Source organism: Paraburkholderia sp. DHOC27, from assembly GCF_003429005.1.
Classification (GTDB): Bacteria; Pseudomonadota; Gammaproteobacteria; order Burkholderiales; family Burkholderiaceae; genus Paraburkholderia.
The window spans coordinates 288358-346028 of sequence record NZ_QVQV01000002.1; the positions used below are offsets into that span (position 1 = coordinate 288358).

The window sequence follows — 57671 nt, forward strand, 5'->3', positions numbered from 1 at the left end:
GGAACAGCCGCTCGATGGACTGGAGAACGGCGGTTACTGGTACGAGGCGGACGGCTTCGGCTTCCTGGTGTTCGCGAGCCGCGCCCGTAGCCGGATCCTGCCTGAGTTCGGTGCGACGCGGGCGCTGGGTGGACCACGCCGTGGCGTGCGTCGTCAGGATGCGGCGGGTGATGCCACGCCGCGCTCCTTGCGCTGAATCGAACTGAAGCGGAACGAGGTGCTGGCCGCTCTTCTCTTGCAGCGGGCCTGATCACCGCTTTCCACCAAAACACGAAAGGCGCGCTCACGAAATCGTGAGCGCGCCTTTTTTATGCCGTCCCGTTAGTGCCGTCCCGTCAATGCCGTTCTGTTAGTCCCTTCTGCTAGCCGCCCTAGCTCCCCTTGTAAATGCCCTCGCTCGCGGGCGTCACTGCCGCCGGCTTGCGGGCGACGGGCTTCTTCGTCGTGGCCGCCGCACCGCTCGCGGCAACCGGCGCACCGGTGTCCAGCGAGAGCGGCGCCTTGGCCGTCTCTTTCTGCCCCGGCGGCGGCGCGCTGGGCCGCTGGCCCACGTTGGCGAGCAATTGCGCGCACGGCAGCGGCTTGTTGTTGCTGGGCGCGATCAGCGGGATCAGTGCGGCAAACGGGTTGATCAGACCGAGCCCGACCATCGCGCCGCCGCGAATCGCCAGCGCCGTCGCATTCACTCCGACGTGCGGCTGCTTGAAGGTGCCCTTCACATACAGCGGCGAGCGCAGCGAAAAGATCCGGAAGCCCTTCGTATGCGGATGAATGCCGAGGTCCATCGTTTCGTCACGCAGGTTGACGTTGCCGTCAATGTCGATCACGGCGTCGTCCGTATCGAGCGCGAACACCCGTGGATCGAGCACGCCGTTGGTATCGACGAAGTCAGCGGCCGCGCAGTTGATCTTCACGTCCGCGGTGCCGAAGAGCTTTTCGTAGACCACATTGGCCACATTCAACCCGGCCGCTTCCATCAGGATCTTGCTGACCGTGCCGTCCGTCACGAGCGTCTTGATCTCGCCGTTCGAACTGGCCGCCAGCGCCGCCGGTGAATTGCCCGTGGCCGAGAGCGCCGCGTCCCCGTTGATTTCACCCAATGCACTTTGCATCGTCTTGAAGTTCGGGAACAGTTGCTTGAGCTTCAGATGGCGCGCCGAGGTCGAGAAGCGGCCCTTCAACGGGGTCGTGCTGCCGTCCAGATGAATATCGGAACTCAGCGTGCCGCCCGCCACGCCGAACGACAGCGGCGTCAGCGACAGCACGCCATCCATCATTACGATGTGGGTGTACAGGTCGGTGATGGGCAGGTCCTTGTTCTTGATGATGCGGCGGCCGGTGAATTTCACGTCGGCGTCGATGGCTTTCCAGCGGTCCGTGCGGAATTCCTCCACCGGCAATACCTTGTCGGACGGCTGTCTGGTCGCGTCGCCGCGCTTGGCCTTGCTGGCGTTGGAATCCGCGCCGATGACCGGAGCGAGATCGGAGAATTGCAGCAGGTTCGACACCAGTTCGCCCTGCAGCAGCGGGCGCGGCTTGCGCGCCGTGTAGGTGAGCGAGCCATTCAGATCGCTGCCGCCCACCCGGCCCGTAAAGTTTTCATACTTGAAGACGTTGCCGCTTGCCTTGAAATTGCCGACGAGTCGGCCATCCGTGGCATACGGCGGCGTATCGGGCAAGGTGACGCCGGTGAGCGCATAGAGGCGCGCCATGCTGGTGCCCTGCACCCACAGGCGCATGTCGACGGCGGCGAGGTGCGCCGGATCGGTAATGGTGCCCACCACCGCCACATGCAGGAAATTGCCCGCCTTGACGTCAGCCTGGAGCGGGAATGGCCGGTTCACATCCTGCAAGGCCAGCAGGCCGCCGAGCTTGCCGCTGCCAGTAATTTCGGTGTTGTTGTAGGTGCCCTTGACGGTCCAGCCGAGCGCATATGGCGGCACCGGTGGCCGAGCGCCTGCACCGACGCTGCTCGCCGCCGACACCGGCGCGGACGCCGCCGACGTCATGGTCGCCTCGCCCTTACCCGGACTGCCCGCTGCGGCGGGACCGGAGCCGGCGCCGTCGCTTGCAGCCGCCTGTCCAGAAGACGATGCAGCCGACGCAGGCGCACCCGAAGCCGCCGCCGGACCCGATGCTTCCGACGCCGCAGCGGCAGCCGCCGCCGCTTCGGATGCCTGGATCTTGTTCGACTGCTGGGTCAGCTTGCTCGCCCCCTGCTTGCCGACCACTTCCGCCGATGCGTTGCGCGAGGCCTCCTCCTGCTGTTTCATGACGTCGCCGATCGGAATGGACTGGCCGAGCGTATCAATGACGACCTGCGCGTCGGTCTTTTCCTTCTGGTCGGAATAGGCGATGTAAGCCTTGGCGAAGGAAATATCGTGCAGTTCCAGCTTCCATTCGGACGGCCCGGCCGAGGATGGCAGCTTGAAGGTCCAGTTATTGCGGTCGTCGAGCAAGCGTTCCAGGTCGACGGAAGGATTGACCAGGTTAATGGCGGGAATGATGATGTCGTGCGCGAGCAGCGGCAGCACGGCCACTTCGAAGTCGATTTCGTCCAACGTTGCAAAATGCGGATTTTTTGTCCAGTCCGGATTGGCCACCGTGATGTTGGCCGCCGAGAACCGCGGCCAAGGCACCCAGGCACGCCAGCCGGTCTCGCCCACGGGATGCCGCCAGCCTACTTTCAGATCACCTTGTATGACGAACTGCCTGCCTATTGCAGCGCTGACCTTGTCGTCCACCCACGGGCGCGCGCGATTCCAGTCGAAAGTCAGAATGAAAATTACCAGGGCGACGACCAGGATCACGATGATTGCCACGAGCCATGCGATGATCTTGCCGATTCGCCTGCCGAGGGTGCTCGACACTGCCATGAGACGCTCCGTTTTCTTCTCGTTGCGTACCGGGCAGCAGATAGCATGCCCGCATTGGCTTGCGGCTCATGGCACGGCGGCTGATCCACAGCCGTTGCGTCGGCGTTGCGCCGCTTCGGCACGGCCGGCTTTCGTATCCACGCGGTCTATTCCCACATGACGACATGACGGCTGCTCCACTTGTCGATGCAGAAGACATCACCCGGCGCGACCCACAAAGCGGGCAAGTGCTGCTCCACCCCACCCGTTTTGCGCTGCAGGCGGGCGACCGCGTGGCGATCACCGGTCCGTCCGGTTCCGGCAAGAGCGTGTTCCTGCGCGCGCTCGCGCTGCTCGACCCGCTCGATAGCGGACGCATTCTCTGGCATGGCAAGCCGGTGGATCGCATGATGATTCCGCGCTACCGGCGCAACGTCGCGTATATCCGTCAGCGTCCGGCGATTCTCGACGGCACCGTCGAGGACAATCTGCGCTATCCGTTCTCGCTGAAGGCGTATCGCGATGTGCGCTTCGACCGTGCGCGGGCCGCGGCGCTCGCTACGCAGGCGGGGCGCGGTGCAGACTTTCTCGACAAACGCGCCAGCGATCTCTCGGGCGGTGAAGCGCAGATCACCGCGCTGATCCGTGTGTTGCAACTGGCGCCCGCTGTCCTGCTGCTCGATGAGCCCACGGCGTCGCTGGACCCGGAGTCCGCGCAGGCCATCGAAGGGCTCGTGCAAGCCTGGTTCGAAGCGGGCGGCCCGGCGGGGGATGGCGCGGGCGAGACGGCACGCGCCTCGGTGTGGGTGTCGCACGATCCGGCCCAGGCGCGGCGTATGAGCCAGCGTCATCTGGTCATGCGGGCGGGCGTGCTCGGCGCGCTGGAGGAAGCGGGTGCGTCGCCCCAGCAGGAGCCCCCGCAGCAGTCTCCTCATGAGTCACCTCAGGAGCCCCCGCGATGAGCCTGCAAAATCTCAGCCTGTGGGACGTCGCGATCGCAGCCTTGCTGATCGTCGTGAACGGGGCATTGTCAGTGGCCCTGAAGCTGGACCTCGAACGCAAGCTCGCGCTCGCCGCCGTCCGTACCGTGGTGCAGTTACTTGCCATTGGCTACGTGCTCGGCTGGGTGTTCCAGTACGACAAGTGGTACGTCGTGTTGCCCTTGATGATCATCATGACGCTGATCGCGGGCTTCGCCGGCGCGCAGCGCGGCACGCGCACGTATCGCGGCCAGCGCGCGGATAGCGTGCTGTCCATCTGGGTCAGCGCATGGCTCATCGCCGCGGTGGGTCTGTTCGTCGTGATCCGCATTCATCCGTGGTACGAGCCGCAATATGCGATTCCGATTCTCGGCATGATCCTCGGCAACACGCTGACTGGCGTGTCGCTCGGCATCGAACGGATGATCGAAGAGTTGACCGCGCGACGCGATCGCGTCGACATGGCGCTCGCACTCGGCGCCACGCGCTGGGAAGCCGCGCAGGACCCGGCGCGTCAAGCGGTGCGCGCGGGCATGATTCCGACGCTCAATCAGATGGCGGTAGTGGGCGTGGTGAGTCTGCCGGGCATGATGACCGGCCAGGTGCTGGCCGGTCAGTCACCGTTGCAGGCGGTGCGGTATCAGATCGTGATCATGTTCCTGATCGCGGCGTCATCAGCATTGGGCACCGTGGGCGCGGTGTTGCTCACCTACCGGCGCCTCTTTTCCGCCGAGCATCGCTTTCTCGCCGCCCGGCTGGTGGAGCGGGACGCTCCACGACATCGCTGATTCAGCGGCTAATTGAGCGGCTCAGCGCTTCGCCGAGACCGCGATCTGCGTGCCGTCCGTCAGCGTGAGCGTCTTGGTACTGCCGTTGGTCGGCATCGAGAAGCGCACGATCTCGCTGGCTTTCGTATTGTTCGGGCACTGCACTGTCTTGCCCGCATTGTCGACGCTCTTGCTGCCGTGTGGCGTCTGCGCCTGGAAGCTGAGCTGCACGGTGGCCGTGCCGTCGTTGGAGACGACCGGCGCGAAGCGGATCTGCGTCTGACGGATCATCGCACCGTTGGTATCGAGCGGCAGCGAGGCGTAATCCGGGCATTGATCGGATGCCATCACGGCGCCGCCAGGCGGCACTGTCTTCCACGTGAAGTCGTCCGACTCGCCGGAGCGAATCGTGCGGGTTTCCTGCGCGTTGCCAAACTGTTTCGACGTGACCTTGACCGTGTAGCGGATCGGACCGTCGGTTGCCGCCTGCGAGGTCACGGTGATGGGCGTGGCCGCGTAGACGGCGCCGAGAGGGGTTGCCGTCGCGACGAGCGCTGCGAACGCGACGAGCAGCGATGCAATGACAGGACGGCGGACACGGCCGGTGGCCGCATTGGCTGAGAGACTGAAGCAGGGGCTCATACTGTCACCTCCTCGTTGTGCCGCCGCGCGCCTGCCTTGCCTGCCGCGCCTGCCGTACGATGGGCCGCGAGGCACACGCACCCACGTGTACTCACGCACACCTCGGCAAGCTCACGCAAACTCACCCAGACACGCAGCGATTTTTCGCATCCAGCCCTGTCAGTCTAACGCCAAGCGGACCCGAACGCGCTGCGTGCGGATCGGGTGTAAACCCGCTTGCGGTACGGCCTTTTTCGTCAGAAGCCGGTCAGGACCAGCTTGCCGATGGCGCGCCCTTCTTCCAGCAGTTGATGCGCGCGCCGCACGTTCTGCGCGTTGATCTTGCCGAGGTCTTGACCCACTGTGGTCCGCAACGTGCCGGCGTCGATCAGGCGGCCTACTTCGGTCAACAGTTTGTGCTGCTCGATCATGTCGGGCGTGCCGAACATCGAGCGCGTGAACATGAACTCCCAGTGAAACGCTGCGCTCTTTGCCTTCAACAGTTCCACCGCGATGGGCTTGTCATTTTCGACGATGGTGGCAATGCCGCCTTGCGGTTTGATGACAGCAGCAGCGGCCGGAAAATGTTTGTCGGTGTCGTTGAAAATCAGGACATAGTCGACCTGCTCGAAGCCGATCTGTTTCAGTTGTGTGGGCATATCGCCGAAGTGGTCGATGATGTGGTCCGCGCCCAGTTCCGTGGCCCATTTCGCAGACTCCGGCCGCGACGCCGTGGCGATCACCTTCAGTTTGCCGAGTTGCTTGGCCAACTGGATGCCGATCGAACCCACCCCGCCCGCGCCGCCGATGATCAGCACCGAGCGCCCCTCGTCCGCGCCTTGCGGCGAGACGCCGAGGCGATCGAACAGCGCTTCCCACGCCGTGATGGCCGTGAGCGGGAAAGCCGCGGCGTGGCTGAAGTCGAGCGAAGACGGCTTGCGGCCGACGATGCGCTCGTCCACCAGATGAAACTCGCTGTTCGCACCCGGGCGCGTGATGCTGCCCGCGTAGAACACCGGATCGCCGACCTTGAAGAGCGTCACGTCGGGACCGACGGCGGCCACCGTGCCGGCCGCGTCCCAACCCAGCACGCGTGGCGTTTTTTCGACCGTGTCTTTCGGCGAGCGGACCTTGTAGTCCACCGGATTCACCGAAATGGCTTCCACCTTGACGAGCAGATCGCGCCCGGTGGCTTCGGGCTTGGGCAACTCGACGTCGATGAGCGCCTCGGGTTGATCGATAGGCAGATAGCGATAGAGTCCAACGGCTTTCATGGCAGCTCCTGATTCATGGAAAACAGATGATGAGAACACGCTACACCGTCTGGCGCGACAGGCTTGAGCGACGCGACCAAAGGAGCAAAGCGTGCTGCGAAACAGATGCAAAGGATGTCAGGCATAGTAGGCCGCTCCTTCGTCTCTAAAAACCGTCATAATGGCTTAAACATTTTCCTGAAAATCAGAAGAATGACGTCAACTGACGATCTGCCCGCGGGTTCAGCGCCCTCATCGGCCACCTCATCCGCCGCCTCATCGGTCACCTCCGCACTCGCCGACGCCCGCGACCGGCTCGACCTGCTGGATGTCGCGCTGTTCGTCCGCGCCGCGCTGCTCGCCAATGTGTCGGCGGCCGGGCGTGAGTTCGGCCTGTCGGCGGCAGTGGCGAGCGCGCGTCTCGCGCAACTCGAACGGCTGCTCGGCGCGCGGCTGCTGCATCGAACCACGCGCCGCATCAGTCTCACGCAGGACGGTGAAGTGTTCATGGCGCACGCGCAGACGCTGCTCGATACGGCGGCGGCGGCGCGCGCCTCGGTGGGACGCGCGCAAACCGAACCACAGGGACGCTTGCGCATTTCGATGCCGTCGTCGTTCGGACGGCAACATGTGTCACCGGTCGTCCCCGAATTTCTGCGGCGGTATCCGGGTGTGAGCGTCGACCTGCGCCTGTCCGACCATATGGTGGACCTCGTCGACGCGGGCGTCGACCTGGCCATCCGGATAGGCGCCCTGAAGGACTCGACGCTGGTGGCACAACGTCTCGCCGTCAATCGACGCGTGATCTGCTGCGCGCCGGCCTATCTGGAGGCGCATGGTACGCCGCGCCATCCAGCGGATCTCGCGCAGCACGAATGCGTGATTCTGGCCGATCAAAACACGTGGGCGTTCGAGACGCCGGCCGGGCGCCTCGACGTGCGGGTCAGCGGACGCCTCGCCACAGACAACGGCGAGGTGATTCGCGATGCGTTGCTGGCCGGTTTTGGCATCGCGCTGAAATCGACGTGGGACGTGGCGCCTTATCTGCGCAGCGGCGAACTGGTGACGTTGCTGGACAGCTACCCGCTCGCGGACACCGTCGCGATGTGGGCGGTGTATCCGAGCCGCGCCTTCGTGCCGCCCAAGACACGCGCCTTCATTGCGTTCCTCGCCGCGCATTTTGGCGATCCGCCGTATTGGGATGGCCCGGCGGCGTAGACGCTTCTACGCTCCCTTCTTCCCCGAGTTTTTATTGCTGTGCGCGTCGTTCTGCGTGTCCTGCTGATACTCGTCGCCGCCGCGCCGGTCGGTGTCTTTCAGACCGCGCGAGACATCTTTATGGGCCTGCTTGCCCACGCGGCGCGGATCGTCCTCGTGCTGCGATTCCGCGGTTTGATCGGTCTCGTGCGGCAACGGCGCACTCGCGTCCTGCAACGACTCGCTGTGCGAACCGGTGTGCCCCGTGTGCTTGTCCGGGGTCTTGGGCTTGCCCTCGCCCGTGGATACCTGGGGTGATGTTTTCATTGCATCCTCCGTCATTGATGATTGTCGGTGTGATGATCAGCTATCCTTATGATCATCCTAAGCGTCTTCCGCATCCGCGAGGCGTTTCTTCATGGCTGCCGTAATGCGCTGACGCGTTTTGCCATACCCAGCCCACGGGTTGTCGTGTAACGATTCGAGCCGCTCGTGCAGATTGAAAATCGTCCATTGATCGCCCGACGACGTGCCGGGTACTTCGTCCCATGCCAGCGGCACCGACACGCCCAGCCCCGGCCGGGCGCGCGCCGAAAATGCCGCCACCGTGCTCGAACCGCGGTTGTTGCGCAGATAGTCGACGAAGATCTTGCGCTTGCGGTTCTGCGGGCCCATTTTCGCGGTGAACATTTTGGGCAGCGTAGTGGCCATATGCTGCGCAACCCCCTGCGAAAACGCCTTCACTTCGTCCCAGCCGGCCTGCTTCGCGAGCGGCACCACCACGTGCAGGCCTTTGCCACCGCTCGTCTTGCAGAACGATTCGAGTCCCAGTTCTTCCAGCAGTGAACGGGTCAGTTGCGCGGCCTCGATCATCTTGTCCCAGCCGAGGCCCGTGTCGGGGTCGAGGTCGAACACCATCCGGTCCGGCCTCTCGATGCTCGACGCCAGCGCATTCCACGTATGCATTTCGACCGTGCCCATCTGCGCTGCGCCGACGAGTGCCTTGATGGTGTCGATGGTGATGAGTGGCGGATGCCCCGGATCGAGACCGGGATGCTGCGTGACGTTGGGAATCGAGAGCTTCTGGCTGTGCTTCTGGAAAAACAGCTCGCCGCCGATATCCTCCGGCGCGCGCACCAGCGAAACCGGGCGCCCTTTTAGATGCGGCAACATCCAGTCTGCAACTGCTTCGTAGTACTGTACGAGATCGAGCTTGCTCGCGCCGCTGTGCTTGTCGATCACACGCTCGGGATGCGAAATGCGCACGCCGGCCACGGTGGGTGCGGTAGCTGGCTTGGCGGCGGTGGCTTTTTTAGCTGTGCGCGTCGCGCGGGTTTTGCTCGGCGCCTCTTTCGAAGCATCGTTCGTTTCAGCTTGCACGTCCCCTCCTTCGCGTGGCATTTCCTTGACGATCTGCCGCGCGGGCTTGTCGTTGCGCAGACTGACAAACGATGCCTGCCGCACGATGCGTTCATCGGTCCACTCGGCGAAATTGCACTCGCAGACCAGTTCCGGCTTGACCCAATGCACCGGCGTTCTGCTACGTTCGCGCGGGGCGCTGGCGAACGGCATGCGGGCGGTCTCGCGTGCATCCAGTTCCTTTTTCACCGAGCGCAGCAGCGCGGCATCGAAACCCGTGCCCACACGCCCTGCGTACTGGAGCTTGCCGTCGCCGTTGTAGACGCCGAGCAGCAAGGCACCGAACGCGGCACGGCTACCGGCAGGCTCCGTATAGCCGCCGATCACGAACTCCTGGCGTCGCCGGCACTTCAGCTTGATCCACGCGGCGCTGCGCCCGGAGGTGTAGTGGCTGTCGCGCCGCTTGCCGATGATGCCTTCGAGCGCCATGTCGCACGCGCTCTTGAGCAACTGCTCGGCACTGAAAGCAAAGTCCTGCGAGTAGCGCAAAACCCGCGCGTCAACTTTCTCCAGCAACGCGTGCAGAATGGCGCGCCGGTGCACCAGCGGCACGCCGTGCAAGTCGTAGCCGTTCAGATACGGTACGTCGAACAGATAGATCACGATGTCCTGCGGACGATTCGCATCAAAAGCGTTTTGCAGCGCCTGAAAACTGGGGACGCCGTTGCGATCGAGCACCACCGCCTCGCCGTCGAGCCAGGCACTGTCGAGGCCGAGGTTCGAGAGTGCGTCGATCTGCTTGCTGAACTTCGCCGTCCAGTCGTTGCCCGCGCGCGTGAAGACGCGCAACGGATGTTTCTTGTCGTGCGCGTCGATGCGTACCAGCACGCGGTAGCCATCGAACTTGATCTCGTAGGCCCAGTCATCGCCCGGCGGGGCGGCGTCGATCAGCGTGGCCAGTTGCGGCTTGAGCGCGGCAGGCAGCGCTTTTTTTACCGCGCCCTGAATCGCAGGCGAACCGGCCAGTGTGCGCAGCGAAGCGCTGGAGCGATTGGCGACGATGTCGGTCTTTTTCGAATCAGCGGCGCTGGCGTGGGCGGCCTTTTTGGACGCCGGCGTTTTTGCCGCGGTAGTTTTCGAACTCGATGCCTTCGAGGCGGCTGTCTTCGAGGTGGCCGTCTTCGCGGCAGCCGTCTTCGAAGCGGCGGCGCCGTTTGAAGCCGCGCCGTTTGAACCTGCTTTCCTGGAAGCGCCCTTGCGTGCGCGCCCGTTCGTGGCGCCGTCATCGTCCATCACACTGCCGGGGAGGCTCGCGAGCACGTCATAGTCCGATTCGCTGCGCGCCTCTTCATCGCGTTCCTTGATGAGCAGCCACTGCTCCTTGTCGCCGCTGCCGCGCATGTGGCTGCGCACCAGCATCCATCCACCGTGCAGCTTGTCACCGTTCAGCGTGAATTTGAGCTTGCCGGCGCGGTAATTCTCGCGCGCCTCGGCAAGACTGCCTTCCGGCGACCAGGTGCCGCGATCCCACACGACCACCGAACCCGCGCCGTAATTGCCGGGCGGAATCTCGCCTTCAAACGAGCCGTATTCGAGCGGGTGATCTTCGACATGCACCGCGAGGCGTTTGACGGACGGATCGAGACTCGGCCCCTTTGGCACGGCCCACGACTTCAGCGTGCCATCGAGTTCGAGCCGGAAATCGTAGTGCAGGCGCCGCGCATCATGTTCCTGAATGACATACGCCAGCCCCTGCGCGGACTTGCGTGGCGACGCCTTGCGCGCCGCCTTGCCGGAGGGCTCGGGCGTGTTATCGAAGCGGCGCTTGCGCTGATAGGGGTCGAGGCGATCGCTCATGATGAGAGTTCATTCATTGCGTGCGCGCGCCTTCAGGCTGCTTTGCGCTTGCGTGGTGCGGCCTCTTTGCGCGCTGCGCCGCTACGGGTGGACGCCGCCCGTGTGGCCGTACTGCGCGTGGACGTGCTACCTGAGGTGCCACCTGAAGTGCTCCCTGAGCGCCGCGTCGTGGTTTTGCGACGGGCAGGCGGCGCGGCTTCGCTCTCGTCGTCATCCTGTGCGGCGCGGGCCCGCGCGGCCCCTTTGCCCTTACCCCGGTTCTTGCCTTCACCCAGACTGCGCTTGAGCAGATCGGACAGATCCAGAATCTCGGCGGATTTCGGCGACTTGCCCGAGCTTTCCACTTCCGTGATCTCTTCGGTTTTGCCCGCGCGAATCTTGCGATCGACCAGCTTCATGATGTCGTCGCGGAAGGTGTCGTGATAGTTCGCGGGATCCCACGCGTCGCTCATGTCGTCGATCAGCTTGCGCGCCATATCGAGTTCGCGCGGCGCCACGCCGGCCTTTTTCGCGTCCTCAGACGGCAGCTTCAGTTCATCGTAGGAGCGCACTTCGTCGGCCCAGCGCAGCGTGTTGAGCGCGAGGACCGGCCCGACCGGAATCAGCGCGGCCAGATGCTGCTTGTTGTGCAGCACGACGCTCGCCACGCCGATCTTGCCCGATGCCTTCATCGCCTCGCGCAGCAGCGCGTACACCTTCTCGCCCTTGCGATCGGGGGCGAGATAGTACGGTGTGTCGAGATACAGGAACGAGATGTCAGGGGCGTCGACGAAAGCGAGGATGTCCACGGTCTGGGTGGATTCCGGATTCGCCGAGCGGATTTCCTCATCGGAAAGGACCACGTACTTGTCCTTTTCGTATTCGAAGCCGCGCACGATGTTCTCGCGCGTCACTTCCTTGCCGGTGCGCTTGTTGATCTGCCGGTAGCCGATGGGGTCGATCGAGCGTTTGTCGAGCAGATTGAAGCCAACCTTCTCCGATTGCGTTGCCGGGTAGAGTTGCACCGGCACGTGCACGAGGCCGAAGCTGATCGCCCCTTTCCAGATCATGTGTGACATCGCGCACTCCTAAAGGCTTGGACCCCTGGGTTGGGCCGGTGCGTTGAACCCCTGCAGCGGACCGTGGGTTGGACCTATGGCGAAGCACCAAGCGTGCCACGGGTCACGCAGCCCGGCTGCGCAGCAGGCCGTGAGCGCGCGGCATCCATGACAGGCGCTGCTCCTGCATCCGGACGTGCGGGAAGCGCTGCTGTTCGCGCTTCGCGCGCCGTTTGCGGGCGCTCTGCGGCCGATAATGGCCTGTAACTCTTGCGTGAGTTCGGCAAAACCTACGGCCCGGGATGCGCTACCGCCTTCGCTTCCCGGTGACGAACGGGCTACGCAAACCGCTACAATAGCGGGATTTTCCGCGCACGCCGCGCGTCCTTTCCAGCGACGTCATGAACCTCGTCATCCAAAGTCCCGCGCCTCTTTCCGCCGATCACCACAAGACGCTCACCGCGCTCGCACGCGGTTCGCGCGCCACCGTCATCGATGCGCACGCGCTGCGTATTGCCGACGCCGATCCCGCCCAGAAAGCCGATCTCGACGTGTATTGCGGCACGCACGCGCTGGATTACGCGTTCGTCGCGCCGGCGCGTACGCTGCGTGATTTTGGCCTCGTCGCAATGGACATGGATTCGACGCTGATCACGATCGAGTGCATCGACGAGATCGCCGATTTCTGCGGGCTCAAGGCGGAAGTCGCGGCCATCACCGAAGCGTCGATGCGCGGCGAGATCAAGGATTTCAACGAAAGTCTCACGCGCCGGGTCGCCTTGCTAGAGGGACTCGACGCGAGCGCGCTGGAACGCGTCTATGAGGAACGCCTGCGCCTGTCGCCGGGTGCCGAGCGGATGCTGGCGGGCGTCAAGGCCGCCGGTTTGAAGACGCTGCTGGTTTCCGGCGGCTTTACGTTTTTCACGGAGAAACTCAAGGCGCGGCTCGGCCTCGACTTTACCCGCGCCAACACGCTCGAAATCGTGGACGGCAAGCTGACCGGCAAGGTTACGGGCGAGATCGTCAATGCCGACGTCAAGGCGCGCACCCTGCGCGAGACCTGCGCGCAACTCGGGATCGAACCGGGGCAGGCCATCGCGATGGGCGACGGCTCGAACGATCTGAAGATGATGGCGGCGGCTGGGCTGTCCGTGGCGTTTCGGGCCAAGCCGGTGGTGCGCGAAGCGGCGAGCGTCGCGTTCAACCACGTGGGGCTGGACGGGCTGCTGCGGTTGTTTTGATTTTGCCTCGGCTTCTGCCAGGTTTGGCTGCTGCCAAGGTTCAGCTTCCGCCAGGCCCAGCGGCTGCGGGTTCGCTGACCCACAGCCGCCTTCACGAGGTTTGACGTGCTCGTGCGTTGCTTCCGCCTCAAGCCCGCAGTACGGAGAAACTCTGCTCGATGTCCGCGCGCAGATCCGCTTCTTCTTCCAGCCCGATATAGAAACGCACCAGTGTGCCGCGCTTGCCCCAGCGCTCGACGCTGCGCATCGACGCGATGTCGTATGGCATTACGAGGCTGTGCGCCCCGCCCCAGCTCCAGCCAATCGAAAACAGTTCGAGCGCCTCGCAGAACGCATCCACTTGCGCCGCACTGTATTGCGCATCCAGTACGATCGAAAACAGGCCACCCGCGCCCGTGAAGTCACGTTCATAAAACTCATGCCCGGGGCAATCCGGCAAGGCCGGATGCAACACGGTAGCGACCTCCGGGCGCGTCTTCAGCCAATGAGCGAGCGCGAGCGCGCTGCGGTCGTGCTGCTCGAAACGCACCTTCATGCTCGGCAGGCTGCGCAGAATCAGCGAACAATCGTCCGACGACACACCCACGCCCATGCGCATGCGCGCGGCTTTGAGCTTCAGATGGAGTTCCTGGTCCACGGTAATGGTCGCGCCCATCATCACGTCGCTGCCGCCGGATTGGTACTTGGTCAACGCCTGCACCGAAATATCGACGCCATGCTCGAACGGCCGGAACGCGAGGCCCGCTGACCACGTGTTGTCGATCGCGGTGACGACGTTGCGCGCCCGCGCGGCGGCGGCGAGAGCCGGTATGTCGCTGACTTCCATCGTCACGGAGCCCGGTGCTTCGAGCCACAACAGACGCGTATTCGGTTGAATCAGATCCGCGATGCCCGCGCCGATCATGGGATCGTAATAGCGCGTGGTAATGCCGAAGTCGCGCGCCAGCCAGTCGCCGTGATCGCGATTCGGTGCGTAGACGTTATCCGGAATCAGCACGTCGTCGCCAGTCTTGACGAGGCCGAAGTACACATTGGAAATCGCCGACAGACCCGACGGCTGCAACAACGCATGATTGCCGCCTTCGAGCGCGGCGAGCCGTTGCGCGAGCGTGAGCGAGGTCGGCGTGGCGTGCAGACCGTAGCGCCATTGCGCGTCGCTGCGCCAGTCGATCGCGCGCATCGTGGCGAGATCCGGAAACACGACCGTCGAGGCGCGCGTCACCGGCACCGCGAACGATTCGAAGCCAGGCGTGAGCTTGTCTTCCGCCTGCACGATGCGGGTTTGCAGAGCGCGCTTAGGTTTGGATTGAGTCATCGTTGGATTCCTGCTTGCGCATGATGGACGCGGCCGGCGCGCTGGCCGGTCATTCGCCCGTAGTGAGATTGTTCACGCCGTTCACGGCGTGCGCTGCAGAAGGTGCTGACTTCGTAGCCGGTGTGGCGGCTGTGGGTGCCGGTGCTGCCCCCGCGGGCTGTGCCTGCGTTTGCGCGTCCGGTGCGGCGTCAGCAGGCGCCGGGGGCTGGGCGGCAGTAGGCGGCGGCACGGGTTGCCCCGCGGCGAGCGGACGAAGATCGAATGCCTGCGGGTCGGAGTCATCCACGTTCATGCGGTCACCCGCCACCGAGCCATCGGCGGCAAACTTGCCGACCCAGTTGCCGGTGATGTGGGTACCGTCGTTCGACTCCTCGACTTCGAGGGTGTCGCCGTCGCGGTCGCCCGCGATCAGGATGACTTCGCCGGTATCGGTGAACTGATATTCGCCGTGCACGCCGGATGGGTCATCGGACTTCGGTCCAAGGCGCAGCACGATCTGGCGCTTGCCAAGCATGCCCACCAGGCGCGGAAACTTCGCGAATTCCGCGCTCGGTTTGAGCGGCAACTGGATGGGCGGCGGCGCGGCCAGTTCTTTCACGGCGTCGCTTTGCGCCCAGGCGGTGCTCGATGCCAGCATGCCAGCACTTGCCACAACGCCCGTCAGTAGCAGCACGGCCAACGCGCTGCGGCGCAGGCGTTGCATGCTCACGCCGCAAGTCGACGCGCGAGCCGGGGCCGTCGTCGCTGCGGTATTCATGCCGCTCATCCCTTTCGATTCATGCATCCGTCTCTTCCTGTTTCCATCACGCAAGGCAATCCGCTGCCCCGCATCAGATCCGCTCGAAAATCGCCGCGATGCCCTGACCGCCACCAATGCACATCGTCACGAGCGCGTAGCGTCCGCCGATGCGCTGCAATTCGTAGAGCGCCTTCACTGTGATCAACGCACCGGTCGCACCGATCGGATGACCAAGCGAAATGCCGGAGCCGTTCGGATTCACCTTCGCGGGATCGAGCCCGAGTTCCTTGCTGACCGCGCATGCCTGAGCGGCAAAGGCCTCGTTGGCTTCGATCACGTCGAGGTCCGCGACGCTCAAGCCGGCGCGCTCCAGTACCTTGCGCGTGGCCGGCACCGGACCGATGCCCATATACGCCGGATCGACACCGGCGTGTGCATACGCGACGAGGCGCGCCAGCGGCTTCGCGCCGCGCTGCTCGGCGACGCTGCGCTCCATCAGCACGACAGCGGCCGCCGCATCGTTGATGCCGGACGCATTGCCCGCCGTCACCGTGCCGTTGTCCTTTGCGAACACCGGCTTCAGCTTCGAGAAGTCGTCCGCCGACGCATTCATGCGCACGTGCTCGTCCTGCTCGAACACGACCTCGCCCATCTTCGAGGCCAGCGTGACCGGCAGAATCTGTTCCTTGAAATAACCGCTGCTGATGGCGTGCGCGGCGCGGCGATGCGATTCGAGCGCCAGTGCGTCCTGCGCGTCGCGCGAGACGTCGTATTTTTTGGCGACGTTCTCGGCCGTCACGCCCATATGGATGCCCTGGAACGGATCGTTCAGCGCACCGAGCATCATGTCGACCAGACGCGCATCGCCCATGCGCTGGCCGAAGCGTGCCGCCGGCATCATGTACGGCGCCCGGCTCATGTTCTCGGCGCCGCCGCCAATGGCGATGTCCGCGTCGCCCAACAGGATGCTTTGCGCAGCGGAGACGATGGCCTGCAGACCCGAGCCGCACAGGCGATTGACGGTCAGCGCGGGCGCATGTTGCGCGACGCCGCCATTCAGCGCCGCGACGCGCGCGAGGTACATGTCCTTCGGCTCGGTGTGCACCACGTTGCCGAACACGACATGCCCGACTTCGTCACCCGACACCTGCGCGCGCGACAACACTTCGCGCACCACGCGGGAACCGAGATCGGTCGGCGAGAAATCCTTCAGACTGCCGCCGAAATCGCCGATTGCCGTACGCACACCGCTGACTACTACGACTTCCCGTTGCATTGCTCGCTCCTGTTTCGTTCCTGCTTGTTCCAGTTGGTTCCTGTTTGTTCGTGCCTGTTCCGATGTCGTACGAGGCCTCCACCTTCCCGCGGCAGGCACGTATGCCTGCGCAGTCTCAGCCGTTCAACACCTTCTCGACCGTGGCGCGATCCGGAATCGGCGTCACCGCGCCGAACCCCTGGGTCGACAACGCCGCCGCGACGTTTGCGTAACGCGCCGCGCTGAACGGATCGTCTCCCGCGACGATGCGCGCGATGAACGCGCCGCCGAAGCAATCGCCGGCACCGGTTGCATCCACGGCATTGACGACGTGTCCGGGCACCACGCGGCGTTCGTCCGGCGTGGCGATATACGACCCCTGCTTGCCGAGCTTGAGCGCGACCACGCGGGGCCCGAGCGCCAGCAGAAAATCGACGATCTCGTCGCGGCCGGTAAGGCCCGTGAGCGCCGTCACGTCATCCCAGCTAGGCAGGCAGATGTCAGTCTGACGGATCGCCTCGAGCATCACCGCGCGTGCTCGCGCGAGCGGCCACAGCTTCAGACGCAGATTGGTGTCGAAGCTGACCTGCACGCCGTGCGCGCGGGCGTGGCTGATCGCGCCTAGCGCCGCGTCGCAGGCGCTCATGCTGATGGCGAGACTGATGCCGGACAGATGCAACACCTGCGCCGACTTGATGGCGTCGAGCGGCAGATCGGCCGGCGCATAACGGCTCGCGGCCGAACCCGCGCGCAGATAATCGAACTGGTGCCCGGCCGGTCCGTGCGACACGAAATACACGCCGGTCGGCGCCTGGCTATCCACCTTGACCCACGCGGTTTCCACCGCCTCACACTGCCACAGGTCGACCAGCAGACGCCCGAAGTGATCCGCGCCCACCGCGGACACGAAACCGCTCGGCACGCCCTGACGCGCCGCGGCGATGCAGAAGTTCGAGGTGTCGCCGCCGAAGCCTTGCAGATACTGCGGGTGGTCTTTGACCGACTGATTGAATTCGACCATCGCCTCGCCGAGCGCGAGGATGGCTGGCGTGCTGACAGGCGGGGTCGCTTCACTCATCGTTTAGACCTCGCCCCACAGGTCGTGGCCGTCGGCGCCGGTGATTTTCACCGAAACGAATTCGCCGACCTTGTAGCGCTTCGAGGCCTTGGTGGACGGCGCGATATACACGACGCCGTCGATTTCCGGCGCATCGGCAGCGGTGCGGCCGATGCCGCCATCGGCATTGATCTCGTCGACCAGTACCTTGAGCGTCTTGCCGACCTTGCGGGCAATGCGCCTGGCCGACACCTGTTCGGCCACTTCCATGAAGCGCGCGCGACGTTCCTCGCGCACTTCGTCGGGCAACGCGCCGTCGAGTTCATTGGCGCCCGCGCCTTCCACCGGCGAGTAAGCAAAACAGCCCACGCGGTCCAGTTCGGCCTCGCGGATGAAGTCCAGCAGCGTCTCGAACTGTTCTTCCGTTTCGCCCGGGAAGCCCGCAATGAAGGTGCTGCGGATCGTCAGATCGGGGCACATCTCGCGCCATGCGCGCACGCGCTCCAGCACCTTCTCGGCGTTGGCGGGACGCTTCATGCGCTTCAACACTTCAGGATGGGCGTGCTGGAACGGCACGTCCAGATACGGCAGCACGTGGCCCTTGTACGGACCTTGCGCCATCATCGGAATCACTTCATCCACGCTCGGATACGGGTAGACGTAGTGCAGACGCACCCACGCACCGTACTGCGCGGCGAGTTCGCCGAGCGCGGCCACGAGGTCCGTCATGCGGGTCTTGATGGGCTTGCCGTTCCAGAAGCCCGTGCGGTACTTGACGTCTACACCGTAGGCGCTCGTGTCCTGCGAAATCACGAGCAGTTCCTTGACGCCGGACTTGAAGAGGTTTTCTGCTTCGAGCATCACTTCCGCCACCGGACGCGAGACCAGATCGCCGCGCATGGACGGGATGATGCAGAAGGTGCAGCGATGATTGCAGCCCTCGGAGATCTTCAGATACGCGTAGTGGCGCGGCGTGAGCTTGACGCCAGCGGCGGGCACCAGATCGACGAACGGATCGTGCGGCTTCGGCAGATGGCTGTGCACCGCCTGCATGACTTCACCGAGCGCATGCGGCCCGGTCACGGCCAGCACCTTGGGGTGCACTTCTTCGATCAGGCCGGAGCCGCTGGCGCTTTTCTTCGCGCCGAGGCAGCCGGTGACGATCACCTTGCCGTTTTCCGTGAGCGCTTCGCCGATTGCATCGAGGCTTTCCTGCACCGCTTCGTCGATGAAGCCGCAGGTGTTGACCACCACCAGATCCGCACCGTCGTAGGTGCCGGAAATCTCATAGCCCTCGGCGCGCAGTTGCGTGATGATCTGCTCGGAATCGACCAGGGCTTTTGGGCAGCCGAGGGAGACGAAGCCGACCTTGGGATTCGCCGCGGGCTTAGTGTTTGTTTCTAAAGAAGTTTTCAACTTGACATCCAATTTTGCGCCGGCAGGCTGCCCAGCGATACGTAATCCCGATATTTTACCCGTATGGCGAAATGGCAACGGACTGTCTGATGCGGAGGGTTGCGGTAAAGGCAGGGGCGCTGATCTGCTGAAGACAGGTATCTCGAAAGCATTCTGCGCGTAGCGAAATGCGATGCGCGATGGTCAAACTGAGTGTAGACGCGAGTATCGTCGTGGAACATCAAGGCCAAAGACACCCGTCGGGACGCATATACCTTTCGCCCCCGAAAATGAAAACAGCCGCTTCGAGCGGCTGTTTGGCGGCGCGTGGCCGTATTTGTCGCCAGGTTGCCCCGTTCGACGGTCGATTGAGGTTTGCCTCAATCGTCTGAAGATAGTAAGCGCGAGACGCCTCGGCGTCAACCCGCTGCGCATCGGATTTGTCGATGCGGTCAACTTGCAGCTCATGAAGCGCGTGAAATAGCGGGCCGTCCCTCAACCGGGCAGCGCGCCGCCACCCCGTTACTTCTTCTCCGGCTCCGGACTAGCCTGCGGATTCGCGGGCGGAGTCGTCGCCGCAGCCGGTGCAGCCGGAGTAAACGGGAACGTGCTGAACATGTTCTTTGCCTGGTTCTGCATCTGCTCCTGCATCTGCACGAACATGTTCTTCGACTGCTCGATGTAGCTGGTCATCATGCCCTGCATCATCGGCGCCTGCATGTTCATGAACTGCGACCAGACCTCGGGGTTCATCGCCTTGCCTTCGTACAGATTCTTCGACTGGTCGGCGAGCTTGGCCTGGATGTCGATGAACGCCTGGATGTTTTTCTCCAGGTACGTGCCCATCATCCCCTGCATCGCGTGTCCGTAGAAACGGATGATCTGCGAGAGCATCGACGACGAAAACATCGGCAGACCGCCGCTCTCTTCTTCCAGAATGATCTGCAGCAGAATGGCGCGCGTCAGGTCCTCGTTGCTCTTCGCATCGATGACCTTGAAATCCTCCTGATCCAGCACGAGCTGCTTGACATCGGTCAGCGTGATGTACGTGCTTGTCTCGGTGTCATACAGCCGACGGTTCGGATATTTCTTGATGAGTCGTTCGGCAGTTTTCTTTGTAGTAGTGGTCATTTAACGCCTTTGAGCGCCATTGAAGCGCAGAAACGGCGTCCTGTCGCCAGCGCAACCGGATCTTCGGTTACGCCTGCGAGACGCCGCCACAAACACCTGACCTTGCAGCACCCCGCTCACGGTAGTGAGCGAAGGTGCCACGCCGATCAGCCCATATGCAGACCGCCATTCAGCGAAAAATCGGCACCCGTGGAGAAGCCCGATTCCTCCGACGCGAGCCACGCGACGATCGAACCGATTTCATCCGGCTGGCCGAGACGGCGCACCGGAATCGTCGCAACGATCTTTTCCAGCACATCCGGGCGGATCGACTTCACCATGTCCGTGCCGATATAACCCGGCGACACGGTGTTGACCGTCACACCCTTGGTTGCCACTTCCTGCGCCAGCGACATCGTGAAGCCGTGAATACCGGCCTTGGCAGTCGAGTAGTTGGTCTGCCCGAACTGCCCCTTCTGCCCGTTCACCGACGAGATGTTGATGACACGGCCAAATCCTCGCTCGACCATGCCGTCGATCACCTGCTTGGTGACGTTGAACAGGCTCGTCAGGTTGGTGTCGATCACCGCCGTCCAGTCTTCGTGGGTCATCTTGCGGAACACCACATCGCGCGTGATGCCGGCGTTGTTCACCAGCACGTCGATCTCGCCGACTTCGGCTTTCACCTTGTCGAACGCGGCCTTGGTCGAATCCCAGTCGCCCACGTTGCCTTCCGAGGCGATGAAGTCGAAACCGAGTGCCTTCTGCTCGTCGAGCCACTTGACGCGGCGCGGTGAGTTCGGGCCGCAGCCCGCGACGACCTTGAAGCCTTCCTTGTGGAGACGCTGGCAGATGCTCGTGCCGATTCCACCCATCCCGCCCGTTACATACGCAATTCGCTGTGCCATAAACCACGCTCCATTATCGTTTTACCGAGGCGCCGATCGGCCACCTCTTGCCTCGCCTTTACGCATCATCTCCGCTGCCGCCGGGCGACCGGCCGGCGAGGACCTCTGCCGCATACCAACACCTGCTACTTGCCGCGCACGCCTGCTGCCCTGAAGCACACAGACGCGCGACCAGACACGCAAACGCGCGCGGCCAGACTGCGATCAGGCGCGCTCGACTGCCAGCGCCACGCCCATGCCGCCGCCGATACACAGCGAAGCCAGGCCCTTCTTCGCATCGCGCTTCTGCATTTCATGCAGCAACGTGACGAGAATCCGGCAACCGGACGCGCCGATCGGATGGCCGATGGCAATCGCGCCGCCGTTCACGTTGATCTTCGAGGTGTCCCAGCCCATCTGCTGATGCACAGCCAGCGCCTGCGCGGCGAACGCTTCGTTGATTTCCATCAGGTCCAGTTCCGCGGGCGTCCAGCCGGCGCGTTCCAGGCAGCGGCGCGACGCCGGCACCGGGCCCATGCCCATCACCTTCGGATCGACGCCTGCGTTCGCATACGCCTTGATGCGTGCGAGCGGCGTGAGACCGAGCGCCTCGGCCTTCTTCGCCGACATCACCACCACGGCGGCGGCGCCGTCGTTCAGACCCGACGCGTTGGCGGCCGTCACCGTGCCTTCCTTCGAGAAGGCCGGCTTCAGACCGGCGAGCGATTCGGCCGTCACACCGTGACGCACGAACTCGTCCGTGGCGAAGCGCAGCGGTTCGCCTTTGCGTTGCGGGATCTCGACCGGCACGATTTCGTCGTCGAAACGGCCGGACTTTTGCGCGGCTTCCGCCTTGTTCTGCGACAGCGCGGCGAAAGCGTCCTGCTGCTCGCGCGTGATGCCGTATTCGCGCGCGACGTTCTCAGCGGTCGTGCCCATGTGGTACTGGTTGAAAGCGTCCCACAGACCGTCGACGATCATGCTGTCGATCAGCTTGGCGTCGCCCATGCGGAAGCCGTCACGCGAACCCGGCAGCACGTGCGGCGCGGCGCTCATGTTTTCCTGGCCGCCGGCCACGACGATATCCGCGTCGCCGGCGATGATGGCGTTGGCTGCCAGCATCACGGCTTTCAGACCCGAGCCGCAGACCTTGTTGATCGTCATGCCCGGCACTGCCGTGGGCAGCCCTGCCTTGATCAACGCCTGGCGCGCCGGATTCTGCCCGGAGCCTGCCGTCAACACCTGCCCCATGATGACTTCGCTGACCTGCTCCGGTTTCACGCCGGCGCGTTCGAGCGCGGCACGAATCACGATGGCGCCGAGTTCGGGCGCGGCGGTCTTCGCCAGCGACCCACCGAATTTACCCACTGCCGTACGTGCGGCCGATACGATCACTACATCAGTCATTTCAATTTCCTCCGGACTTCGCGGCCAACTGCTCCGCCACCCTTCAAGTTAAACATCCATTCGCCTACTAGTGTCGCGTTGCCCCGTGCTCATCACGCTGATGCTGGATGCCTGGGCCGCCTGTTCGTTCGTGATCGCGTTGTGCCTGCTTCCTCGTTGTGCCTGCTTCGTTATTCGCGCTGCAGGACGTAGCGTCCAGGCGCGGCCTCGATCACAGGATGATCCGCCGAGCCGGCCTGCGCCTTCGGCTTGACCTTCTTGCCGCCGTACTGATCCAGCCAGCGCGTCCATTCGGGCCACCAGCTGCCGGGCACCTCGGTGGCCTGTTCGAACCAGTCGTCGGGGCTCTCCGGCAAATGCTTGCCGTCGCCCTTGAGCACCCAGTAGTTGCGCTTGTTCTTGGCCGGCGGATTGATCACGCCGGCAATGTGACCCGATGCGCCCAGCACGAATTCGAGCGGGCCCGTCAGCAACGGCACGGAGGCATACGCCGTGTGCCACGGCACGATATGGTCTTCGCGGGAACCGTAAATGAAGGTCGGCACGTCGATGGACGACAGGTCGATTTTCTCGCCGCACACCGTGAGCGCATTCGGCTCACGCAGACGATTCTCCAGATAGGTATTGCGCAGATACCAGACGTACATCGGGCCGGGCAAGCTGGTCGAATCGCTGTTCCAGTACAGCAGGTCGAACGGCATCGGCGTGCGACCCTTTAGATAGTTATCGACGACATAGTTCCACACCAGATCGTTCGGGCGCAGGAACGAGAACGCGTTGGCGAATTCGACACCACGCATCAATCCTGCCGGCGCCCCGCTCTTGCCGCCGATAGTCTGCTCACGCATCTGCACGTGCGCTTCGTCGACGAATACGTCGAGCACACCCGTGTCCGAAAAGTCGAGCATGGCGGTGAGCAGCGTCATCGAAGCAGCCGGATGTTCGCCACGCGCCGCCGCGACGGCGAGCGCGGTAGCGAGCATCGTGCCGCCGACGCAGAAGCCGAGCGTGTTGATCTGTTCGCGACCGCTGATCTCACGCACGGTGTCGATGGCAGTGAGCACGCCCTGGTCGATGTAGTTGTCCCACGTCTTGTGAGCCACCGACGCATCGGCGTTGCGCCACGAAACCAGGAACACCTGCTGACCGGACTCGAGGCTGTGCGCGACCAGCGAGTTCTCCGGTTGCAGATCGAGGATGTAGTACTTGTTGATGCATGGCGGCACGATGAGCAGCGGCCGCTCGCGCACGGTGGCCGTGCGCGGCTTGTACTGGATCAACTGGATCAGGTCGTTCTCGAACACCACCGAGCCTTCCGTGGTGGCGAGGTTCTTGCCGACCACGAAACGCGACTCGTCCGTCTGCGAAATCTTGCCGCGCTGCAGATCGCTCAGGAGATTGGTCACGCCCTGACGCAGGCTCTCGCCGCGGCTTTCCAGCAAGGTCTTTTGCGCCTCGGGATTCAACGCGAAGAAGTTGCTCGGCGAGGCTGCCGCAGTCCACTGCTGGACCGCGAAACGAATCCGCTCGCGAATCTTGGGCTCGGTGTCGAGCGCATCCACGAGTTCCTGCAGATAGCGCGCGTTCAGCAGATACCACGCGGCCGTGAATGCATACGCGGGCGCGGAACTCCAGGCTTCCGCGCTGAAACGCCGGTCCTTGAGTTCGGGCAGCCTGGGCGAGCTATCTGCCGCCTGCTGGATCAGGGCGAGTGCTTCGCGCGAGTAGTCGGACTGCAGCTTTTGCATGCGCTCCGACGGGATGGCCGCGGTCGGCAATTTGAAGCCGGCGAATGGCGACAGCGCCGCAGCCGCGTGGCTGAAATCGGGCATACCGGGCATCGCGGGCATGGCCGGAACGTTGGGCCACTGGAAGGGAAACTGGCCTGGCATCTGCGGCGGCATGAAGGGCAGACCCGGCATACCCGAGGGCATGCCACCAGACATGCCTGGCATCCCCGCGCCCGCGGCTGCGTTCATGCCAGCGGGACCCGCACCCGGCACACCGAGCGCGCTCCATGCTTTCATCCAGGCGTCGAAGAACTGCTGCGCGCCGGCGGGACCGGTTTGCGGCTGGGAACGCTCCGTCGTGGAGTCCGAGTTTGAAGAGGTGGAGGAGTGTTGTGATGCTGCCATACCTGCTTTTGACCGGTGAGTCCTCGCGGACGGTTGAGAGGCAGGCTGCTGACGCACGTGGGCGATTGCTCGCGACCTCGTTCCGCCCTGCCCAAGTGTGAGGAACATTCTTGCTCCCCAGCGCGAGGCATGTCAATGCTTGATCCCGATTTTGCCGCAGTGCGATATTTTTTTAATTATCGTTTTCCCCATGTATTTCAGCCCGTTAAAAGTCCAACGACGGCGAAATGTGAGGAAATGAAAAAGGCCCGTAATTGCCGGGCCCCGCTTCGCATTTAATGCGTGTAATACCGGGTATTTTCAGGCGGACCTCAGGCGCGAAACGTGCGCACGCGCACCGGTTTTCAAACCACCCCGTGAACTCCTCGCAAACCCTGATAGATCGGGATGTCGCGGGGCGTGCCCGAACTCCTCCGTGTTTACCTTCGCGGGTTTTCATCGAGTGCGCAACGAATCGGCCCGCCTTGCTCAATTACAGCGGGCGCATTTACGTCAGTTCAATCCGCCAGCCAGATCATCGCGGCCATACGACCGGTTTCGCGATCACGCCGATATGAGTAAAAGCTTTCGCGCCGGGTTACCGTGCAGGCATCGCCGCCAGTTATCTGCGTAATGCCGAGACGCTGCAATCGCAGCCGCGCAAGTGCTGGTAAATCAGCAAGATACTTACCGGGGGCGCTCGCGCGCGGCACGAATGCGCTCGCCGTGGCTTGCCGTTGTGCGCCGTCTACACCATTCATGAAGGCGTCACGCACGTCTGCACCGACCTCGAACGCCGTTGGTCCGATGGACGGTCCGAGGTAAGCGTGGAGCGTCTCCGTTTGCGTGCCTGCCAGGCTGGCGACGCGCTGCGCGGTATGCTCGATCACACCTGCCGCAAGACCACGCCATCCTGCGTGCGCGGCGCCTACTGCGCGGCCCTCGGCATCGCACAGCAACACGGGCATGCAATCGGCAATCATCACCACGCAGGCCGTATCTAACGCGGCGGTGACGCTGGCGTCGGCTTCCACGAGCGGCGCGCCGTGACTGGCAGCGTCGAGCGCGCTCGCGGCATCCACGACTTCGGCGCCGTGGATCTGCTTGAGCCACGCAATCTTCGCCACGCCGGTCAGCGCAGACAGGCGTGCGCGATTCTGCTTTACGCTTTCCGGATCGTCGCCCGACAGAAAGCCGAGATTCAGCCCGCCCGCTCGATCCTCGCCCGCTTGCCAGCGGCCAAACGGCGGCACGCTCACGCCGCCATTGCGCGTCGTGACCAGCGCACGCACCCGCGGCGCGACACGCCATGCCGGCTGGATGACATCGGCGAAACTCAGCTCAGGCAAGCTCATGCGTGATCGTCCTCGTCGGTGTCGTGATCGTGGGCTTCGGGGTCCTGCGCGTCGGGGTCCTGATGGTCCTCGTGGTCGCTCTCGTCATCGCCCTCATCTGCGTCGTCGAATTCGTAGCCTTCCCCTTCCTCGTCCTCGTAATACGTCTCGTCGAACTCGCCGGCGTCGTCACGACCGAGGCCGAGCGCCGCCGAAAGCGCCGCCATGTCCTCCGGCACTTCCGCGCGCCACTGCATCTCGCGCCCTGTCTCGGGATGGATCAGACCCAGCCGCCATGCGTGCAACGCCTGACGCGCGAAACCATCCGGCAGCGGCGTGACCGAACGCTTGCCGCGTGCCCGGCCGTAGACCGGATCACCCAGCAGCGGATGGCCGATGTGCGCACAATGCACGCGGATCTGATGGGTGCGGCCCGTCTCGAGATCGCAGTGGATGGCCGACACCGGCTGGCGTTGCCAGATGGCCGAATCGACCCGGCGGAAATGCGTGCGTGCAGGTTTCCCCGAGGCGCTCTTGACCACCGCCATGCGGGTCCGCTCGCGCGGATCGCGGCCAATTGGCGCGTCGATCGTGCCCTCGTCCGGCATGTTGCCCCACACCAGCGCCAGATAGCGGCGCTTGACAGTGCGCGCCTGCAACTGCCGCACGAGATCGGTTTGCGCCTTGAGCGTGCGCGCCACCACCATCAGCCCGGAGGTCTCCTTGTCGAGCCGGTGCACGATGCCGGCGCGCGGCAAGCCGGCCGCCGCGTCGCCGTAACGATGCAGCAGACCGTTCAGCACTGTACCGCTCCAGTTGCCGGCCGCCGGATGCACCACCATGCCCGCCGGCTTGTTGATGACGACGAGCGTGTCGTCCTCGTAGACGACTTCCAGTGGCACCGGTTCCGGCGTGAAGGCGAGTTGTTCCGGCAGCAGGTCGGGCACGAGTTCGATGGTGGCGCCGAGCGGCACTGGCTGGCGGATCTTCGCCGGTGTGCCGTCCACGCGCACGCGCTCGGCCTCGATCCAGCCTTGCAGACGATTACGCGAAAACTCCGGAAACACCCTGGCGAGCACCTTGTCGAGCCGTTCACCCGCGAGTTCATCGGGCACGGTGACGATGCGCGGCGAATTGTCTACGGCCTTGCTGGCGACGGTCGGCACGTCGCCCGCCAGTTCCTGCGGCGCAAGGGCCTCGCTGTCGAGATCGTCATCTAACGAATCACTACCCAACGCGTCGGCGGGGTCAGCGCATGGGCTATAATCTTTGTTGCTATTCCGGCTACCCGTTGAGGAAACCGGATTATTTGAACGGGTCATTGAGTCTGGGTCACCTGGACGTAAAGCTAGACTGGAAAATGCGAGCCTTGAACACCAATATCAAAGCAGCCCTTAAGACAATCCTTAAGATGGCGGCCCTGAACGGCACGGCACGGAACACGGCCGCGAAAGTAGCGAGATATTTCGCCTGCGCGGCAGCCATCGCCATTGTGGCGGCTTGCCACGGCCTGCCGGAAAAGACCGATGAAACGGCAACCTGGGCGAACAACAAATTATATACGGAGGCGCAGGACTCCCTGAGTGCCGGCGACTGGGGCAAGTGCGCGAAATATTTCGAGATGCTTGAAGGCCGCGATCCGTTCGGCCACTTCGCACAACAGGCGCAGATCAACGTTGCCTACTGTAACTGGAAAGACAGCGAAAACGACGCCGCCAACCAGGCTATCGACCGCTTCATCCAGTTGCATCCGGATCACCCGGACATCGCTTACGCGTACTACCTGAAGGGCATGATCAACTTCAACGACGACCTCGGTCTGTTCGGCCGCTTCTCCGGCCAGGACATGAGCGAGCGCGATCCGAAGTCGCTGCGCGCCGCGTATGACGCGTTCAAGGTGGTGGTCGACAAGTATCCGAACAGCAAGTACGCGCCGGATGCCGCGCAGCGTATGCGTTACATCGTGAACGCGCTGGCCTCGCACGAAGTGCACGCGGCAGATTATTACTATCGCCGTGGCGCTTATGTGGCCGCCATCAACCGCGCACAGCTGGCCATCAAGGACTATCGCAATGCGCCGGCTATCGAAGACGCGCTGCACATCATGATGCTGTCGTATCAGAAACTGAATCAGCCGCAACTGGCCGACGACACGAAGCGCGTGCTGGCCGGTACGTTCCCGGATAGCCCGTACATCACGGGTCATGCACGACCGGGCCAGGAAAAGTCCTGGTGGCAGTTCTGAGCCTCACGCTGTTCTAGCGCTGCGCAGAATCAATCTGCGTAGCGTGTTTCAAAAAACAAAACGCCATGACTGCAAAGTCATGGCGTTTTGTTTTGGGCGAAGCGGCGGTGACTATATTGGATATCGCGACTACCGCGATTCGCGACACCGCTCGGCGCATCAAGCCCCAGCGGATGACGCACCGCCCGCACGCCGCCCGCTCAATCGCACTCGATCACGCTCATTCAAAATCAATCCCGCTCGAACAGCGCAATCGATTCCACGTGCGAGGTATGCGGGAACATGTTGACCACGCCCGCGCCCTTCAGCCGATAACCGGCCTCGTGCACCAGCAGACCTGCATCGCGCGCCAGCGTTCCCGGCGCACACGACACATAGACGATGCGTTTGGGCAGCGGACCATTGCCGCTCTGCGCGATCTCGGCCAGCGCCTTGGCGACGGCCAGCGCGCCTTCACGCGGCGGGTCGATGAGAAACTTGTCGAAGTGGCCGAGAGCCCGCATGTCGTCGGCGGTGACTTCGAAGAGGTTACGGCAGGCAAACGACGTGTGCCCTGCCACGCCGTTTTCTTCGGCGTTCGCGAGCGCCCGCGTGGTCAGCACTTCGCTGCCTTCGATGCCCACCACTTCCTTCGAAAGCCGCGCGAGCGGCAGTGTGAAGTTGCCGATGCCGCAAAACAGATCGAGCACGCGATCGGTCGGCGACGGCGCCAGCAGGCGCAGCGCGCGCCCCACCAGGACACGGTTGATCTGGTGATTGACCTGGGTGAAATCGGTCGGCTTGAACGGCATACGGATGTCGAATTCCGGCAGCGTGTAGTCGAGCCGGGCGTCGAGCGGATAGAACGGCGTGACGGTCTCCGGTCCCTTCGGCTGCAGCCAGAACTGCACGTTGTGGGTATCCGCGAAGTCGCGCAGCAGTTGCTCGTCGGCGGCGTTGATGGGCTCGAGGATACGCAGCACCAGCGCCGTCACCGATGAGCCCACCGCGAGTTCGATCTGCGGCATACGCTCGCAGATGGACAGCCCTTCGACCAGCCGCCGCAGCGGCACCAGCATCGCCGATACATGCGGCGGCAGCACCTCGCAGCTCGTCATGTCCGCGATGAAGCTGCTCTTGCGCTCGTGGAAACCCACCAGCACGCCGCCCTTTTTCGCCACGTTGCGCACCGTGAGGCGCGCGCGGTAACGGTAGCCCCAGGAAGGCCCGTGAATGGGCCGGTACACCGTTTCAGGGCGCAGCTTTGCCAGATGCGCGAGGTTGTCCTCGAGCACGCGCTGCTTGACGGCGATCTGCGCGCGCACGTCCAGATGTTGCATCGAACAGCCGCCACAGGTGCCGAAGAACTGGCATTGCGGTTTCGTCCGAATCACACTCTCGCGCAGCACCTCGACCACTTCCGCCTGCTCGAAGCTCGGCTTTCTACGGTAGCTCGCATACGTCACGCGCTCGCCCGGCAGCGCGCCTTCCACGAAGATCACCTTGCCCGGCGTGCCGTCTTCGTTGACCGTACGCCCAACGCCGCGCGCTTCCATGTCGAGCGACTCGATCTCCAGAGGCGGCGCCACCACCACATTGGATGCCGCCGCGGCGGACGCTTTCTTCTTGCCGCGCGACGAGCGGTTCGACGTGCGGCCGGCTGTCCGTCCGGAAGCGCGTTCGGAAGCACGTTCCGAGGCTTGATTTGGGGCGCGATCTTGAGCGCGATCTGGGTCGATCTGAGACACCTGCGGCTTCCTGACAGACTGTTTGGGGGAAGGCGAGATTGTAGACGAAGCGCCCGCCCCCGCGAAAACACTCACTGATCGAACGCGGCCAAGTATTCGGCCCAATGGGCGGCAGGCTCCTGCGCGAGCGAGTTTTTAACCAACGCGATCTCGTCCGCGTATTCCTGCGCCGAGAAACCTCCGCGCATCAACTGGAAGCGGCAATACAACAGGTAGGTGTTGACGACATCAGTCTCGCAGTAGTTGCGGATTTCCTCGATGCGCCCTTCCCGGAACGCATGCCAGACCTGGCCGCCGTCCATGCCGAGCTTGCCGGGAAAGCCGCACAGCTTTGCCAGCGCGTCGAGCGGCGCGTTGGCGCGCGTCTGGTACATGGCCAGCACGTCCATCAGGTCCGTATGTCGCGCGTGATAGCGGCTGATGTAGTTGTTCCACTTGAACTCGCGATCGTCCTCACCCACGTCCCAGAACCGGCTGGCGGGAATGCCGTTGACCAGCGCCCGGTAGTTCAGCACCGGCAGGTCGAAACCGCCGCCATTCCACGACACCAGTTGCGGCGTGTATTTTTCGATCACGCGGTAGAACGACTGCACCAGCGCGGCTTCGCCATCGGCCGGTGTGCCGAGCGAGCGGACCCGAAAACCGGCGTTGTCGCGAAACACGCAGGAGATCGCGGCGATCCGTTGCAGGTGGTGCGGGAGAAAATCGCTGCCGATCTTTTCGCGGCGAGCCGCGAACGCATGCTCGGCCACTTCGGCGTCGGTCAGCGTGGAAGGCAAATCTTCGAGGCGGCGAATGCCGGCGACATCGGGAATGGTCTCGATGTCGAATACAAGAATCGGAGTCATCAGCTTATAAGACGGCGTCCTTGCGCACACCGTTGGAGGCAAAGAAGCGCTTCAGGCGAACCAGGGCTTCCTGCTGGATCTGGCGCACACGCTCGCGCGTGAGGCCCATTTCGTCGGCCAGCTCTTCGAGCGTGGCCGGTTCGATGTGATTGAGCCCGAAACGGCGCTCGATCACGTGACGGTGCTTGTCGGACAGCCGTGCGAGCCACGCGCGCGTCAGCGTCTCGAGTTCACGATGCTGAACTTCGGCGTCTGGAGACTGGCTTTGGTCGTCTGAAAGCAGGTCGAGCAGGCTGCTCGCCGGGTCCAGATCGAGCGGCGCGTCGAGCGACGCGGTGTGCTCGTTCAACGCCAGGATGTCGGTGACTTCGTCGGTGGTCTTGCCGGTCAGATAGGCAATATCGTCGATACTGGCGTCGCGGCGGTCGGCCGCCTCGCCCGAATTCATCGAATTCTTTTCCAGATGGCGCTTCGCGCGCAGCACCTGGTTCAGCTCGCGAATCACGTGCACCGGCAGGCGCACCGTGCGCGCCTGATTCATGATGGCGCGCTCGATGCTCTGACGGATCCACCACGTGGCGTAAGTCGAAAAGCGGAAGCCGCGGGTCGGATCGAACTTCTCGATGGCGTGCATCAGGCCGAGGTTGCCCTCTTCGATCAGATCCAGTAACGGCACGCCGCGATTCAGATAGCCCTTGGCAATGCTGACCACGAGGCGCAGGTTGCGCTCGATCATCACCTGGCGCGCATCGAATTCGCCGGCCTTGGCGAGACGCGAGTAGCGCTGCTCTTCTTCGACCGTCAGAAGCGGTTTGACGCTGATGCGATTGAGGTAATGCTGGATGGTGTCGGCCGTGAGTTCGGCCTGCAGCAGGGCGCGGAAATCGTCGGCGTCCGGCGCGCTATCGTTTGCGCTTTCGCGCGACTCGCCGGAATCATCTGCACCGTTTTGACGCTCGTCGAGATCGCGGGCGCCGTCCAGCTCCTCGACGATCTCGTCTTCTACTTCCGAAGCACCGCCGTCCTCCACCGTGACAGGCGTGGCGCGGCTGATGTTCTCAGACTCGGCTTGCGGCGTGCGGCGCTTCGATTTCGGCATGGTCGTATCGCTTATTGCGGCGGCAAATACTTCAGTGGGTCGACAGGTTTGCCCTGCCGGCGAACTTCGAAATGCAACATCACACGGTCCGAATCGCTATTGCCCATTTCGGCGATCTTCTGCCCCTTGGTCACCGCGTCCCCCTCTTTTACCATCAAAGCGCGGTTGTGTGCATACGCCGTCAGATAAGTTGCATCATGTTTGATGATAATGAGATTGCCGTAACCGCGCAGCCCATTTCCGGCATAAACCACGCGCCCGTCTGCAGCGGCTTTGACTGGATCGCCGGCAGCCCCGCCGATATTGACGCCCTTGTTGCTGGAATCGTCAAAGGTGCCGAGGATTGGACCGCGAACCGGCCACGCAAATGCAAGATTGCTCGCCGCGCCGGCGTTTGCATCGCTCGCGGCGGGTGGCGGCGCAATCGTGTTAGCCGTGGCAGCCGAACCGTAAACCGGCGGTACTGATGCTACACCACCGGCGGCGCTGCCGGGTGCTCCCGACGGCGGTGCTGAGGGTGCCGAAGGTGCGCCCAGCGGTGCGCTCTGCACGCCGCCGCCGACGATCGGCGCGGTGTTCACGCCCGGCGTCATGGCAGCGACATTGGCACCCGGCGGCGCGACCCGCAGCAGTTGATCGACTTCGATCTGGTTCGGGTTCGTCAGATTGTTCCAGCTTGCGATGTCACGATAATTCTGGCCGTTTTCGAGCGCAATCCTATACAAGGTATCGCCCGGCTTCACGCGGTAAAAACCCGGAGGCGGCGGCCCGAGCGGCGCGGGCGGCTGCGCCTGGGTCTGGGTCTGGCTGGTCTGGGTGCTGAGGTCGCCGGACTTGTCGACGACCGGCGCGTTATCGAGCCGTGATGCGCAGGCCGCCAACACGGAGAGCGCGACCACGCACACGCTACGCTGCGCTACGGTCAGAGGGACATTCAGGCTGTTTTTTTGCATCGCGCGCAACTTGCTCATGGTCATCGGTTTCAGATCACTCCGGATTTTAAGGGTACAAAGAAAACGCGATCAAGCCGCGACTCGCGCCATTGCGCGGGGCCGGTCCGCTCCACGAGCGTGAGCACCTGAGTCTGGCCATCCTGCGCGCCGACCGGCGCCACCAGACGGCCGCCGATCGCGAGTTGTTCGAGCAGCGCCTGCGGCACATCGAGCCCGGCGGCGGCGATCACGATCGCGTCGAACGGCGCGACCGCGGGCAAGCCGATCCGGCCGTCACCGTAATGCAGGCGAATGTTCGGAATACGCAGCGGCCGGAGATTGGTTTTGGCGCGCTCGTAAAGCGGTTTGATGCGTTCAATGGAATACACATCGCGTGCGACCTGGCTCAGCACGGCGGCCTGATAGCCGCAGCCGGTGCCGATCTCCAGCACGTTCGCAAGCGGCCGGCCATGCGCGGCCAGCTCGATCATGCGTGCCACCACGGACGGCTTGGAGATGGTCTGATGATGGCCGATCGGCAGCGCCGCGTCCTCGTAGGCCTGGGTGGCGAGGCCGGGGTCCACGAACATATGGCGCGGCACCACGGACATTGCGTGAATGACGCGCTGATCGGTGATGCCGTTGGCGCGCAGACGATCCACCATACGCTCGCGAATCCGCTCGGAGGTGAGCGCCTGTGCGCCGTTCAACGCGACGTTGGGCGCCATCATGGGTGCCACGTTCAGGGTCGCGCTTCGTTCGGTGGATTTGCTGGCGACCGGCCGGGTCATCACCGGCGTGAGCGCCGGGCGGTTGGCCTGCTGGTTCGACGTTGGGCCGAGCGGCTGGGCTTTTGGCTGGGTCTTTGGGTGACCAGGCGCTGTCACGGACGGCCTCGCGGCGGCGCCGGCAGCAGGCTTCGTGGCAAGCGCGATGGCGGGCTTGACCGGGGATGTGGCGAGCGATTTTGCGCCGGACGTGACCGTCGGCTTCACCGCGGACGGCGCCGCCGGCTTGACGCTCGACGTACCCGCCGGTTTCGACGCCGATGTCGAACCCGCCGTTACGCCCGCAGCCTTTCCGCCGCCAGCCGGTCCGCCCGACTGAACGTTGGGTTTCAAGCCGGACGACACACCGACATTCCCCACCGTCTTCGCGGCGTTCTGCGACGGCGCCTTGCCAGCGTCGCGTGCCACGCTGCGTCCAGCACCGCCCTCGCCTCCACGCCCCGGCGATTTCGCGCGCGCGGCGTTTGCCCGTGCTTCAGCGGCGGCCGCGAGGTTCGCTGCGCGCACCTCGCCCGGTCGCCCTTCCGGCCGGCGTGGCTCGCGCACCAGATCCTCGAGGCCAAGCGGAAAGCGCTTCGCGCGCCCGTTGGTCATGAAGCGCCGCTCCCGGCGCGCGCCCAGTCGCGTGCCGCGGGCAGCATCTGCGTGTGAGTCAGGTCGAGTTGCAGCGGCGTGATCGACACGTGGCCGTTGGCGACCGCGTGAAAATCCGTGCCCTCGCTGGCGTCGCGCGCGCTGCCCGACGGTCCGATCCAGTAGATCGGTTCGCCGCGTGGATTGGTCTGGCGGATCACCGGTTGCGATGGATGCCGCTTGCCGAGCCGCGTCACGCGCCATTCGCGCAGCTGTTCGTAAGGCAGGTTGGGAATATTGACGTTGAGCAACGGATGGCCGGGCAATGGCTGCTCGAGATAACGGGCCACGATTTCCGCGGCCACGCGCGTGGCCGCGTCGAGATGGACCCAGTCTTTGTCGACCAGCGAAAACGCAATGGCCGGCACGCCGAACATGATGCCTTCGGTCGCGGCGGCCACCGTTCCCGAATAGAGCGTGTCTTCGCCCATGTTCTGGCCGTTGTTGATGCCGGAGACGACCAGGTCGGGCGTGTGATCGAGCATTCCCGTGAGCGCGATGTGCACGGAATCCGTGGGCGTGCCGTTCACGTAAAAAAAGCCCGTTGACGAGCGCAGCACCGACAACGGCCGCGACAGCGTCAACGAGTTCGACGCCCCGCTGCAGTTCTGCTCGGGCGCCATCACAGTGACATCGGCGAAGGCCTTCAGCGCTTCGTAAAGCGCGGCGAGGCCGGGCGCCAGATAACCGTCGTCGTTGCTCAGTAGGATTCGCATCCGGCGATTGTAACCGAGGAAAGAAGGCGCGCGAACGACACACCGGACGACGTGGCTTCGGCACACGCCCGTCGCCAGGTGCGCGCAAATTTCACGCGAACTCGCGACGCAATGCCCGATAAAATCGCACGGTCGTTCGAGCTGATTTACACTGCAAAATCCTGCTGAAGCGTGAGCCACGATTGGGCACTTCAGGTAACACCTCAGAGGGCACCTGAGTGTGCCCCTTAGCCCTGCACCTGGACTGGAGAGACGATGCGCGCAATTCGCTGCAATCAATATGGGCCGCCGGAAACCCTGACGGTCGAAGACCTGCCCGACCTCGAGCCGCAAGCCGGCGAAGTCGTGATCGACGTGAAGGCTGCGGCCGTCAATTTCCCTGACGTGCTGATCATCGAAAACAAATACCAGTTCAAGCCGCCGCTGCCCTTTACGCCCGGCTCGGAAGTGGCGGGCGTGGTGCGCAAGGTTGGCGCCGGCGTGACGCAGTTTCAGCCGGGCTCGCGCGTGGTGGCTTACACAGGCCAGGGCGGTTTCGCACAGCAGGCCGTCGCAGCGGCGAGCGCGTGCGTGCCGTTGGCCGAGGGGGTCGGCTTCGCGCAAGCGGCGGCGTTTACGCTCGCGTACGGCACTTCACACCATGCCGTCGTCGATCGCGGCGCGCTGAAGGCCGGCGAGACGATGCTCGTGCTGGGTGCGGCGGGTGGCGTCGGACTCGCTGCGGTGGAAATCGGCAAGGCACTCGGTGCGCGCGTGATCGCGGCGGCCTCGACGGACGACAAGCTCGCCATCTGCACGAAGCATGGCGCCGATGCCACGATCAACTACGCGACGGAAGATCTGCGCGAGCGCATCAAGGCGTTGACCGATGGCAAGGGACCGGACGTGATCTACGACCCGGTCGGCGGCGTGTATGCGGAACCCGCGTTTCGCAGCATCGGCTGGCGCGGCCGTTACCTCGTGGTCGGTTTCGCCAATGGCGAGATTCCGAAGCTGCCGCTCAATCTGACGCTGCTCAAAGGCGCGAGCATCGTCGGCGTGTTTTGGGGCGATTTCGCCAGGCGCGAGCCGGCGCACAATGCAGCCGCGTTCAAGCAGATGGTCGAGTGGATCGGCGCAGGCAAACTGCGGCCGTATGTGTCGGCGGAGTATGCGCTGGAAGATACGGGGCGCGCGCTGCGCGATATGGCGGAACGTCGCGTGGTGGGTAAGGTGGTGATTACGCCGTAGGCGCCTGGCGCGCTTGAAGAGCTTGAACAGGCTTCGAGCGCTGGCAGAGGCGCGGGGCCCGCAGAGGCTCCGGACGCCTGCGAGTGAAACTGGAGGAAGCGGCGTGACCGCCGTCTCCCTCCTGCCCTTCGCTTTCTTCCCGCTCACACGATCTGCTGCGCGTGCAAGCGTGTGATCTGCTCCGCGTCATAGCCGAGCGAGCGCAGCACTTCGTCCGTATGCTCGCCCAACTCCGGCCCCAGCCAGCGCGTCTCACCCGGAGTCTGCGAAAGCTTCGGCGTTACGGCCGGCAACGTGATCTCCTTGCCGTCCTGCCACTTGAAGCGCTGGATCATCTGCCGCGCCATGAACTGCGGATCGGTGAACATGTCCGCCACGCTATAGATGCGGCCCACGGGAACGTCCGCCGCGTTGAGTACCTCCAGCGCTTCGTCTATGGTGCGATGGGCGAGCCAGGCCGCAATCGCGCCGTCGATCTCCTGCGTACGCGGCACGCGTCCATCGTTGTGCGCCAGCGCCGGATCATTCGCGAGATCGGCACGATCTATCGCCAGCATCAGGCGCTTGAAGATCGGGTCGCTGTTGCCGCCAATCACGATGCTGCCGTCGCGGCACGGATAGGTGTTCGACGGCACGATGCCCGGCAGCGACGCACCGGTACGTTCACGCACCATGCCATAGACGCCATACTCGGGCACGACGCTCTCCATCATGTTGAAGACCGCCTCGTAGAGCGCGACGTCGACCACCTGCCCCTTGCCGCCATTCACCTGGCGATGATGCAGGGCCATCAGCGCGCCGATCACACCGTGCAGCGCCGCGATCGAATCGCCGATCGAAATGCCGATGCGCGGCGGCGGCAGATCTGGATAGCCGGTGATGTGGCGCAGCCCGCCCATCGATTCCGCGATCGCGCCGAAACCCGGCCGGTCGCGATACGGTCCGCTCTGACCATAGCCGGATAGACGAACCATCACGAGCCCGGGATTTTCCGCGGACAGCACGTCGTAGCCGAGCCCGAGTTTTTCGAGCAGGCCGGGACGGAAATTCTCGACGACGATGTCCGCTTCCTTCGCGAGCCGTCGCACGATTTCCTTACCTTCCTCGGCCTTGAGGTTGATCGTGACGGACTTTTTGTTGCGCGCCTGGACGGCCCACCACAGCGACGTGCCGCCCACTTCCGGATAGAGCTTGCGCCATTTGCGCAACGGATCGCCGCCTTTGGGATCTTCGATCTTGATCACGTCCGCGCCGAACTCGCCGAGAAAGCGCGCGGCGAACGGGCCGGCGATCAGCGTGCCGAGTTCGAGCACCTTGACACCCGCCAGCGGGCCGGCGGGACGTGCGTCTTCAGACGTTGTGCTCATGGATGGTGTCTCCTCCGCCTCAGCTCAGGCGTGACAGCGCGCGACGTTACAGCGAACGCCGGTCGAGCATGGCGCGCGCAATGGTGCCGGCGTCGACGTATTCGAGTTCGCCCCCAACCGGTACGCCACGCGCCAGACGGGTCACGGCGAGACCGCGCGCCTTGAGTGTTTGCCCGAGGTAATGCGCGGTGGCTTCGCCCTCGTTGGTGAAATTGGTTGCGAGCACCACTTCCTTGACGACGCCATCTGACGCGCGCTTCACCAGCCGGTCGAAGTGAATTTCCTTCGGGCCGATGCCGTCGAGCGGACTCAGGCGTCCCATCAGCACGAAGTAGAGACCGCGATACGTCATGGTCTGTTCGAGCATGATCTGGTCAGCGGGCGTCTCCACCACGCACAGCAGCGTCGGATCGCGCTCCTCGTCGCTGCACACCTCGCAGATCTGCGCCTCCGTGAAGGTGTTGCACTTCTCGCAGTGCTGCAGATGGCCGGTCGCGAACAGCAAGGCCTGACCCAACTTTTCCGCGCCGTCGCGGTCATGCTGCATCAAATGATAGGCCATGCGCTGCGCGGATTTAGGCCCGACGCCGGGCAAGGCACGCAGCGCTTCGACGAGCGCCGATAAGGCGGAAGGTGGTTTCATGCAGGATCAGCGGCGGCGAAATAGGTGTGACGTGGGCAGCAATGGATGCGACCGGGCAAGCGCACCGCGCCCTCGTTGCGATGCAATCGCGCGCTCATGGGTACTCATAGATGCTCATGAGCGCTCATGGACGCTCGCGCGCGCGGCAACTCGTACGCCGTGCCAGGGTGCGCTGCTTGCGCGTCGTTGCATCGCGTTGCGACGCGCTGTGCCGGATACGACGTGGTACGCAGCATCGGGCGCTGCACCCCGCTGCGACGTACCGTACGACGCCCTGCGCCGCAGGGCAGCGTCACATCTGCAACGTGTTCGCTGCCCGCGCCGCGCACGCTCAGAACGGCAGCTTGAAGCCCGGCGGCAGCGGCATGCCGGCGGTCATGCCGCCCATCTTTTCGGCGGCGGTAGCCTCGGCCTTGCGCACGGCGTCGTTGAAGGCAGCGGCGACCAGATCTTCCAGCATGTCCTTGTCGTCAGCGAGCAGGCTCGGATCGATCGAAACGCGGCGCACGTCGTTCTTGCACGTCATCGTCACCTTGACGAGACCCGCACCCGACTGCCCCTCGACTTCGATCTGCGCGAGTTGCTCCTGCATCTTCTTCATGTTTTCCTGCATCTGCTGGGCCTGCTTCATCAGCCCGGCGAGTTGACCTTTCATCATGGACCTGCTCCTTCTTGATAGCGTGCTATGCGGGAATATGGCGCCTCGTGCGCCACGAATCAATGGGTGGACGGCGGGTTGCCCGAGGCGTCCGCGGCAATCGGACGGATCGAACCGGGCACGATGCTCGCGCCGAACTCGCGGATCAGCGATTGTACGAACGGATCCGTGCCGATCTCATGCTCGGCTTCCTTCTGACGCTGCGCGCGCGCGGCTGCGTCGAAGGCCGCGGCCGTGCGGCGCGCCGGGCCGACCACGACCTGCACCCCAACCTCATGGCCGAGCCGTTCGGCCAGCGCCACTTTCAGCTTGGCGACCTGCGATGCTTCCGCGTATTGCGGCACCGGCACGCTCAGTTTGAGCGTGGTGCCTTCGAGCGCCATCAGTTCGCTGTTGAACGCGAGCTGATAGGAAATTCCTTTGAGCGACAGCCCGACGGCGAGCGCCGGCCAGTCACCGTTAAAGCCAAGCGCATCCAGCGGGATGGCAGGCGGCAACGGACGGGTATCGACAGGCGCCGGTGCGGGTGCCGCACTCGTGACGCGCACGTCGTCCGGACCCGCGTCGAAGACCGGCATGTAGCCGTCGTCCGGGGGACCGAAATAGTCGTCCTCGGCTGACAGCGGCACGAAGTCGTCCGGCGGCATGTCGTCCCACGGCGGACCGGATGAGCCGCCACGGTCCGCGTTGCGTTGTGCCGGTGCCTGCGCGTTGGCCTGCGCATTGGACTGGAAAGGTGCCTGCGGACGTGCCTGTGCTTGCGCGCGTTCGCCCAAAACGGTGGGCGCGGCGGCGCGCGGAGCGGCCGTCGGAACCGGCACGTTGACGCGCGGCGCAGCGGCTTTGGGCGGCGCGGCCTTCGCCGCGCTCACCGCGCTCGCGCGACCACGATCCGACGAAACCTTGAGGCCGGCGCTGCGCAGCACGTCGAGCGCGGCACTTGCACCACCTGCGCGGCGCGGTACGGCGTCGGCGAATTCGCCATGCGCTGCTACGCCCGGTGTGGACGTGGCGGGCGTTGCTCGCGCCGTGGCTTGTGCGGATTGCGCAGCAGGCGCTTGCAGCACTTCCGGAGCGGCGGCCGCTGCGGATTCTGCTGGTGCCGGCGGGATAGGCGAAGTCAGCGTTGATGCAGGGTCCGATTCCGTCGCCGCGGCCGGGTCCATGCGTTCGTCCGGCTGGGCCACGGTGATCGGTGCACGCGAGCCCGCGTCGATCTCGGCTCGTGCATTTTCCCTGTCGACTTCATCCGCAAGCGCAGCGGATGCAGATTCCTCTGGCTTATCGTCGCTCGCCTCGTCAGAAGCCCCGGTGCCCGTCACGCTTTGCTGCGCTACCGAAGCCGCGAGGCGCTCATCAGGCGCCGGGCGTTCCGCAGCGTTTTCTTGCGCGGCCGTGCCCTCGGCAGAAGCACCTGTACCGCCAGTCGTGCCAACGTTCTGCACGCTCTCGAACGGTTCGTCTGACGCGTCGTTACGTGTCGCGGATACCGTGGGTGTCGGCGCGGCCAAAGCGGCTTCGCTCACCACCCGCGCCGGCTTTGCAGCCGAAGACTCACTCGCATGGGAAGGCTCGGCGCGTGCCGCACTCGCCTCTGGCGCACGCAGCGGCGCCGCTGGCACCGCTTCCGAAGTACGCACCGACGCGGCGGCCTGCAACGCTGCAACCGCCGGCGAACCCGTGCGCTTACCGGCGCCGCCCGAGCCACCTGCCCCAGCGCCACGCACCGGCGAACCTGCTCCACCGCCACCGCCGGTCGGCGCGGGCTCGAAAGCGAGCATGCGCAGCAGCGTCATCGTGAAGCCGGCGTATTCATCAGGCGCGAGACCGAGTTCGCTGCGCCCGATCGTCGCGATCTGATAGAACAACTGCACCTGCTCGGCGCTCAGGGCGTCGGCGAACCGGCGAATGTCCACGGCTTCGGGCCACTCGTCGAGCACCGATGCGGGCGCAAACTGCCCCCACGCGATCCGGTGCAGCAGACTGGCCAGATCCTGCAGCGCCGTCGAAAACGACAGACTGCGCAACGACATTTCATCGGCAACGGCCAGCACGGCCGCGCCGTCGCCATCGGCCAGCGCGTCGAGCAGGCGGATCAGGTAGCTCTGGTCGAGCGCGCCCAGCATGCCGCGCACGGCTTCATCCGTAACCTGATTCGCCGAATAGGCAATGGCCTGATCGGTCAGTGACAGCGCATCGCGCATCGAACCGTCCGCCGCACGCGCGAGCAGACGCAGCGCCTGGACATCGAAGGGCACGTGCTCTTCGCCAAGGATGCGCTCCAGATGCGAGACGATATGCCCGGCCGGCATCTGCTTCAGATTGAATTGCAGACAGCGCGACAGCACCGTGACCGGAATCTTCTGCGGGTCGGTGGTGGCGAGAATGAATTTGACGTGGGACGGCGGCTCTTCCAGCGTCTTCAGCATCGCATTGAAGGCGTGGTTCGTGAGCATGTGCACTTCGTCGATCATATAGACCTTGAAGCGCGCGTCCACCGGCGCATAAACCGCGCGCTCGAGCAACGCGGCCATCTCGTCGACGCCGCGATTACTCGCCGCGTCCATCTCCACGTAATCGACGAAACGCCCCTCGTCGATTTCCCTGCACGCGCGGCACACGCCGCACGGCGTCGAAGTCACGCCGGTTTCACAATTGAGCGCCTTGGCGAAGATGCGCGAGAGCGTCGTCTTGCCGACGCCACGCGTCCCGGTAAACAGATAGGCGTGATGCAGACGCCCGCCGTCGAGCGCATGCGTGAGCGCGCGCACCACGTGCTCCTGTCCGACGAGCGAAGCAAAATCCTTCGGCCGCCATTTGCGTGCGAGAACTTGATAGGTCATCGGGAAATTGTATCAGTAACAATAGCGCGCACCGACGATTCAACCACGTGCCGAAATACGCGCTTGCCCGATTGAATCCGGCTAACGCATCAATAGAAAAAAATAGTGGGAAGCAGTGCGGGATGTTGCTGGCTACACCGATGCAACCCGATGCGGACACGCGCGCGAATCAACGTCACGCAACCAACGCTCAACGCGAAGACTGGCGAGCAACGATATCAAGGAGATTGCGGAGAAACACCGCAGAAGGACATGCAGAAAAGCACATGCAGAAAAAACAGAAAAGGAAGGTGACGAGCCCGACCCTCGGCACTGGTGGAAAACGGCTGTGGCTGCTTCGTTCCCGACCTGACCAGGTTGACCGCCCCTCCATGCGAGGAGGCCCGTCACGAAAGATTCTACCATCGCTCGACCTGCCGCGCGACTATTAACCTGCACAAAGCCCGCACAAAGTTCGCGCCGCCCCCACTTGTGTTCGCTGCAATGGCCTCCAGATAGGCCGTGTAGAAGCGTATCGTGCTCACGCGGCAAGCCTTGGCCCTACTGCCTGCATGAGTACTATCACCACGGGCAACGCATAGCAATTTAGGCTAAACTGACGTACGAATGTCCCGTAAGGCCGAGCTTTCTGTGCCTTCCGGCGCGCTCCGAGAGGAACGCCCGAATGCGCCAGCAAGGCTCCCTTTGCGGCAACGCGAACAGAAGTTTTCTTAGTTTGATGTATCGTGGCGAGCAATTCAGGCGGGCCTCGATCCGACAGAGGTATTCATACATGAGCGAACAAATCAAGCATATCAGCGACGCATCGTTCGAACAGGACGTCGTTAAATCCGACAAACCGGTCCTGCTCGACTTCTGGGCAGAATGGTGTGGTCCGTGCAAGATGATTGCGCCGATTCTCGACGAAGTTGCCAAGGACTACGGCGACCGCCTGCAGATCGCCAAGATCAATGTGGACGAACATCAATCCACCCCGGTCAAGTTCGGCGTGCGCGGCATCCCCACGCTGATCCTGTTCAAGAATGGCGCGGTTGCGGCGCAGAAGGTCGGCGCCCTGTCGAAGTCGCAGCTCACCGCGTTCCTCGACGGCAACCTGTAATTTGCCTTAAGTAGAAATTAGCGCTGTGCGTGTTGTCGCCCGACAACACGCACAGCGAGAATATGCCTTTATGGCACGCTGCCTGAAATTGGCGTGTGCTATGCTAGAATCCGCAAGACGTCGAAAAGACGCTTAAGTCCTTGAGCGGTTCCGCTCACTCTCCTCCCAGATTTCATTCAGGTCGCACCTTCTCCTGCGGGTTCTCCGTATGCATTTATCCGAGCTTAAGACTCTGCACGTGTCCGAATTGATCGAGATGGCCAATGGCCTCGAGATCGAAAGTGCGAACCGCCTGCGCAAGCAGGAATTGATGTTCGCCATTCTTAAAAAACGCGCCAAGACTGGCGAAACAATTTTCGGCGACGGCACGCTCGAGGTGCTGCCTGACGGCTTCGGCTTCCTGCGCTCGCCGGAAACCTCGTATCTGGCGAGTACGGACGATATCTATATCAGCCCGTCGCAAATCCGCCGCTTCAATCTGCACACCGGCGACACGATCGAAGGTGAAGTGCGTACGCCGAAAGACGGCGAGCGTTATTTCGCGCTGGTAAAGGTGGACAAGGTCAACGGCCAGCCGCCGGAAGCCTCGAAGCACAAGATCATGTTCGAAAACCTGACGCCGCTGCACCCGAACAAGGTGCTGCTGCTCGAACGTGAAATGCGCGGTGAAGAAAACGTGACCGGCCGGATCATCGACATGATCGCGCCGATCGGCAAGGGCCAGCGCGGTCTGCTGGTCGCCTCGCCGAAGTCCGGCAAGACGGTGATGCTGCAGCACATCGCGCACGCCATCAAACAGAACCACCCGGACGTCATCCTGTTCGTGCTGCTGATCGACGAACGCCCGGAAGAAGTGACCGAAATGCAGCGTTCGGTGGCCGGCGAAGTGATCGCCTCCACGTTCGACGAACCGGCTGCGCGTCACGTTCAGGTCGCCGAAATGGTGATCGAAAAGGCCAAGCGCCTCGTCGAAATGAAGAACGACGTGGTGATTCTGCTGGACTCGATCACGCGTCTCGCGCGCGCCTACAACACCGTCGTGCCGGCCTCGGGCAAGGTGCTGACCGGTGGTGTGGACGCCAACGCGCTGCAACGTCCGAAGCGCTTCTTCGGCGCGGCCCGTAACATCGAGGAAGGCGGCTCGCTCACCATCATCGGTACGGCGCTGATCGAAACCGGCAGCCGCATGGACGACGTGATCTACGAAGAGTTCAAGGGCACCGGCAACATGGAAGTGCACCTCGAACGTCGTCTCGCTGAGAAACGCGTCTACCCGTCCATCAACCTCAACAAGTCCGGCACACGTCGCGAAGAACTGCTGATCAAGCCCGAGATCCTGCAAAAGATCTGGGTGCTGCGCAAGTTCATCCATGACATGGACGAAGTCGAAGCGATGGAATTCCTGCTCGACAAGATCCGCCAGACGAAGAGCAATTCCGAGTTCTTCGACATGATGCGACGTGGCGGCGGCAGCTAAACGCTGCCCTGCATCGCGGCGTGCAGCATGCACGTCCCGAGCACGCTGCACGAGAACCGCCCTCGCGAACCGAGGGCGGTTTTTTTTGCGCCGCGATCCACGGTGTATGGCGCTGAAGGTCGCCCATCTCACGGTTGATTCACGTTTAGAATCTGCGCTAGCGCAACGTTCGCGCACGAACGGCAAGCGTCCCTTTATCGCGTGGCAAAGACGGATCGACTCAGGCGATGCTATCCAGACTGACCCATTGGTTCGACGCGCGGCGCCGCGAGCGGGCACTGCGTAACTTCCCGATCGACGACGCGCTTTGGCAGACCACGCTTGCCGGTCTGCCCTTCCTCGCCTACCTCGACGCCGCGGACCTCGTGCGGCTGCGCGAGATGACGAGCCTCTTCCTCGCGCAGAAAGAATTTTCGACCGCGCACGAGCTCGAACTGAACGACGCCATGACGGTTGCGATCGCCACCCAGGCTTGCCTGCCGGTGCTCAACCTCGGCCTCGACCTCTACAAGGGCTGGGTGGGCGTGATCGTGTATCCGGGCGAATTCGTGATTCGCAAAACAGTCGAGGACGAAGACGGCGTGGTCCACGAAGTCGAACACGATGCGAGCGGTGAGGCCTGGGAAGGCGGCCCGGTGGTGCTGTCGTGGGAAGACGCGCAGATGACGGATGCAGTGGATACGCAGGACGCCTACAACGTGGTGATCCACGAGTTCGCGCACAAGATCGACATGCTGAACGGCGAAGCCGACGGTCATCCGCCGCTGTTTCGCCGCTGGCACGCGCCGCTCGATCCCGCTGCCTGGGGCGATGTGTTCGACCACGCGTACGACCAGTTCTGCGCCAAAGTCGACGCCGTTTCCGAGCGGCGCTGGGCGCGTTTCGAGCGCGACTCGCTGATCGACCCGTATGCCGCGGATCATCCCTCGGAATTTTTTGCCGTTTGCAGTGAGGCGTTGTTCGTCCAGCCGCACGCGTTCGAAGCCGGGTATCCCGAGTTGTACCGCCTGCTCGCCCGCTACTACCGGCAGGATCCGGCACGGGTCGGCGCATTGCCGCAGCAGGCGGCCAGCACCGCGGGCTAGGCGGTCGAGGCAGGCGGTCACACGCAAGCGGCCACCCAAGCCGGCCAACACAACAGCCCAACTACCGCCAAAGCGCCTGTAGACGGCCCCGGAGCGCGAAAAAACCTTCACAGGAATCGTCAAGCGACTGATTTTCTGGCATAATCGCCGTTTTTCGACCTTAGGCAAGTGGCTCGCGCCAAGATGTCATCGCAACCGGTAACACGGAAACTGCGGCGGCACGCGGGTTGGCTACCGCCAGACTAAAGGAAATACCATGAAAGAAGGCATTCACCCGAATTATCGCGAAGTCCTGTTCATCGACATGTCGAACGACTTCAAGTTTGTAACCCGCTCGACCATCCAGACGCGCGAAACCGCCGAATTCAACGGCAAGACCTACCCGCTCGCGAAGATCGAAGTGTCGTCGGAATCGCATCCGTTCTACACGGGTCAGCAAAAGATCATGGACACGGCAGGCCGCGTCGAGAAGTTCAACAAGAAGTTCGGTACGCGCGCTACCGGCAAGGCAGCGAAGTAATACCTCGGCAAGTTTCAGGTTGGGCGGCGGCATGGGTCGCACACCGAACCGAAACATGATCGAAACAAACAAGGGCAGCCCACGCTGCCCTTTTTTGTCGCCTGGCGCGGCGTGGGCACGATGCGCCAGGCCCTGCCGCCGGCGCTACGCTGCGAGCTTTATTACGAGAACGTCCGCGAAGTTGCGCGCTGTTACCGGCCGTGACTCCGGGCCCGCGCCCCGTCTACAATGCCGGATGCTGCGAATCGGCCATCCTGGCGGGCTCCCTGTCCGCCGCCCGCCGAAACGCCTATCCGAGATCAACATATCCGCATGAGACCAGTCGTTCGCCTCACTGCTTCCGCCACGAGCGCCCTGCCGCGCTGGCTGCTGCTCACCATCTGTATCGTCTATGCGTCGTTTGGCCTGTTCGGGCGCGATCCGTGGAAGAACGAGGACGCAGCCGGCTTCGGCGTCATGTGGACGATGGCGAATGGCAACTGGCACGACTGGCTGTTCCCGAATCTGGTCGGCAAGTACCTCACGGACAACGGCCCACTCGGCTACTGGCTCGGCGCCAGTTCGATCCGCGCGCTCGCGCCGTGGGTCGACGCCAGCAATGCCTCGCGCGTCTTCACCGGCCTGCTGTTTTGCGGCGCGTGCGCGTTCGTCTGGTATGCCGCCTATCTGCTCGGCCGCCGCGCCGAGGTCCAGCCCTTCAAGTACGCCTTTGGCGGCGAACCGGAGCCGCGCGATTACGGCCGCACACTCGCCGACGGCGCGCTGCTGATCCTGCTCGCCTGCTTCGGCCTGGCCGAACGCGGCCACGAGACCACCCCGCAACTGGTGGAGTTCATCTGCATTGCGATGCTGGTGTACGGCCTCGTGCGCATGATCGACAAGCCCGTGCAAGGCGCCCTCGTGTGGGGCTTGGCGCTCGGACTGGTGGCGCTGGCGGCCAATCCGGTGTTGGTGGGGGCGCTGCTGATAGGCACCCTGACCATGACCATCATCGTGCCCGAGACGCGCTCGCGCTGGCTCCTGCTGGCCGGCCTGCCAGTCGCCCTCGTGCTGGGGCTCGCGTGGCCCGTCGTGGCGCTGACGGCCTTCCCGGACGACGCCGTCTGGTATCTGAATCAATGGGTGAACAGCAGCATCAATGCGTTTGCCGGGCCGCCCGGCTCGGTGGCCCGTTACGCGCTGAAGAACCTGCCGCTCTTCACGTGGCCGGCCTGGCCGCTCGCGGTCTGGGCGTGGTTTAGCTGGTCCGGTCTGCGACGCGCGCCGCACGTCGCGATTCCGCTGTCGGTCATCACGCCGCTGCTGATTCTCGTGGTGATTCAAAGCCACCAGACCAACCAGCTCTACATGCTGCTATTGCCGGCGCTCTCGGTGCTGGCCACGTTCGCCTTGCCGACGCTCAAGCGCGGCGCCATCAACGCGATCGACTGGTTCGCGCTCCTCAGCTTCACCATTCTCGGCACCTTCGTCTGGCTGGTGTGGTGCGCGGGGCTCACTGGTTTCCCGCATCCCCTCGCCCGCAACCTGGCGCGCCTCGCGCCCGGCTTCGTGCCGCAGTTCAAGATTCTGTCGTTCGTGTGTGCGGTGGCGGTCACGGTCTGCTGGTTCGTGCTGGTGCGCTGGCGCCTCGCACGTCACCCCAAGGTGCTCTGGCGCAGCGTGGTGCTCTCCAGCGCCGGCACGACGCTGATGTGGGTGCTGCTGATGACGCTGTGGCTACCGGTGGTCAACTACAGCCGGACCTATAAAGACGTGGCCGAGCAGATCGCTTCTCATCTGCCGGACGACTACAGCTGCATTTCGCCGGTGCGGCTCGGTAACGCGCAGATTGCGACCTTCGCCTACTTCGGCCACATGCACTTCGCCTTCGATCAGGACTGCGACGTCATCCTGCGTCAGGACACCCAGGACTACGGCGAACCCAGCTCGATGTCGAACTTCGTCTGGAAGCTCGTCTGGGAAGGCCGCCGCGTAGCCGACCGCGACGAACGTTTCCGCCTGTACGTGCGTATCGACCGTCCGAAGCCGCCCGCGAAACACCGCGCGTGGCGCCCCAACAAAGCCGCGCCGGCGCAGACGGACTGATCATGTTCGCGGACGTGCGGAAAATCGCCGCACTGGCCTGGCCAGTGCTGATCGGCCAGCTGGCGATCATCGCCTTCGGCGTGATCGACACGGCGATGGTGGGCCGCTACTCGGCCGTGGACCTCGCGGCCCTTGGGCTCGGTTCGTCGATCTACATTTCCGTGTATATCGGCCTGACCGGCATTCTCACTGCGCTCCAGCCTATCGCCGGGCAGCTCTATGGCGGGCGGCGCTACGGCGAGATCGGCGAGGAAGTACGCCAGTCGTTCTGGCTGGCGTTCGCGCTGATGACGCTCGGCTTCCTGATCCTGTATTTTCCCGAGCCCATCCTGCATGTCGCGCGGGTGCCGGCGGCGCTGCACGATCGCACGGTGGCCTATCTGCAGATCCTGGCGTTCGGGCTGCCGGCCGGCCTGACCTTCCGCATCTATAGTTCGCTGACCAACGCAGTCGGCCAGCCGCGGCTCGTGATGATCCTGCAGGTCGGCGCGCTGCTGCTGAAGTTTCCGCTCAATCGCTGGTTCATCTTCGGCGGCCTCGGTGTGCCGGCGCTCGGCGGTCCCGGTTGCGCGCTTGCCAGTACGGCGATCAACTGGACGCTGGCGGTGGTCGGCATCCTGTTGATGACCCGCCTCGACGTGTTCCGCCCGTTCGCGATCTTCTCGCACTTCTGCTGGCCGGTATGGCGCCGTCAGGCGGCGCAGTTGCGCCTCGGCCTGCCAATGGGCCTTTCGTATCTGATCGAGGTCACCTCGTACACCTTCATGGCGTTGTTCATCGCGCGCTTCGGCACCACGACGCTGGCCGGGCATCAGATCGCCGGCAACGTCGGTGCCGTGCTCTACATGACGCCACTGTCGATTGGCATTGCCACCTCCACGCTGGTCGCCCAGGCGCTCGGCGCACATCGCCATGAAGCCGCGCGCACGCTGTCGCGGCACGGCATCCTGATGGCGGTGATGATCGCCTGCTGCTATGGCGTGATCGTGCTCGCGCTGCGGCCGCTGATCATCGAAGGCTACACGCCGAACGCGCAGGTCGCGGCGGCGGCCATGCCGCTGGTGCTGATCGTCGTGTTCTATCACGTGTTCGATTCGCTGCAGGTCACCGCGGCGTTCATCCTGCGCGCCTACAAGGTCGCGGTGGTGCCCACCGTCATCTATGCGGTGGCCCTGTGGGGCGTCGGACTGGGCGGCGGGTATCTGCTTGGCTTCGACATCATTGGCGCAACGCCGGTGTGGCTCACTGGCGCACGCGGTTTCTGGTTCGCTAATATGGCGAGTCTGGGCATCGCCGGTGTCGGGCTCGCCCTCTATCTGCGCATGGTGAGCAAGCGCCATCTGCAAGCGGGCCACGCGCCACAGACGGACGGTGCGGTGTAACGCGGCGTAGAGCTGTCCGCTCTCCCACCGCGCCTCCAACCTTCAGCGTCTCACTCCGCGCCCACCGCAGCACCACCCTCGCGCCTCACGCTCTCCCCTCTTTGTCTCCCGCCACCGGAACACTTTGCACGCCGTAAAACGCGCGTTCGAAGTCGCATCGTTTGCGTGACAAACTCAACTTAGGACTTCGAATTCACGCCAAGTCAAGCGACTGTTGCTGCCATTCACACTCGCCGATTTGAGACGCGCCACGCAGTTGGGATAGCCATCGTCGTCCAGTAGAATCGCCAGCACTCTGTAAGCAAACAGGAGCGGGATCGATGCGCGGCAGCCTCAAACAAAAGTGGAAGTGGGCGGCATCAATGGTCACGCTTTCCGTGTTCGCCGTCTGCATGGCCGCGTTTGGCCTGTCCAGCCGGCATGCCGATGCCGCGCGCATTACCAGTGTGTCGCCGCAAGGCAAGGTCGCGCAGGTCCGCCAGGTGGTCGTCAAGTTCGACGAAGCCATGATCGCGTTCGGCTCGGCCACCGCCCCGCCTCCCGCGCAGGTGCATTGCAACGACGCCACCGCGAGCACGGGTCAGGGTCACTGGATCGACGAGAAAACCTGGGCGTGGGATTTCACCGCTGATTTGCCGCCCGGCATGCGCTGCACGGTCGACCTCAACGACGGCCTGAAAACACTCAGCAGCCATGCGATGACCGGCCCGCGCCGCTTCGCCTTTGAAACCGGCGGCCCGTTCGTGCAGGAAGCCAATCCGGACAGCGGCGAAATCGAAGAAAACCAGGCTTTCGTGCTTACGCTCAATGGGCCCGCCACGAACGCGTCGGTGCTGCAAAACGTCTGGTGCGAGTCCAGCGGCCTCGGCAATCGCATCCCCGTCAAGAATCTCGATGACGCCTCCCGCACCGCCCTGCTCAAGCGCTTTCGCCTCACCAAAGACGCCGCCCGCATCCTGACGCTGCAGTGTCAGCAGACCCTGCCTTCGGGCGCAAAGATGCAACTCGTCTACGGCGTGGGTGTGGCGAGTCCAAGCGGGCTCACGAACGACACGGAACGGCGCTTCGACTACACCGTGCGCGAGCCTTTCGCCGCCAGCTTTTCCTGCGAACGTGAAAACGCCAAGGCGCCGTGCACGCCGCTGCGGCCCGTGGAAGTGCGCTTTAACGCCCCCATCGCCCGCAGCGATGCTGAGAAACTGCGCCTCACTGGTCCGTCAGGCTCCATTGCGCCGACCTTCCGTCCCGATGACAAGGATGCCGAAACATCCACGGTCGAATTTGCCGCACCGCTGCCCGAGCACGCCGATCTGACCGTCGAGATCCCGGCGAATCTGCACGACGTCAGCGGGCGGGCGCTCACCAACGCCGATCTGTTCCCGCTCAAGACCAGCACGGCGCCCATGCCGCCGCTCGCTAAGTTCTCGTCGGGCACGTTTGGCATCGTCGAGCGTTTTGCCGAACCTGACATGCCCGCGCTCGTGCCGGTCACGCTGCGCAATGTCGAAGCCGATCTGCATGTGGCCGGTCTCAACGCCGGCAGCGCCCAGTTCACGCAATTGCGCGTCGATGCGGACACCGATATCCGCAACTGGATGCGTCTCGTGGATCGCTTCGACGGCTATGCCATGAACGTGTCGGATATCAACGCGCAGATGCCGGGCTTGCTGAAGCGCACGAAGCATCCGGTGTACGTGCCGCGCTCGCCCGACCAGTCCGCGGAAGACGACAACCGCAAGGATCCGCTCGTCGACATCCGCTCGCTGTCGCTGCTGGCTGGGCAGCGTGGCGTCGCGACACTCGACTTGCCGAAGGCCGACCCGAAAGCGCTGCGGCCGTTCGAAGTGGTCGGCGTGCCGGTGACGAAGCCCGGCTTCTACGTCATCGAACTGGCCTCGCCCGCGCTCGGCGCTTCGTTGCTGAGCAAGCCTGCGCCAATGTACGTGCGCACCGCTGTGCTCATCACCAACCTGGGCGTGCATTTCAAGCAAGGGCGCGAAAACAGCGTAGTGTGGGTCACGTCGCTGGACAAGGGCCAGCCGGTGCCGAACGCCGACATCCGCGTGAGCGACTGCAACGGCGCGCAACTGGCCACGGGCAAGACCGACGCCCACGGCCTGCTGAGCATCGACAAACCGCTCGCGCCGCTCTCGAAGTGCGGCGAGAAGAGCTTTGACGGCTTCTTCGTGTCGGCCCGGGTGGACGATCCCAAAACCGGCGCGGACATGGCCTTCGTGCGTTCGGACTGGAATCGCGGCATCGAATCCTGGCGCTTCAACGTCCCGACGGATACCAGCAGCGAACAGACGGTTCGCGCGCACACCGTTTTCGACCGCACGCTGCTGCGCGCCGGTGAAACGGTTTCGATGAAACATCTGATCCGCGTCGAAACGCTGCACGGCTTCGGCTTTCCCAAGCGCTATCCGACTCGCGTGACGATCCGTCATCTCGGCAGCGGCCAGACCTACCATCTGCCGCTCACGTGGGGCGCGGACCATAGCGCCGAATCGACCTTCGTGATTCCCGTCGCGGCGAAACTGGGCGAATATAGCGTCACGCTGGATGACGGCGACGCCAATGCCACGTCTGATAACGACTCGAGCAATGACAACGGCAGCGACAGCAACGACGACGCCGCGCCATCGCACATGAGCTACGAATCCGGCAGCTTCCGGGTCGAGGAATTCCGCTTGCCGGTGTTCAAGGGCTCCATCGCAGTGCGTGACGAGAAGACACATCCGCTGGTGGCGGCCAAAGCAGCACCGCTGGCGTTGCAGATCGACTATGTGGCGGGCGGCGCGGCATCGAATCTGCCCGTGCAGGTTTCCGCGCTGCTCAAGAGCACGACACCCGCCTTCGCCGACAGCTTCCCTGACTTCAGCTTCACGCCCTATACGCCGCATACCGGCGACGACACCGCGGCGTCCGATGACGAAGACACCGGCAATGACAGCCAGCCTGCCGACGACGGTTCAAAGCTGATCGCCGACAAGGAGGCCGTCACGCTCGATCGCAACGGCTCGGGTGCGCTCACGCTGAAGAACCTGCCGCACGTCGACGCGCCCAAACGGCTCGCGCTCGAAGCGACCTTCGCCGATCCCAATGGCGAAGTGCAGACCATCGCGGGCGGCACGACGTTGTGGCCGGCAGCCGTGGTGGCAGGCGTCAAATCGGGGCAATGGGTATCGGTGGGCAACGCGGTGCCCGTCAAGGCGCTGGCGCTCGATCTGCAAGGCAAGCCACGCGCCGGCGTGGCGCTCGACGTGCGTGGCATCGCGCGCATCACGACGACCTCGCGCAAACGCATGGTGGGCGGCTTCTATGCCTACGACAACCACACCGAGATCAAGGACCTCGGCTCGCTGTGCAGCGGCAAGAGCGACGACCACGGTCTGCTGTCGTGCGATGCAAAGCTGCGCGAGGCAGGCAATATCGACCTCGTCGTCACGGCGAAAGACGGCGACGGCAATGTGTCGAGCGCGACCACTTCGGTATGGGTCACGCGCGAAGATGATCTGTGGTTCGGCGGTGAAAACACCGATCGAATCGACGTCTTGCCGGAGAAAACCGCGTATGAACCGGGCGAGACCGCGCGCTTTCAGGTGCGCATGCCGTTCCGTTTCGCCACCGCTCTCGTCGCGGTGGAACGCGAGGGTGTGATCGAAACGCACGTCGTCACGCTGGACGGCAAGAATCCGACGGTCGAGCTGAAAGTGAACGAAGCCTGGGGACCCAACGTGTACGTGTCCGTGCTGGCACTGCGCGGCCGCATCCACGAAGTGCCGTGGTATTCGTTCTTCACGTGGGGCTGGAAAGCGCCGCTCGAATGGGCGCGTGCGTTCTGGTACGAGGGCCGTCAATACGAGGCGCCCACGCCGCTCGTCGACCTGTCGAAGCCGGCATTCCGTTATGGACTCGCCGAAATCAAGGTGGGCACGGCGGCTCACAAACTCGCGGTCAGCGTAACGCCGGATGCGAAGTCATACGCCGTGCGCGGCAAGGCCCATATCAAGCTGCAGGTGCGCATGCCGGACGGCAAGCCTGCGCCGGCCGGCACGCAGATCGCCGTGGCGGCTGTGGACGAAGCCTTGCTCGAACTGATGTCCAATCAAAGCTGGGACCTTCTCGATGCGATGCTGGAGCGCCGCGCCTACAGCGTCGAAACGGCGACCGCGCAAATGGAGATCGTCGGACGCCGCCATTTCGGCCGTAAGGCCGTGCCGGCTGGCGGAGGCGGCGGGCATACCGCGACCCGCGAGCTGTTCGATACGCTCTTGCTGTGGAATCCGCGCGTCACGCTCGACGCCAACGGCGCGGCCTCGCTCGACGTGCCGCTCAACGACGCGCTCACCAGCTTCCGGATCGTCGCGATTGCGGCGGTCGGCGCGGGCCAGTTCGGCACCGGCAGCACATCCATACGCAGTACCCAGGATCTGCAACTGATCTCAGGTCTGCCACCGCTGATCCGCGAAGGCGACGCGTTCCGCGCCCAGTTCACGGTGCGCAACACCACGCCGCGGGCGATGCAGGTGGTCGTCACGCCGAATGTGACGGGCCTCACGCTCGCCCCGCAAACGGTCGATCTCGCCGCTGATTCGGCGCGCGAAGTTGCATGGAACGTGACTGCGCCGGACGGTGTGGCCGACGCGCCCTCCCCGGCGCTCACGTGGAATGTGAGCGCCGCCGAGCAAGGCGGCCCGCATGCGAGCGACGCCGTCAAGATCGCGCAGCGTGTCACCGCCGCACTGCCCGTTACGGTCCAGCAGGCCACGCTCACGCAGATCGACGGCACGCTGTCACTGCCCGTGGCCGCGCCGCCGGATGCCACGACGACGAACGCGGGCGCCGTGCGCGGCGGCATTGCGATCGCCTTGCAGGCGCGGCTTGCGGACGGCATGCCGGGCGTGCGCCGCTGGTTCGAACGCTATCCGTACAACTGTCTCGAACAACAGACCTCGCGTGCGCTCGGTTTGCGCGATGCGGCGCAATGGCAGGCCGTGATTGCGCGGATGCCGGTTTATCTGGACGGCGACGGCCTCGCCAGTTACTTCCCGCCGAGTGACGATAGCGGCAATCACGGCAGTCCGACCCTGACGGCGTACCTGCTGGCCGTCAGCGACGAAGCATCGAAACTCGACGCGCGCTTTGCGCTGCCCGACGACCTGCGCGGCAAGCTCACAGGCGGTCTGGTGGGCTTTGTGGAAGGCCGTATCGAGCGCAACACGTGGGCGCCGCGCAAGGACCTCGACTTGCGCAAGCTCGCGGCGCTGGAAGCGTTGTCGCGCTACGGCATGGCGCAGCCGCGCATGCTCGGCTCCATCGAAATCGCGCCGAACCAGTGGCCGACCTCGGCGCTGCTCGACTACTACGCCATCCTCTCGCGTGTGCCAGGTATCGCGCAACGCGACGACAAACGCGCGCAGGTCGAACAGATCCTGCGGGCACGGCTCACGTATCAGGGCACGCGCCTCACCTTCTCCACCGACGCCGGCGACGACCTGTGGTGGCTGATGACGGGCCCCGAGGACAACGCCGCGCGCACCGCGCTGACGTTCGTCGATGCGCCGGCATGGAAGGACGAGATGCCGCGCCTCGTGGCAGGTCTGCTCGCGCTGCAACGCAACGGCGCCTGGCAAACCACCACCGCCAACCTGTGGGGCTCGCTCGCGCTCGCGCGTTTCTCGCAGGTGTTCGAAAGCACGCCGGTCACGGGTCAGACGAAGCTGCAGTTTGGTACGTTCGACAAGACGATCTCGTGGGATCAGGCCTCTGCTTCGGCAAAGCCTGAGGCCTCGGCAACGGCTGGTGGTGCGCAGCCAGCCACGTCAACGGCTGCGCAAATGCCTTCAGCCACACCGGCCACGCGCTCCGCTGCCGCCCGCAGCGAATTGCTGCCGTGGCCCGCCAATGCCGCCAGCACAGCTACGCCGCTGACGCTCACGCACGAGGGCACCGGCAAGCCGTGGGCGAGCATCGAAAGCCTTGCGGCCGTCGCACTGAAGGCGCCGCTCGCGGCGGGCTATCGCATCACGCGGACGGTGACGCCGCTCGATCCGGCGGTGCGAGGCGTCTATTCGCGCGGCGATGTGGTGCGGGTGCATCTCGACATCGACGCGCAGACGGACATGACCTGGGTCGTCGTCAACGATCCCATCCCGGCTGGCGCGACGATTCTCGGTTCCGGTCTGGGTCGTGATTCCGAGGCTGCCACACAAGGCGAAAAGTCCGATCAGGATACGACGCCGGTATTTGTGGAGCGCGGCTTCGACGGCTATCGGGCGTTTTACGACTATCTGCCGAAGGGTAAATATTCGGTGGAATACACCGTCCGCCTGAACAACGTGGGCACGTTCGGTCTGCCGCCCACGCGCGTCGAAGCGCTGTACGCGCCATCGACCTTCGGCGCGCTTCCGAACGCGCCGGTCGTCGTGCAGCCCGCGCCCGTGGCAGCGGCGAGCGCGCCTGCTTCAGCTAGTGCGAAATGAACGGCGGAAACGAGTCGACGCGATGAACTCAGCCGACGCCAAACGCCCAGTTGCACCGTGCCGTTGGCGAACCGGCGTGGCTGGCGTCGCACGCGCAACCACAAGCGCTCGCGTCGTCGTAGCGTCGAGCCTGTGCGTCGTTTCGCTTGCGGCCCACGCGCTGCCCTCGTTCGACGAGGTCCGCGCGAACTGGCACAGCTCGGACTGGACGCTGCTGTCACGTGACGGCGAGCCGCTGCAACGCACACGCATCGACGCCAGTGAGCGGCGCGGCGACTGGGTCGTGCTTGCGGACGTATCGCCGGCATTACGCGAGGCCATCGTCGTCTCGGAAGACAAACGCTTCTATGCGCATAGCGGCGTCGACTGGCGCGGCGCGGCGGGCGCCGCGTGGGGCAATCTGTGGAATACGCGCACGCGCGGCGCCTCGACGGTCACCATGCAACTCACCGGGTTGCTGGACGACAACCCGCAACGTTCAGGACAACGTTCGATTACGCAGAAGGCCAGTCAGGCCGTCGGCGCGCTGTGGCTGGAGCGAAGCTGGCGCAAGGATCAGATCCTCGAGGCGTATCTGAATCTGGTGCCGTTTCGCGGTGAGAGTGTCGGCCTGTCGGCACTGTCCGCGAGCCTGTTCGGCAAAGCACCATCCGGTCTCGACGAGCGCGAGGCGGCCGTCGCCGCCGCCTTGATCCGCGCGCCGAACGCGCCCTACGCCAAGGTCAGCGCACGCGCCTGCCGGATTCTGCGCGACATGCAGGCGGCTAACGCGTGCGACAACCTCGACGGCTTCGTGCAACTCGCGTTTGCGCGCCCGGCGCCGGCTACACTTGCCATCGGCCAGGATGGCGACCTTGCGCCACATTTCGCGCGGCATGTCGCCGCCGAACTGCATCCAGTCGCGGGCGCCCGTATCCGCTCCACGCTCGATGCCAACCTGCAACGCTTCACGCGTGACACGCTCACGCGAACCCTGGTTGAACTGAATGCCCGCGCGCATCCACGCAACGTGCAGGACGGTGCCGCGGTGGTGCTCGACAATGCCACGGGCGAGGTACTCGCGTGGGTGGGTTCGTCGGGTGCGCTGTCGGGTGCGCGCGATGTCGACGCGGTGCTCGCATTGCGTCAGGCGGGCTCGACGCTCAAACCGTTTCTCTATGCCGAGGCACTCGACGAACGGCGGCTCACCACCGCTTCCCTGCTGGACGATGCCCCGCTCGATCTCGCAGCGGGTGGCGGCCTGTATATTCCGCAGAACTATGACAAGGACTTCAAGGGCTGGGTTAGCGTGCGCACCGCGCTGGGCTCGTCGCTGAACGTACCGGCCGTGCGCACCCTCGTCATGGTGACGCCGCACCGCTTCGCAAAAACGCTCACCACGCTCGGTCTGCCGCTTACGCAAAGCGGCGACTACTACGGCTACAGCCTCGCGCTCGGCAGCGCCGATGTCACGCTGCTGTCGCTCACCAACGCGTATCGCGCGCTCGCCAACGGCGGGCGCGTGGCGTCAACCTGCGACCTGCCACAGTGCACGCCCGCACCACACGGCGCTGCAACGCCTGTGGCACCCATGCCGCAACGCGTATTCAGCCCGCAGGCCAGTTTCATCATCACCACGGTGCTGGCGGACAACAACGCACGCACCCGCACGTTCGGCTTCGACAGTCCGCTTGCCACCCGCTTCTTTTCCGCTGTCAAGACCGGCACCAGCAAGGACATGCGCGACAACTGGACGGTCGGCTTCACTTCACGCTATACGGTGGGCGTGTGGGTGGGCAATGCGGACGGCACGCCGATGTGGGACGTCTCAGGTGTCACAGGCGCGGCGCCGATCTGGGCGGCGATCGTCGGCTATCTGCATCGGCGTGTGCCCAGCACTTTGCCCGCCGCGCCGTCCAATGTGATTCAAACTCGAGTCACGTTTGAAAACGACATCGAACCACCGCGCAACGAATGGTTCTTACAGGGCACGCAGACGCCCGTCGTGGGGCTCGCCGCGAACGCCAGCGGCGCGGCGCAGCGGGTCTCG

Annotated in this window: 42 protein-coding genes and 1 other RNA gene (2 of these 43 only partly in view); 15 read left to right on the plus strand and 28 right to left on the minus strand. The window is 64.1% G+C overall.

Annotated elements, in window-relative coordinates:
* On the plus strand, positions 1-196 hold the 3' end of the coding sequence (locus D0B32_RS09545; protein WP_117333715.1) for a hypothetical protein. Its footprint begins 302 nt before the window's first position; 196 of the gene's 498 nt are visible here — the last part of the coding sequence; the start codon falls outside the window, past its left edge; it ends in the stop codon at positions 194-196.
* Between the two features lie 175 nt (positions 197-371).
* On the opposite strand, the gene D0B32_RS09550 is transcribed toward D0B32_RS09545, so the two are convergent.
* Positions 372-2876 carry an AsmA family protein gene (locus tag D0B32_RS09550; protein WP_117333716.1) on the minus strand — a complete coding sequence of 835 codons (2505 nt, stop codon included), beginning with the start codon at positions 2874-2876 and terminating at the stop codon, positions 372-374.
* Positions 2877-3040: 164 nt separating this feature from the next.
* On the opposite strand from D0B32_RS09550, the gene D0B32_RS09555 reads away from it, so the two are divergent.
* Complete coding sequence (locus D0B32_RS09555) at positions 3041-3817, plus strand: ATP-binding cassette domain-containing protein (RefSeq protein WP_117333717.1); 777 nt, start codon at positions 3041-3043, stop codon at positions 3815-3817.
* Positions 3814-4623, plus strand: a complete 810-nt coding sequence (locus tag D0B32_RS09560; protein WP_117333718.1) for an ABC transporter permease — start codon at positions 3814-3816, stop codon at positions 4621-4623. Before D0B32_RS09555 ends, D0B32_RS09560 begins: the two co-directional genes overlap by 4 nt.
* A gap of 21 nt (positions 4624-4644) precedes the next feature.
* On the opposite strand, the gene D0B32_RS09565 is transcribed toward D0B32_RS09560, so the two are convergent.
* Both D0B32_RS09565 and D0B32_RS09570 read right to left on the minus strand, forming a co-directional pair.
* Positions 4645-5244, minus strand: coding sequence for a DUF6013 family protein (locus D0B32_RS09565; RefSeq protein WP_117333719.1), 600 nt, complete (start codon positions 5242-5244; stop codon positions 4645-4647).
* A gap of 236 nt (positions 5245-5480) precedes the next feature.
* Complete coding sequence (locus D0B32_RS09570; protein WP_117333720.1) at positions 5481-6497, minus strand: zinc-binding alcohol dehydrogenase family protein; 1017 nt, start codon at positions 6495-6497, stop codon at positions 5481-5483.
* Positions 6498-6689: 192 nt separating this feature from the next.
* Here D0B32_RS09570 and D0B32_RS09575 point away from each other — a divergent pair, with 192 nt between their 5' ends.
* The gene (locus tag D0B32_RS09575; RefSeq protein WP_117333721.1) at positions 6690-7694 is read left to right on the plus strand and encodes a LysR family transcriptional regulator; all 1005 of its coding nucleotides are present in this window, start codon (positions 6690-6692) and stop codon (positions 7692-7694) included.
* 6 nt (positions 7695-7700) lie between these two features.
* On the opposite strand, the gene D0B32_RS09580 is transcribed toward D0B32_RS09575, so the two are convergent.
* Genes D0B32_RS09580 through D0B32_RS09590 form a run of 3 tightly spaced genes read right to left on the minus strand, consistent with a single transcriptional unit; the run spans position 7701 to position 11947 of the window.
* On the minus strand, positions 7701-8000 hold the full coding sequence (locus D0B32_RS09580; RefSeq protein WP_117333722.1) for a hypothetical protein: 300 nt from the start codon (positions 7998-8000) through the stop codon (positions 7701-7703).
* A 57-nt stretch (positions 8001-8057) separates the two neighbouring features.
* A complete protein-coding gene (ligD, locus tag D0B32_RS09585; protein WP_117333723.1) occupies positions 8058-10889 on the minus strand; it encodes a DNA ligase D in 2832 nt (943 codons plus the stop codon).
* Between the two features lie 32 nt (positions 10890-10921).
* The gene (locus D0B32_RS09590) at positions 10922-11947 is read right to left on the minus strand and encodes a Ku protein (protein ID WP_117333724.1); all 1026 of its coding nucleotides are present in this window, start codon (positions 11945-11947) and stop codon (positions 10922-10924) included.
* Positions 11948-12327: 380 nt separating this feature from the next.
* Here D0B32_RS09590 and serB point away from each other — a divergent pair, with 380 nt between their 5' ends.
* Positions 12328-13167: a phosphoserine phosphatase SerB gene (gene serB, locus D0B32_RS09595; protein WP_117333725.1), complete on the plus strand. Its 840-nt coding sequence runs from the start codon at positions 12328-12330 to the stop codon at positions 13165-13167.
* 127 nt (positions 13168-13294) lie between these two features.
* Here serB and D0B32_RS09600 read toward each other — a convergent pair whose 3' ends face one another.
* From D0B32_RS09600 to D0B32_RS09650, 11 genes are all read right to left on the minus strand, one after another.
* The gene (locus tag D0B32_RS09600) at positions 13295-14482 is read right to left on the minus strand and encodes a cystathionine beta-lyase (protein WP_117333726.1); all 1188 of its coding nucleotides are present in this window, start codon (positions 14480-14482) and stop codon (positions 13295-13297) included.
* Between the two features lie 49 nt (positions 14483-14531).
* Complete coding sequence (locus D0B32_RS09605) at positions 14532-15185, minus strand: hypothetical protein (protein WP_404935544.1); 654 nt, start codon at positions 15183-15185, stop codon at positions 14532-14534.
* A 127-nt stretch (positions 15186-15312) separates the two neighbouring features.
* Entirely contained in the window at positions 15313-16530 is a 1218-nt protein-coding gene (gene bktB, locus D0B32_RS09610) for a beta-ketothiolase BktB (protein WP_117334154.1), read from the minus strand.
* Between the two features lie 82 nt (positions 16531-16612).
* Positions 16613-17554 carry a sugar kinase gene (locus D0B32_RS09615; protein ID WP_117333727.1) on the minus strand — a complete coding sequence of 314 codons (942 nt, stop codon included), beginning with the start codon at positions 17552-17554 and terminating at the stop codon, positions 16613-16615.
* Between the two features lie 3 nt (positions 17555-17557).
* Entirely contained in the window at positions 17558-18949 is a 1392-nt protein-coding gene (gene rimO, locus D0B32_RS09620; RefSeq protein ID WP_117334155.1) for a 30S ribosomal protein S12 methylthiotransferase RimO, read from the minus strand.
* A 501-nt stretch (positions 18950-19450) separates the two neighbouring features.
* Positions 19451-20059 (minus strand): polyhydroxyalkanoate synthesis repressor PhaR, encoded by a 609-nt coding sequence (gene phaR / locus D0B32_RS09625; protein ID WP_117333728.1) that lies wholly within the window; start codon positions 20057-20059, stop codon positions 19451-19453.
* A 146-nt stretch (positions 20060-20205) separates the two neighbouring features.
* Positions 20206-20946, minus strand: coding sequence for a 3-ketoacyl-ACP reductase (locus D0B32_RS09630; RefSeq protein WP_117333729.1), 741 nt, complete (start codon positions 20944-20946; stop codon positions 20206-20208).
* Positions 20947-21150: 204 nt separating this feature from the next.
* On the minus strand, positions 21151-22332 hold the full coding sequence (locus D0B32_RS09635; protein WP_117333730.1) for an acetyl-CoA C-acetyltransferase: 1182 nt from the start codon (positions 22330-22332) through the stop codon (positions 21151-21153).
* 170 nt (positions 22333-22502) lie between these two features.
* Positions 22503-24467 (minus strand): class I poly(R)-hydroxyalkanoic acid synthase, encoded by a 1965-nt coding sequence (phaC, locus tag D0B32_RS09640; RefSeq protein WP_117333731.1) that lies wholly within the window; start codon positions 24465-24467, stop codon positions 22503-22505.
* Between the two features lie 497 nt (positions 24468-24964).
* Positions 24965-25801 carry a peptidoglycan editing factor PgeF gene (pgeF, locus tag D0B32_RS09645; RefSeq protein ID WP_117333732.1) on the minus strand — a complete coding sequence of 279 codons (837 nt, stop codon included), beginning with the start codon at positions 25799-25801 and terminating at the stop codon, positions 24965-24967.
* Positions 25798-27102, minus strand: a complete 1305-nt coding sequence (locus D0B32_RS09650) for an RluA family pseudouridine synthase (RefSeq protein WP_117333733.1) — start codon at positions 27100-27102, stop codon at positions 25798-25800. Before D0B32_RS09650 ends, pgeF begins: the two co-directional genes overlap by 4 nt.
* A gap of 89 nt (positions 27103-27191) precedes the next feature.
* Between D0B32_RS09650 and D0B32_RS09655 the strand changes: the two genes are divergently transcribed.
* The gene (locus D0B32_RS09655) at positions 27192-28025 is read left to right on the plus strand and encodes an outer membrane protein assembly factor BamD (protein WP_404935541.1); all 834 of its coding nucleotides are present in this window, start codon (positions 27192-27194) and stop codon (positions 28023-28025) included.
* A 230-nt stretch (positions 28026-28255) separates the two neighbouring features.
* Here D0B32_RS09655 and rlmD read toward each other — a convergent pair whose 3' ends face one another.
* The 6 genes from rlmD to surE all read right to left on the minus strand — a co-directional run bounded on the left by rlmD (position 28256) and on the right by surE (position 34768).
* Positions 28256-29560 carry a 23S rRNA (uracil(1939)-C(5))-methyltransferase RlmD gene (gene rlmD / locus D0B32_RS09660; protein WP_117334156.1) on the minus strand — a complete coding sequence of 435 codons (1305 nt, stop codon included), beginning with the start codon at positions 29558-29560 and terminating at the stop codon, positions 28256-28258.
* 263 nt (positions 29561-29823) lie between these two features.
* A complete protein-coding gene (locus D0B32_RS09665) occupies positions 29824-30600 on the minus strand; it encodes a 3'-5' exonuclease (RefSeq protein ID WP_117333735.1) in 777 nt (258 codons plus the stop codon).
* A gap of 4 nt (positions 30601-30604) precedes the next feature.
* Positions 30605-31699, minus strand: a complete 1095-nt coding sequence (rpoS, locus tag D0B32_RS09670) for an RNA polymerase sigma factor RpoS (RefSeq protein ID WP_117333736.1) — start codon at positions 31697-31699, stop codon at positions 30605-30607.
* Between the two features lie 11 nt (positions 31700-31710).
* Positions 31711-32670: a peptidoglycan DD-metalloendopeptidase family protein gene (locus tag D0B32_RS09675; protein ID WP_117334157.1), complete on the minus strand. Its 960-nt coding sequence runs from the start codon at positions 32668-32670 to the stop codon at positions 31711-31713.
* Between the two features lie 11 nt (positions 32671-32681).
* Positions 32682-34013 carry a protein-L-isoaspartate(D-aspartate) O-methyltransferase gene (locus tag D0B32_RS09680; protein ID WP_117333737.1) on the minus strand — a complete coding sequence of 444 codons (1332 nt, stop codon included), beginning with the start codon at positions 34011-34013 and terminating at the stop codon, positions 32682-32684.
* Positions 34010-34768: a 5'/3'-nucleotidase SurE gene (gene surE, locus D0B32_RS09685; protein ID WP_117333738.1), complete on the minus strand. Its 759-nt coding sequence runs from the start codon at positions 34766-34768 to the stop codon at positions 34010-34012. Before surE ends, D0B32_RS09680 begins: the two co-directional genes overlap by 4 nt.
* Before the next feature lie 255 nt (positions 34769-35023).
* Here surE and D0B32_RS09690 point away from each other — a divergent pair, with 255 nt between their 5' ends.
* Complete coding sequence (locus tag D0B32_RS09690; protein WP_117333739.1) at positions 35024-35998, plus strand: NADPH:quinone oxidoreductase family protein; 975 nt, start codon at positions 35024-35026, stop codon at positions 35996-35998.
* 143 nt (positions 35999-36141) lie between these two features.
* On the opposite strand, the gene D0B32_RS09695 is transcribed toward D0B32_RS09690, so the two are convergent.
* The 5 genes from D0B32_RS09695 to ffs form a co-directional block, all read right to left on the minus strand.
* A complete protein-coding gene (locus tag D0B32_RS09695) occupies positions 36142-37365 on the minus strand; it encodes a CaiB/BaiF CoA-transferase family protein (RefSeq protein WP_117333740.1) in 1224 nt (407 codons plus the stop codon).
* Between the two features lie 46 nt (positions 37366-37411).
* Entirely contained in the window at positions 37412-38008 is a 597-nt protein-coding gene (gene recR / locus D0B32_RS09700) for a recombination mediator RecR (protein WP_117333741.1), read from the minus strand.
* 331 nt (positions 38009-38339) lie between these two features.
* Positions 38340-38666: a YbaB/EbfC family nucleoid-associated protein gene (locus D0B32_RS09705; RefSeq protein WP_117333742.1), complete on the minus strand. Its 327-nt coding sequence runs from the start codon at positions 38664-38666 to the stop codon at positions 38340-38342.
* A gap of 59 nt (positions 38667-38725) precedes the next feature.
* Positions 38726-41509 carry a DNA polymerase III subunit gamma/tau gene (locus D0B32_RS09710; RefSeq protein ID WP_117333743.1) on the minus strand — a complete coding sequence of 928 codons (2784 nt, stop codon included), beginning with the start codon at positions 41507-41509 and terminating at the stop codon, positions 38726-38728.
* A 289-nt stretch (positions 41510-41798) separates the two neighbouring features.
* An RNA gene (gene ffs, locus D0B32_RS09715) (signal recognition particle sRNA small type) lies at positions 41799-41897 on the minus strand.
* Positions 41898-42281: 384 nt separating this feature from the next.
* Here ffs and trxA point away from each other — a divergent pair.
* The 8 genes from trxA to pbpC form a co-directional block, all read left to right on the plus strand.
* Positions 42282-42608 (plus strand): thioredoxin TrxA, encoded by a 327-nt coding sequence (gene trxA / locus D0B32_RS09720; protein WP_074264820.1) that lies wholly within the window; start codon positions 42282-42284, stop codon positions 42606-42608.
* 208 nt (positions 42609-42816) lie between these two features.
* Complete coding sequence (gene rho, locus D0B32_RS09725; protein ID WP_074298516.1) at positions 42817-44085, plus strand: transcription termination factor Rho; 1269 nt, start codon at positions 42817-42819, stop codon at positions 44083-44085.
* A gap of 227 nt (positions 44086-44312) precedes the next feature.
* On the plus strand, positions 44313-45170 hold the full coding sequence (locus tag D0B32_RS09730) for a M90 family metallopeptidase (protein ID WP_117333744.1): 858 nt from the start codon (positions 44313-44315) through the stop codon (positions 45168-45170).
* Positions 45171-45426: 256 nt separating this feature from the next.
* Positions 45427-45690, plus strand: coding sequence for a type B 50S ribosomal protein L31 (locus D0B32_RS09735; protein ID WP_117333745.1), 264 nt, complete (start codon positions 45427-45429; stop codon positions 45688-45690).
* Between the two features lie 312 nt (positions 45691-46002).
* A complete protein-coding gene (locus tag D0B32_RS09740; RefSeq protein ID WP_117333746.1) occupies positions 46003-47775 on the plus strand; it encodes a glycosyltransferase family 39 protein in 1773 nt (590 codons plus the stop codon).
* 2 nt (positions 47776-47777) lie between these two features.
* Positions 47778-49157 (plus strand): MATE family efflux transporter, encoded by a 1380-nt coding sequence (locus tag D0B32_RS09745; protein ID WP_117334158.1) that lies wholly within the window; start codon positions 47778-47780, stop codon positions 49155-49157.
* Positions 49158-49519: 362 nt separating this feature from the next.
* Positions 49520-55642: an alpha-2-macroglobulin gene (locus D0B32_RS09750; RefSeq protein ID WP_259294972.1), complete on the plus strand. Its 6123-nt coding sequence runs from the start codon at positions 49520-49522 to the stop codon at positions 55640-55642.
* Positions 55643-55664: 22 nt separating this feature from the next.
* Positions 55665-57671, plus strand: partial view of a penicillin-binding protein 1C gene (gene pbpC / locus D0B32_RS09755; protein WP_117333748.1) — the 5' portion only. Its footprint extends 354 nt past the window's final position; the window shows 2007 of its 2361 coding nt (coding positions 1-2007); the start codon lies at positions 55665-55667; its stop codon lies beyond the right edge, outside the window.

Bases quoted from the DNA above. Each gene is read 5' to 3' on its own strand.
- D0B32_RS09550 (WP_117333716.1), bottom strand. From the start codon at position 2,876: ATGGCAGTGTCGAGCACCCTCGGCAGGCGAATCGGCAAGATCATCGCA.
- D0B32_RS09555 (WP_117333717.1), top strand. From the start codon at position 3,041: ATGACGGCTGCTCCACTTGTCGATGCAGAAGACATCACCCGGCGCGAC.
- D0B32_RS09560 (WP_117333718.1), top strand. From the start codon at position 3,814: ATGAGCCTGCAAAATCTCAGCCTGTGGGACGTCGCGATCGCAGCCTTG.
- D0B32_RS09565 (WP_117333719.1), bottom strand. From the start codon at position 5,244: ATGAGCCCCTGCTTCAGTCTCTCAGCCAATGCGGCCACCGGCCGTGTC.
- D0B32_RS09570 (WP_117333720.1), bottom strand. From the start codon at position 6,497: ATGAAAGCCGTTGGACTCTATCGCTATCTGCCTATCGATCAACCCGAG.
- D0B32_RS09575 (WP_117333721.1), top strand. From the start codon at position 6,690: ATGACGTCAACTGACGATCTGCCCGCGGGTTCAGCGCCCTCATCGGCC.
- D0B32_RS09580 (WP_117333722.1), bottom strand. From the start codon at position 8,000: ATGAAAACATCACCCCAGGTATCCACGGGCGAGGGCAAGCCCAAGACC.
- ligD (WP_117333723.1), bottom strand. From the start codon at position 10,889: ATGAGCGATCGCCTCGACCCCTATCAGCGCAAGCGCCGCTTCGATAAC.
- D0B32_RS09590 (WP_117333724.1), bottom strand. From the start codon at position 11,947: ATGTCACACATGATCTGGAAAGGGGCGATCAGCTTCGGCCTCGTGCAC.
- serB (WP_117333725.1), top strand. From the start codon at position 12,328: ATGAACCTCGTCATCCAAAGTCCCGCGCCTCTTTCCGCCGATCACCAC.
- D0B32_RS09600 (WP_117333726.1), bottom strand. From the start codon at position 14,482: ATGACTCAATCCAAACCTAAGCGCGCTCTGCAAACCCGCATCGTGCAG.
- D0B32_RS09605 (WP_404935544.1), bottom strand. From the start codon at position 15,185: ATGCAACGCCTGCGCCGCAGCGCGTTGGCCGTGCTGCTACTGACGGGC.
- D0B32_RS09615 (WP_117333727.1), bottom strand. From the start codon at position 17,554: ATGAGTGAAGCGACCCCGCCTGTCAGCACGCCAGCCATCCTCGCGCTC.
- phaR (WP_117333728.1), bottom strand. From the start codon at position 20,059: ATGACCACTACTACAAAGAAAACTGCCGAACGACTCATCAAGAAATAT.
- D0B32_RS09630 (WP_117333729.1), bottom strand. From the start codon at position 20,946: ATGGCACAGCGAATTGCGTATGTAACGGGCGGGATGGGTGGAATCGGC.
- D0B32_RS09635 (WP_117333730.1), bottom strand. From the start codon at position 22,332: ATGACTGATGTAGTGATCGTATCGGCCGCACGTACGGCAGTGGGTAAA.
- phaC (WP_117333731.1), bottom strand. From the start codon at position 24,467: ATGGCAGCATCACAACACTCCTCCACCTCTTCAAACTCGGACTCCACG.
- pgeF (WP_117333732.1), bottom strand. From the start codon at position 25,801: ATGAGCTTGCCTGAGCTGAGTTTCGCCGATGTCATCCAGCCGGCATGG.
- D0B32_RS09650 (WP_117333733.1), bottom strand. From the start codon at position 27,102: ATGACCCGTTCAAATAATCCGGTTTCCTCAACGGGTAGCCGGAATAGC.
- D0B32_RS09655 (WP_404935541.1), top strand. From the start codon at position 27,192: ATGGCGGCCCTGAACGGCACGGCACGGAACACGGCCGCGAAAGTAGCG.
- rlmD (WP_117334156.1), bottom strand. From the start codon at position 29,560: ATGGAAGCGCGCGGCGTTGGGCGTACGGTCAACGAAGACGGCACGCCG.
- D0B32_RS09665 (WP_117333735.1), bottom strand. From the start codon at position 30,600: ATGACTCCGATTCTTGTATTCGACATCGAGACCATTCCCGATGTCGCC.
- rpoS (WP_117333736.1), bottom strand. From the start codon at position 31,699: ATGCCGAAATCGAAGCGCCGCACGCCGCAAGCCGAGTCTGAGAACATC.
- D0B32_RS09675 (WP_117334157.1), bottom strand. From the start codon at position 32,670: ATGAGCAAGTTGCGCGCGATGCAAAAAAACAGCCTGAATGTCCCTCTG.
- D0B32_RS09680 (WP_117333737.1), bottom strand. From the start codon at position 34,013: ATGACCAACGGGCGCGCGAAGCGCTTTCCGCTTGGCCTCGAGGATCTG.
- surE (WP_117333738.1), bottom strand. From the start codon at position 34,768: ATGCGAATCCTACTGAGCAACGACGACGGTTATCTGGCGCCCGGCCTC.
- D0B32_RS09690 (WP_117333739.1), top strand. From the start codon at position 35,024: ATGCGCGCAATTCGCTGCAATCAATATGGGCCGCCGGAAACCCTGACG.
- D0B32_RS09695 (WP_117333740.1), bottom strand. From the start codon at position 37,365: ATGAGCACAACGTCTGAAGACGCACGTCCCGCCGGCCCGCTGGCGGGT.
- recR (WP_117333741.1), bottom strand. From the start codon at position 38,008: ATGAAACCACCTTCCGCCTTATCGGCGCTCGTCGAAGCGCTGCGTGCC.
- D0B32_RS09705 (WP_117333742.1), bottom strand. From the start codon at position 38,666: ATGATGAAAGGTCAACTCGCCGGGCTGATGAAGCAGGCCCAGCAGATG.
- D0B32_RS09710 (WP_117333743.1), bottom strand. From the start codon at position 41,509: ATGACCTATCAAGTTCTCGCACGCAAATGGCGGCCGAAGGATTTTGCT.
- trxA (WP_074264820.1), top strand. From the start codon at position 42,282: ATGAGCGAACAAATCAAGCATATCAGCGACGCATCGTTCGAACAGGAC.
- rho (WP_074298516.1), top strand. From the start codon at position 42,817: ATGCATTTATCCGAGCTTAAGACTCTGCACGTGTCCGAATTGATCGAG.
- D0B32_RS09730 (WP_117333744.1), top strand. From the start codon at position 44,313: ATGCTATCCAGACTGACCCATTGGTTCGACGCGCGGCGCCGCGAGCGG.
- D0B32_RS09735 (WP_117333745.1), top strand. From the start codon at position 45,427: ATGAAAGAAGGCATTCACCCGAATTATCGCGAAGTCCTGTTCATCGAC.
- D0B32_RS09740 (WP_117333746.1), top strand. From the start codon at position 46,003: ATGAGACCAGTCGTTCGCCTCACTGCTTCCGCCACGAGCGCCCTGCCG.
- D0B32_RS09745 (WP_117334158.1), top strand. From the start codon at position 47,778: ATGTTCGCGGACGTGCGGAAAATCGCCGCACTGGCCTGGCCAGTGCTG.
- D0B32_RS09750 (WP_259294972.1), top strand. From the start codon at position 49,520: ATGGTCACGCTTTCCGTGTTCGCCGTCTGCATGGCCGCGTTTGGCCTG.